Source organism: Desulfonema magnum (assembly GCF_017377395.1).
Lineage (GTDB): Bacteria > Desulfobacterota > Desulfobacteria > Desulfobacterales > 4be13 > Desulfonema_C > Desulfonema_C magnum.
On sequence record NZ_CP061800.1, the window covers coordinates 4440706 to 4498376 of the forward strand.

A 57671-nucleotide genomic window follows, 5' to 3' on the forward strand; every position below is an offset into this window, starting at 1 on the left:
TAAAGAGAGATAAGGCTCAGCGGCAGAGGCCCGCTGCCCAGGAAAACCACCTGATCTCCGGCCCCAAGTTCGCCCCCCTGGTATTCCATCCGCGCAAGTCCGAGATAATTGGGATAATATATGAACTGTTTTAACTGGTCCCAAGGATCGGTCCCGCTGAGAACCGACCTCGCACACGCTGTCTCTATTCTCAGCCCGTTCATTCTTTTGACGCGGGATATCTGTTTTATGGCGCGCTGAAAATCCTGATCCTGGAACATTTCTTCTGCTGTATGATCATCAATCTCTGTCGAAGCCAGATAATTGAGGCGTTCAAGATAAGGACGGAAAACATCATCCGGCCCCTTCAGAATATCATCATCTGAGAGCGGACAGATCCCTTCGTAAATATCAAGAAATTCTTTTTTTATAGTATTCCATATAGTTTTTTTCATGCGTTCAGCTCCGCAAAAACAGTTGTATTGTTGACCCGGCCCGTGGGAAAAATTTCTCTGACGATTTTAAAACCGCTGATATCTCCGGGCTGAACCGGCTCGTACAGAACCGCCCGCATTCCGGTATAAGTTCTGAAAATGATGGGAATATGGTTTCCCCGGTGTTTCAGCAGGTTGTGCAGATTCTGAAAAATATGGGCTTTGGGTTCTGCAAGGGCTGCTATCAGCACCATATTCCATTCCAGTTCTTTCAGACAGGATTCATCTCCGTGGATAATTTCAATATCTTCCTCCAGTCCCAGGTGTCGGATCACTTTTCTTGACAATTCAACAGATTGGGAAGATATGTCCAGCCCCACGGAACGTAAGCCGCAGAGATGGCTCATAAGAATCAGGCTCATGGGCACGGGGCCGGATCCGACAAAGGCAAGCCTGCTGTTCTTTGTGATTTGCATGGCTTGGATCTGATTCCTCACCAATGCTTCATATCGGGGATAAAGCGGAAAAGATTTCAGGGTGTTCCACGGATCCGCTGATTTCAGTAATTTTTCTGCCAATTGTACTTCATGAATACTGAAAAACAAGGTGTAATAAGAACGAATGGTGGGAAGTTCCTGACGAATTTCCAGTTGTTCGAGAATAAGCCCTGCCAGATGGTCCCCGGTATTCAAATGGGCCAGATCATCCAAAAGCTGATAAAGCTGACAGAGTTCTTCAAGAGAAAGCGATGCCAGCATCTCAGGGCTGTATTTCCTGATTCGTCTGGCAAACGCAATGATATGGGGTTTTATAATATTCACACTGGCGTCACAATCTCTGCAACAGCCGGAAAAATCACTCTCATCGAGTTCATGCGTATGGGCATAGCTGATATTGTGCATAATGTATTGGCCTCAGATATGATTTTAATAAGCCGGAGGATCAGTCAGTCCCCCGGATGAAAGTGAAAGCAGTGATTCAGCGAAGCTCACGCCGAAGACTGAGGGCAGCTATGAACCAAGCTGGCCTGAGCAGCCTGCCGGGGCTTTCCTTTCATGTTTCATTGTAAGGGAACACGAAATAATACCCGATACAATACACCGGGTATTTTATTTTTGGGGAAATCCCTAACTGCTGAATCATGATCGTTTTAAAAAAAATATTTCTCAATTCGGACTGTCAAAGTTACACTTTCGCAGGCTTCCCTGATTTTTGGATAACAGAAATTCTGCCAAACTGCAAGTTTGGCACTCCGGATAATTTTTTTGTTATACTGTGCCTCACGACAGATCACTTTTGAGCATCTCGTCATTCAGCTCCAAGTTTTTGAGGGCCATCTTTGTTTCTTCAATTTTCTGCGCTGAAATACCGTTCTCCTGTAAAATTTCCACATTCAGCGTCAGCCCCTGTTCGTTGGCAAATCCGGAAAGCACTTTTATTTTTTCCGGTAAAACAAGAATCTTCGTCAGTCTGGGAGGCTCAGTCTGCTTTCTGGCTTCCTCACCCGTAATAATAAAAACCTCCTCGGAGATTTCCACTTGATCAGGAGAAAGGCTTTCACCAAAATAAAACGTTTCATAAGAGCCATCAAAAGGGATGGCCGGGAATAAGTACAGCAGGTTAAGCTGAGGAACGAAAATCAACGCCAATGTCGGGTTTCGTTCCTCAACCCGGCTGCATGACTGACACCCCTGTCTGTCAAAGTCTAATCACTGACAACCGTTCCTGTTTTTTCAGTGCTGTATCCGCCCAGCGCCTGAACCCGTTTTTTAAATTCCCCGGTGTTTATTGTTTCAAGCAGAATCCTGATATTGTCCGAGTCAAAATGCTCCTGAGGAATAACAAGGTCATACTGTTCTGTGACAACAGGAATAAAATCCAGATGCAGGGCCTTTGCTGCCGCATAAATTCCCAATCCCGCGTCAGCCATTCCGCTCAACACTGAAACCGCCACAGACATATGGGTAAATTCCTCGTTTTCATATCCTGTGATGCTCCCGCTGTCCATGCCAAGCTGCCTGAGTCTGTAGTCAAGAAGAATCCGCGTGCCGGACCCGGCCTGTCTGTTAATAAACATGATGTCCTCACGCCCGAGATCCTCGATGCCTCTGATGTTTTTGGGATTCCCCGGGGAGACAATCAGTCCCTGATCTCTGAACACAAGATTGACCAGTTTTACTTTGGTATCAGGCAAATATCGTCTGATATACGATATATTGTAGGAACCGTCTTCCGTGTCAAGCAGATGCGAACCCGCAAGATGACACACGCCCCGTTTAATTGCCATGAGGCCGCCCATGCTTCCCACATGACTTGAGGAAACTTTAAGGTTGCTATGCTTTGCCTTTAATTCATCCGCTAAAATATCCAGTGTGTTGTCATGGCTTCCCACCACAACAATGGTATTCTGAACAGAAGACAGGGGGCGGAGAAGTTCTGCAAAAACCGGTTCCTTATCTTTCAGCCCCTCAACGTGATTAGGGATGCGGATAATCCCGTCCGCCTCGGTGATGGATGTGATGCTTCCGGAGCCTCTGGGCAGCGGTGTTGCCACCACCCGGTCCCCCACTTTGCCGAGTTTGACCCGCAAAAATTCTTCCACACCGAGTTTTGAGGCAATTTTTCGTATGGGCTGAACCTCGGTTTTTTGCGGTTCAATGTCCGGCTGCCCCAATGCCCGGCATATCAGAGGTCGTACAAACTGCTCAAACGAGATGATAGCCGACACAGGATATCCTGGTATCCCTAAAACAGGTTTGTTTTTTATCTCGCCGATAATCAGCGGTTTTCCAGGCATCATGGTGACGCCGTGAACCAGTGTCTCTCCCAAATCACTGATCACCTGTTTTGAATAATCCTCGGACCCGGCAGAGGATCCGCCATCTATCAGTATAATATCAAAATCACTGTGTGCCGCGTCATCAACCGCCTGTCTGATCTTCTCCACATTATCTGTTAAAATCTCGTGCCGGATATATGTGGCACCGCATGCCTCGGCCAGTTTGCCCAGAACAAAGGAATTGCTTTCAACAACCTGACCGGGTTTAAGGTTTTCAAGTTTGGTGTCACGCCACTCAACCAGTTCGGAACCAGTTGGAATAATAAGCAGTTTTGGTTTTTTTCTCACAGATACCGTAAACACTCCGCCTGAAAGAAGCGCGCCCACACAATAAGGCGTGACCAGATGATTCTGGGGAAACAACAGCTCGGTAGCGACAATATCTTCTCCCATTTTTCGGATATACTGCCAGGGAAAAGCCGGGGCTTCGATTTCAATACGGTTTTCATCCAGCACGTTAATATGCTCAATCATAATCACGGCATTGGTATTTTCAGGAATCACATTGCCGGTATTAATATAAAACGCGTCCCTGCCGACAATCAGCTCCTTTGGTCTTGCCTCGCTCGCGCCAAAGGTATTTTCCGCTTTTACGGCAATGCCGTCCATTGCCGCGGCATGGAAATTCGGGGCAGAAATTTTTGCTGTTACCGGTTCTGCAAGGACCCGGCCCACCGCGTCCGGAACAGATACTCTCTCGTTTGAAAGGGTTCCGAACATGGAAAACCGTTCAAAAAGGATTTCCCTGGCTTGTTTCAGGGTTTTCATTTTTAAATATACATTACGCTTTGATTTCATATTTATCTCCGAGTCATTTTATCCGCCCATGAGTTAATAAAGTTTCGAATCTGATCTTTGGCAGTCTCAGGAATGTCCAGGAATTCACAGCCGAACAACATATGTTTAAAACCTTTGTAATTCTGAATCCACCTGATTTTTGTTTCAATACCGACAACTGGCCATAGTTCTGTGTGCCCTTTGAACTCCCTGAGAAGAAGCCGATCCTCCACATTTATTATTATATTGTCATCCTTTTTTATGCTCAGACCCATGCCGCCCGGGCTTAAATCCATAACAATTGCGCGGATCGTTTTTTCCTGGTAATTCGGAAGATCAAAGACAGCCACAGGTCCGTCTTCTATGGAAAAAAACATCCGTTTATATTCTCTTCTCTCTATTCTTTCCATAATACTCTCCTTTGAAATTTGAAACTTGAAACTTGAAATTTGAAACTCGGAACTTGAAATTTGAAATTTGAAACTTGAAACTTGAAGTTTGAAACTTGAAACTTGAAATCCGAAGGTCCGGCGGATTCTCATGCAGGCATATGTAACTGTTCCGATTTTCAAGTTTTAAGTCTTAATCATGTGACTGTTCCGAGTTTCAAGTTTCAACCCATTGTTTTATAATATAATAACAAAGACTTTTGTATCTTTATCCAGGCCTTCGGTGTTTATCCCTATTTCAATCAGGCCGTCTGCTTTTATGATGGTATTGAGCAGGCCGGATTTTCCAAGAATTGGTTCAGCCCGGAGAACGCCATCTTTTTCAATGAGTCGCACCCGGACATAGTCAGCACGTCCCTGGGCAGAAGATACGTTTCTGCTTAACAGGGCAGGGACTCTGATTTCTTTTTTATGCCCAAGTCCGCAGATATGTTCGATAAACGGGCGGACTACAATGGAAAATACAACCATAGCTGAAACAACATGTCCGGGCAAGCCCCAAAATGCTTTGTTCCGAACTTTGGCGAGGATTGTGGGTTTTCCGGGACTGATCGAGATTCCATGTACAAGTATGTCAGACTCCGGAAGAGCGGAAAGCACTTCAATGGTAAAATCTCTTACTCCTACGGAGCTTCCTCCTGAAATCAGCACCATGTCTGACTGGGAAAGGGCCTGGGAACATTTTTCAAAAAGCATATCATAGTCATCCTGAACAATTCCGAAAACAAGAGGAATGGCACCGGCTTCTCTTACCAGCGCGGATAATGTATGGGTATTGATGTCTCGAATCTGTCCGGATCCCGGAGATTTTTCAATTGGCACAACTTCATCCCCTGTGGAGATAATACCGATGACCGGTTTCTTAAAGACTTCGGCGCGTTGTTTCCCAAAAGCAGCCAGGAGACCGGTTTCCTGTGGTCTGAGTTTCTGACCGCGAGAGAGGATAATCTCCTCATTTTTGAAATCCTCTCCGATTTCAATCATATGCTGTCCCGGGGCAACACTTCGGAAGACTTCTATGGTTGTGTCGTCCATGGCCTCTGTATGCTCAATCATTATCACACTGTCTGCCCCGGGCGGCACCATGCCCCCGGTTGAGATTCTGGCACATTCTCCCGGACCAATTGAAAAATCAGGTGACTGTCCCATATAAACAGCACCTCTGATATTGAGATATGCAGGATTAGCTTCAGACGCACCAAAAGTTGACGAGGCCCGGACAGCATAGCCGTCCATGGTTGCCCGCATAAAATCCGGAAGATCAACATCGGAAACAATATCCTTGGCAAGAATTCTTCCCAATGTATCAGACAAAGGGATTTCTTCGGTGCCAGTGTGTGGAAAACCAGAAGCATATTCAAGGACCTGGTCCAAACTTTTTACTTTGAAAAATTCTTTCATAAATTTTACCCGGTGTTATAAATTATAAATTTTTATTTTTTCAGAAAATAGGACATTTTATCCCTTTATAATCAAAATATAAAAAAAATTCAATAAACGGTTTTCAAACATCATCTTCTTTGTCTGTTTCTGTGAGAGGTCTGGAAATTTCAGCAGATCGAAAACGAGTGAAAATTCATGGCCTGTTCGTAGTTCCGCCTTTAGGCAGATTTTTTCTGTTCGTAGTTCCGCCTTTGGGCAGATTTTTTCTGTTCGTAGTTCCGCCTTTAGGCAGATTTTTTCTGTTCGTAGTTCCGCCTTTAGGCGGTCCTTGTGAAATCAGAGAGTTGTAATCACATAACAGACCGCCTAAAGGCGGAACTACGAACTTTTTTTATTTGTTAAGGATTGATAGATTTTTTCTGTTCGTAGTTCCGCCTTTGGGCAGATTTTTTCTGTTCGTAGTTCCGCCTTTGGGCAGATTTTTTCTGTTCGTAGTTCCGCCTTTGGGCAGATTTTTTCTGTTCGTAGTTCCGCCTTTAGGCGGTCCTTGTGAAATCAGAGAGTTGTAATCACATAACAGACCGCCTAAAGGCGGAACTACGAACTTTTTTTATTTGTTAAGGATTGATAGATTTTTTCTGTTCGTAGTTCCGCCTTTAGGCAGATTTTTTCTGTTCGTAGTTCCGCCTTTAGGCGGTCCTTGTGAAATCAGAGAGTTGTAATCACATAACAGACCGCCTAAAGGCGGAACTACGAACTTTTTTTATTTGTTAAGGATTGATAGATTTTTTCTGTTCGTAGTTCCGCCTTTGGGCAGATTTTTTCTGTTCGTAGTTCCGCCTTTGGGCAGATTTTTTCTGTTCGTAGTTCCGCCTTTGGGCAGATTTTTTCTGTTCGTAGTTCCGCCTTTAGGCGGTCCTTGTGAAATCAGAGAGTTGTAATCACATAACAGACCGCCTAAAGGCGGAACTACGAACTTTTTTTATTTGTTAAGGATTGATAGATTTTTTCTGTTCGTAGTTCCGCCTTTGGGTAGCTTTTTTCTGTTCGTAGTTCCGCCTTTAGGCGGTCCTTGTGAAATCAGAGAGTTGTAATCACATAACAGACCGCCTAAAGGCGGAACTACGAACTTTTTTTATTTGTTAAGGATTGATAGATTTTTTCTGTTCGTAGTTCCGCCTTTAGGCAGATTTTTTCTGTTCGTAGTTCCGCCTTTAGGCGGTCCTTGTGAAATCAGAGAGTTGTAATCACATAACAGACCGCCTAAAGGCGGAACTACGAACTTTTTTTATTTGTTAAGGATTGATAGATTTTTTCTGTTCGTAGTTCCGCCTTTGGGCAGATTTTTTCTGTTCGTAGTTCCGCCTTTAGGCGGTCCTTGTGAAATCAGAGAGTTGTAATCACATAACAGACCGCCTAAAGGCGGAACTACGAACTTTTTTTATTTGTTAAGGATTGATAGATTTTTTCTGTTCGTAGTTCCGCCTTTGGGCAGATTTTTTCTGTTCGTAGTTCCGCCTTTAGGCGGTCCTTGTGAAATCAGAGAGTTGTAATCACATAACAGACCGCCTAAAGGCGGAACTACGAACTTTTTTTATTTGTTAAGGATTGATAGATTTTTTCTGTTCGTAGTTCCGCCTTTGGGCAGCTTTTTTCTGTTCGTAGTTCCGCCTTTGGGCAGATTTTTTCTGTTCGTAGTTCCGCCTTTAGGCGGTCCTTGTGAAATCAGAGAGTTGTAATCACATAACAGACCGCCTAAAGGCGGAACTACGAACTTTTTTTATTTGTTAAGGATTGATAGATTTTTTCTGTTCGTAGTTCCGCCTTTGGGCAGATTTTTTCTGTTCGTAGTTCCGCCTTTGGGCAGATTTTTTCTGTTCGTAGTTCCGCCTTTGGGCAGATTTTTTCTGTTCGTAGTTCCGCCTTTAGGCGGTCCTTGTGAAATCAGAGAGTTGTACTCACATAACAGACCGCCTAAAGGCGGAACTACGAACTTTTTTTATTTGTTAAGGATTGATAGATTTTTTCTGTTCGTAGTTCCGCCTTTAGGCGGTCCTTGTGAAATCAGAGAGTTGTAATCACATAACAGACCGCCTAAAGGCGGAACTACGAACTTTTTTTATTTGTTAAGGATTGATAGATTTTTTCTGTTCGTAGTTCCGCCTTTAGGCAGATTTTTTCTGTTCGTAGTTCCGCCTTTGGGCAGATTTTTTCTGTTCGTAGTTCCGCCTTTAGGCGGTCCTTGTGAAATCAGAGAGTTGTAATCACATAACAGACCGCCTAAAGGCGGAACTACGAACTTTTTTTATTTGTTAAGGATTGATAGATTTTTTCTGTTCGTAGTTCCGCCTTTAGGTAGCTTTTTTCTGTTCGTAGTTCCGCCTTTGGGCAGATTTTTTCTGTTCGTAGTTCCGCCTTTGGGCAGATTTTTTCTGTTCGTAGTTCCGCCTTTAGGCGGTCCTTGTGAAATCAGAGAGTTGTACTCACATAACAGACCGCCTAAAGGCGGAACTACGAACTTTTTTTATTTGTTAAGGATTGATAGATTTTTTCTGTTCGTAGTTCCGCCTTTAGGCGGTCCTTGTGAAATCAGAGAGTTGTAATCACATAACAGACCGCCTAAAGGCGGAACTACGAACTTTTTTTATTTGTTAAGGATTGATAGATTTTTTCTGTTCGTAGTTCCGCCTTTAGGCAGATTTTTTCTGTTCGTAGTTCCGCCTTTAGGCGGTCCTTGTGAAATCAGAGAGTTGTAATCACATAACAGACCGCCTAAAGGCGGAACTACGAACTTTTTTTATTTGTTAAGGATTGATAGATTTTTTCTGTTCGTAGTTCCGCCTTTAGGCGGTCCTTGTGAAATCAGAGAGTTGTACTCACATAACAGACCGCCTAAAGGCGGAACTACGAACTTTTTTTATTTGTTAAGGATTGATAGATTTTTTCTGTTCGTAGTTCCGCCTTTAGGTAGCTTTTTTCTGTTCGTAGTTCCGCCTTTGGGCAGATTTTTTCTGTTCGTAGTTCCGCCTTTAGGCGGTCCTTGTGAAATCAGAGAGTTGTAATCACATAACAGACCGCCTAAAGGCGGAACTACGAACTTTTTTTATTTGTTAAGGATTTATATTTCTTTGATAAAAATTGCCAGTTCAGATTTTTTCTGTTATAAATAGGGTCAGCAGATTGAAACGGATGTGTCCCGCCTTTCACACATAAAATTTGTCCTTGTGTAAAAGGTGGGACACACCCAGGATTTCATATAAGAAACAGGATTCATAAGAAAGGGATTTGATCCGGAGCGTCTGAAAAATAAGAAGGGAGGAATCGGGCTTTTTTTCATTTAAGTACCTAACCATAAGTTTTCGATATTCACCCGGGGAAGAAACCCGGCTTTTTTTCCGGAATGATTCGCCGGCCCTGAAGGAAAAAGCCGGGTTTCTCCGCGGTTCGCAGAAAAAAAAGATGTAAGTACCTGAGCAAAAGTTTTCTGATTATAACGGATTTAGGGGAGGCCGGCAATATGACAACGGATTCAGGGGATGAAACGGATAGTACCGGCCGGTATGACAGCGGTTCCCCGAGGGGTGTTTCCGATCCGGAAAGCCCTATCCCTTATCCCGGCAGGCAGCCCGTAATCCGGTGCCGCGGGAAGCCGATCTGAAAAGTCATATCCGTTTCATCCTTTTTATCCGCTGTCATATTCACGGCCGGAGCCTCCCCAAAATCCGTTATAATCAGAAAGTTTTTTATACAGCTTTTTTTCTGTGAGCGGCGAAGAAACCCGGGGTTTTCCTTTGTCGGAGAGGCATCATGCCGGAAAAAAGCCGGTTTTCCTCCCCGGACAGATATTAAAAACTTATGGTTAGGTACTTATAAAAAATTTTTGATCGGGTACTTAATTTTTCAAACCGGAGGTAATAAGCAATGCGTATCTTCATTTTTTTAATTCTGCTGATTATGGCTATCTATGGCCCGCAATTCTGGGCAAAAAGAATACTCACCAAATACAGCAGGCTTCAGGAGCATTATCCCGGAACCGGCGCGGAACTTGCCCGGCATCTTCTGGACCGGCTGGATATGCCGCATGTGAGTGTGGAAATTATCGAAGGGGGAGATCATTATGACCCCATGGAAAAAGCGGTGCGCCTGAACCGGACAAATTGCGAGAAAAAGTCACTGACCGCCGTGGTGGTTGCGACGCATGAAGTGGGACACGCCATCCAGGACAATATTGGTTATGGCCCCTTGCATGCCCGGACCCGGCTGGTTCGTTTTGCCCAGACAGCGGAAAAGGTGGGGGCCGGTCTGATGATGGCGATACCGCTCATTGCTGTTGTGACGCGTGTGCCTGCCATGGGAGTACTCACATTTCTGGGCGGACTGGCAATACTGGGCACACCGGTTGTGGTTCATCTGCTGACGCTCCCTGTTGAATGGGATGCAAGTTTCAGGCGGGCATTGCCAATTTTAAAGGCAAATCTTTCTGAAGAAGAGCAGTCCGCTGCCCGGGAGATTTTAACGGCCTGCGCGCTGACATATCTGGCTGCTTCGTTGGCAAGCCTCCTGAATCTCTGGCGATGGATTAGGATTTTGCGGCGATAAGACATGCCAAAGTGCAACTTTGGCACTCCGGAGAAGTTTCAAGTTTCAAGTTTCAAGTTTCAAGTTTCGAGTTTCAAGTTTCAAGTTTCAAGTTTCGAGTTTCGAGTTTCGAGTTTCAAGTTTCAAGTTTCAAGTTTCAAGTTTCAAGTTTCAAGTTTCAAGTTTCGACTCGGGATAAAAGTCCTTGTTCAATGCGTCTTCCAAAGGATACGGACAATTTCTCGGAAACACGGATTCGGAAATCCCTGTCTCAGCAGCAGCATATTCCACAGCCTTTTTATAAGCTTTCGGAATTTTCTGATCAATCTGATGATTCAGGCTCGGGCTCATTTCCAACAACTGTTCTATCTGATGCCTTTGCTCGACAATGGTTCTTTTCCAACTGCCCGAACGATGCTCAGGCTCAAACTGCCACTTGAGCAGACGGGCAAACAGTATTTTCAGACGGCTGACCAGCTCCCGGTGCTGAGTCTTACCCATGGCGTCCAATTCCTCCGCGATGTTTTCAATATCAATCTCTGATATCTTTCTCTCTCGTAAAAGCTGCACATTATGACAGAGCCACAGATGAAAATCCTGTTCATACACCGTTTTAAGATTGCTCATAAAAACCTCTTTTCTTACTATAAAAATCTATTTGAAAAAAACAATGGATTTTAAGCCGGGTTTCACTACCATACACTTTTTTTAACTATTTTTAATTATTATATAAAGACGACCATAGTTGGTTTGAAATTTAAATAACTGTTTGTTTTTTAAATTTTTTTAAGATTCACCATCGGCTGTTTTTTCTGAGTAAATATTACTCATCTGAGATTATGACACAAAAAAATCTTAACAGAAAAATATAATAATGGTATGACAGCTTTCAGAAAATAACAGATAACAGGGAGGCTGTCATGAGCGACAATGTGAACAGATATCGTGAGATCAGAAAGGCTTTGGACAATATGTATCCGAAACAGCCGAAGGGAAACGAGGCCCGGCGCCTGAACACGCTGGCCGCGATAATCAGCGGCATCACGGGGAGCGGGAGCTGCCAGCTTCCGAAAATTGCAGGCAAAGTTCCGGATGAGAACGCCGCGCCGGCGAGTGTGGAAAAGCGTATAAAACGTTGGATTTCCAATGACAGCATTGAATCTGAAACATTTTTTCTGCCGTTCGCACAGGCGCTGCTGATCAGTCTGGGACTTTCCGAAATTGTGCTGGCAATGGACGGAAGCACGGTCGGCCGGGGATGCGTAACCCTGATGATCAGTGTGATTTATAAAAAACGTGCCCTGCCCCTTGCTTACACGGTGGTCAGAGGTAAGAAAGGTCATTTCCCGGAAGAAAGCCATGTCGGACTGGTCGGGGAGGTTGCCAACGTGATACCGGAATCCGCGCAGAAGGTTATTTTTCTTGGTGACGGAGAGTTCGACGGTGTCGGTTTGCAAAAAAATCTGGCCGAACGGGGATGGCTGTATGTGTGCCGAACGGCATATAATACCAAAATTTTTTGGGACGGAGAGGAGCATCGTCTTAATGTTCTCGGTGTGTTCACGGTTCCGGACAGCTATCGGTACATACGCAATGTTTTGTTCACAAATAAAAAATACGGACCGGTGACGGTTGTCGTCTGGTGGGCGAAAGGAAATAAGGAACCGATATATCTGGTTACGAATATGAGATCGCCCTGGGAAGCCTGCCAATATTATTCCAAACGGTTTCGTATCGAAACATTTTTTTCCGACCAGAAAAGCCGGGGGTTTAATATTCATAAAAGTCATATTTCCGACCCTGACCGGTTGCGCCGCCTTATGATCGGAGCGTGTCTTGCCTACATCTGGATTGTGTTCCTGGGAACACTGGCAACGGAACAGGGCTGGGACAGAATTATTCACCGTGCCGACCGATGTGATCTGAGTCTCTTTCAATTAGGTCTGAGCCTGTTGGAATATTTTTTAAATTACGACATACCTGTTCCGGTTGCCTTTCAAATGTTCAATCCGACTCTCTAGTCATCAATCATAAACGGAACCTGTGTCACATACAATTTATAAAATAAAATCAGATTATTATAAAAAGTGTACGGTAGTGAAAGCCGGGTCTGTTTTCATCCGTAAAAGTAAAAAAACCGATTTCTTTTCATAAATGTTTTGTCTGCATATTGAAAAGATATAAAATTCTGCACATAGATGTCAACAGAAATATCAGAGGGCTGCTGTGAGGCGAAAATCCACAGGTTTTTTCCGGTTCATTTCATTCTTGTAGAATCTCTGGAATATGTTATATCTTTGGCATAAATGAATGTAAGGTGGGTTGCGCTTCGCTCCACCCACCCTGCATTTCCCAAACTACGTCATATCTTCGGCATAAAAGAAAATAAAGGTTCCCTGTCCGGGACCGCACACAGTCCGGCAGGAGCGTTTAAGGGGGCTTTTATCCCAAAATATAAGGAACATTGATTATGGTTATAGAAAAACAAGAAAAACCTGACATCCTGTCAGAGAAAAATACAGAACCGCCCGAACACGACAAGCCGGAGCCTTTGTTTCCCATTGTGGGTATCGGCGCTTCGGCAGGCGGTCTGGAAGCCCTTGAAAGATTCTTTTCCAACATGCCGGATCACAGCAACATCGCGTTTGTGATTATCCAGCATTTAAGCCCCAGACACAAAAGCATTATGGGTTCTCTTCTGTCCAAATATACTCCCATGAAAATCCTGGAAGTGAAAGACGGCATGAAGGTCGAGTCTGACCGTATCTATCTTAACCCTCCGGATAAGAATGTCACGCTGCTCAGTGGGGTGTTCTGCCTGATGGATCCGGTAAAAACAAGCGGGGTGAATCTGCCCATTGACTATTTTTTCCGATCTCTGTCCGAAGAACTGGGCGAAAAAGCCATCTGCATTATTCTGTCCGGTACTGCGACAGACGGAACCCTGGGCATAAAAGCCATCAAGGAGAAAGGCGGCATGGCCATGGTTCAGAGTCCTGAATCCGCCAGGTATGACGGGATGCCCAGGAGCGCCATTGACACAGGGCTTGTGGATTATGTTTTGTCCGTGGAAAAGCTTCCTGTTGAGCTGATAAAATATCTGCGACAGCCTTATATTGAGGGACCCGGAAGAATTGAAACCGAGGGGGAACAGTTTGAGAACTATCTGAGGAAAATATTTGCCATGATCCGGGCCAATACAGGACATGATTTTTCCAATTACAAGCAGACCACCATCCGCCGAAGGATTGAAAGGCGCATGGCAGTTCATCAGATTACGACATTAAAGGATTATATTCTCTATCTTCAGAGAGTTCCCGCAGAAGTAGAAACCCTTTTCAAAGACATGCTGATCGGGGTAACGAATTTTTTCAGGGATCCGGAGGCATTTCAGATCCTCAAAGATCAGGTGCTCCCTGATTTTATAAAGAAAAAAAGGCCGGATGCTTCTGTCCGGGTATGGGTTGTGGGATGCTCCACCGGAGAAGAGGCTTATTCCATCGGAATTCTCTTTTCAGAAGTCATGGAGATACTGAAAAAACATCTGAATATCCAGATATTTGCCAGTGATATTGACAACGAGGCCATTGATTATGCCCGTATGGCAGTCTATCCTGACAGCATTGCCGCGGATGTGTCACGGGAAAGATTAAGCCGCTTTTTTGTCAAGACGGACAATACTTACAAGGTCAAGAAACAGATCCGGGAGATGGTGGTATTCGCAGTTCAGAATCTTATCAAAGATCCGCCCTTTTCCAAAATAGACCTGGTCAGCTGCAGAAATCTGCTGATTTACATGGATTCTGTCCTGCAAAAAAAGGTCCTGCCCCTGTTCCATTATACCTTGCTTCAGAGCGGGGTTTTGTTCCTGGGCAGTTCTGAAAGCATCGGGGACTTCAGAAATCTTTTTTCCCCTGTTGACGTGAAATCCAAAATTTTTAAACGGGAGGACTCGTTTACAGACAGAGTAGTTGATTATCCCGGGATACCATTTTACGGTGACTTTGCTTCACGCCGGGGAGATGAGGAGGCCAAGATTTCCACTGTGGCAGATATCCATAATCTCGCGGAAAGGGTCGTGCTTGATAATTATGCCCCGCCATCTGTTCTGGTGAACGAACGCTTTGAAATTGTACATTTTATAGGCAATACAGAGAAGTTCCTGAAAAATCCCGTGGGCAAGGCAACCTTTGATGTCCTGAAAATGGCCCGTGAAGGTCTGCGCTATAAGCTTGGCACGGCCCTTCATAACGCGGTGAGGCAGAAGAAAACAATTGTCTGCAAGTCGCTGCGAGTGAAATATAATAATGCGTTTCAAATTGTTGACGTAATGCTCAGACCGCTTACGGACGCACCTTTTGCACAGGGATTCATACTTGTCATGTTTGATGACAAAACCCCTTCCGGAACATTGGTTTCCGGAAAGAAAAAAAACAGCACCTCGGACACTCCGGATCCGAAAACCCTTGAACAGGAATTGGAATCCACCAGGCAATATCTTCAGACCACCATTGAGGAACTGGAAACTTCCAACGAAGAACTCAAATCCACGAATGAAGAGTTACAGTCGGTGAATGAGGAGCTGCAAAGTACCAACGAGGAGCTTGAAACATCCAAAGAGGAACTGCAATCCACCAATGAGGAACTGGTGACAGTGAACACGGAGCTTCAGAAAAAGGTGGATGAGTTATCAGAAAGTAACAATGATATTAATAACCTGCTTTCCAGCACCGAAATCGGAACCATCTTCCTGGATACATCGCTTCGTATTAAACGATTCACCCCTGCCATGACAAAAATTTTCAACCTGATTCAGTCTGATATCGGCCGGCCCATCAGCCACATCACTTCAAATGTGCAGCATGATGATCTTTGTAAAAATGCCGAAGATGTCCTCAGAACACTGGATCGTAAGGAAATGGAAATACAGAACAAGGACGGTATATGGTATGCCATGCGAATCGGACCCTACCGGACAACAGAAAATGTGATTGACGGGGTTGTCATTACTTTTGTGGATATCACTTCGCTGAAACACGGAGAGGAACTGAAAAAGGAAATAGAAAATCGCAAATCTGTGGAGGAAGAGCTTCGGGAACAGCAAAATCTTTTCAAAAAGATTCTGACCACCACACCGGACCTGCTTGTATTAAAAAACCGGGATGGCGTGTGTCTGGCCGCGAATGCTGTTTTCTGTGAACTGGTGGAGAAGTCGGAGGATGAAATCGTTGGTAAGACAGAATCAGAAATCTTTTCCCGGTCTGATGCTGAAAAATACCGGAAGGAGGATGTGAAAGTCATGGAGACGGGCAAAACATGCGTCCGGGAGGAAAAAATCGGTAAAAAATCCGTACTCCTGGCCAGAGCCCCGGTTTTTGAAGAGGATGAAAAATGTGTGGGAATTCTCTGGTCGGTTCGTGAAAGGTGACAGACCGCCTCGCAGACAAGACCGCCTCGCAGACAAGACCTCCGAGGTTTTGAAAACCTCGGAGGTCTGACTGACTGAGGAACAGACGTATTAAAAAATTAAATGTTACCCCCCCCCCCCGTTTTTTTGAGGGAGGGGGCAAGGAGGGAAATATGAAAAAAAATGATACATCCGCAGACGCTTCCGCTCTGCGCAATCATGCGGAAACAGAGGCCAGTCAACGAAAAGAACTCTCTGACCATGATATCCGCCATTTGTCTGATGAGGAAATCCGGCATCTTGTCCACGAGCTGCATGTCCATCAGATCGAATTGGAAATCCAGAATGAGGAACTGCGGAATAAGCATAATAAGCTTGAAGAGGCTTACTGTAACCTTGAAGCGCTTCAGCGCAAATATTATGAGCTGTACGACCTCGCGCCTGCGGGATATTTCACGCTCGGGGAAAAAGGGGAGATTCTGGAAACAAATTTCACCGGAGCCGCCTTGCTGGGAATGGAAAGGGGGACCCTGACCGGACAGCCCATAACCCATTTTATCCACAGGGAAAGCCAGGACGCTTTTTATTTCCATCGCATGAAGGTTTTTGAAACAAAGGCGCATCAGATCTGTGAAATCAGAATGAAGAAAGCAGATGGCACACCTTTCCATGCGTTGCTGGGGAGTGCAGTATCGCAAACAGGAACCAGCACGCCGAAGATATGGCGCATGGCCGTGACTGACATCAGCGAGCAGGTTCGCCTGGAAGCCGAACTTCGCCACGCTCATAAGATGGAAGCCGTCGGAACACTGGCGGGCGGTATTGCCCACGAGTTCAACAATGTTCTTTTTCCCGTCATCGGATATACCCAGCTGCTCATGCAGGACGCGCCGGAACACAGCCAGATTCATGAAGACCTGAAACAAATTTTTACGTCAGCCCTGCGCGCCAAGGAACTGGTCCGACAGATTCTCAATTTCAGCCATACAGATGATAAAAGTCAACATAGATCCATGAAGATTCAGACTGTCATAGAGGAGGCTGTCAGCATGTTGAGAGCCTCGCTTCCCGCGACCGTTGAAATCTGCGAGGACATAGATATGAATACAGGCTCCGTTATAGGGAACGCTGCCCAGATATGCCAGGTAATCATGAACCTCTGTACCAACGCATATCATGCCCTGCCGGATGAAAAAGGCATCATCACCATCCGTCTGGCCCAAGTGACTGTTGATAAACTATCTGATATGAAATTAAACTCCGGAACCTATGTCCGGCTGACAGTGACAGACACGGGCCACGGAATGGAGCCTCATATAATAGAAAGGATATTTGATCCGTATTTCACCACCAAAGAAGTGGGCAAAGGCACCGGTATGGGGCTTTCGGTGGTTCACGGAATTGTCATGAGTCATGACGGAGAGATCGAAGTCCGCAGCGACCCGGGGCAGGGGACCGCATTTTATATCTGGCTACCTGTGATCAGTGTAAAGGCTGTGTCCGAGCCTGAACCTGCTTGTTCTGACCCGTTGCCACGAGGCTCTGAGCGCATTTTGTTTGTGGATGACGAAGAGCAGATCACGGGGATGATGACATATGCTTTGGAGCGTCTCGGTTATGAGATCACAGCGCTGAACAGCAGTACGGATGCGCTGGAGTTGTTCCGTATGGAACCGGACAGATTTGACCTTGTTATTACTGATATGGGAATGCCCCGGATGCCAGGGGATGAACTGGCTGAACAGCTTCTGAATATCCGGCCTGACATTCCCATCATCATCTGCACAGGATTCAGCCATAGGATCACAGAAGAAAAAATTAAGGCCCTGGGGATTCGCTCGCTGATGATGAAGCCTGTCTGCGTGAGAGATGTGGCTGATACCATTCGGAAGGTGCTGGATGAAAAATAAATACCCACCCTACATTTTGGCAATAAAAAAATTTCCTGATTATTTTTTATAATCAGACTTGAAAAAATTGTTCTGGGACAGGGAAGACAGGTGGTGTCCCTCCAGGACAACGGATCTTCCTGAATTTTTTCCCTTAAATGTCATGGCATATGTTTTGAAATCAACCTTATTTCTTTTCTGTGATCGTGATATGGATTCTTTGCCATTGCCAGCCCCTTCCCTGCCTCCGCTCACCAGGGCCGCCAGTTCTTTTACAAATGTTTTCATCTGATCGGCCTGTACATTTAACTCCTCTGATGCGCTGGCAGATTCCTCTGACCCGGAAGCATTCTGCTGGACCACTTTGTTTATCTCTGACACAGCCCGGTTCACCTGTCCAATTGCCAAGTCCTGATCATTGGAAGCTTCGGAAATTTCATGTACCAATTCACGCAGTCTGGCAGTGCCTTCGGCCATCTGATTGAAAGCTTCATGTGTTTTATTAACCAGTCGGGAGCCATCATGAAGTTTGTTTATAGTACCTTTAATAAGGTTCGCCGTATCCTCGGCAGCCTCAGCTGTCTGCAAAGAAAGATTCCGTATCTCCTGGGCCACCACGGCGAATCCGGCTCCGCTGTCACTGGCTTTGGCAGCTTCTATGGCAGCGTTAAGCGACAGAAGATTGGTCCGAAAGGCAATTTCATTAATTGTTTTGATGATTTTAAATGTTTTTTTGCCTGATTCAAAGATATTTTCCATGGATTGAACCAGTTGCGTCATGAAAGCTTTTGCCTGTTCGATATTCTGAACAGATGTTTTTACAATTGTGTTTGCCTGCTCGGCATGATTGGCGTTTTGCCGGGTCATGACAGATATTTCTGTCAGAGATGAGGATGCTTCCTCAATGGAAGCGGCCTGTTCCGATGTCCTTTCGGCCAGGGAACGGCTTGCGGAAGAGACCTGTGAGGACGCTGACGAGACCTGTTCACCGCCATCGCTCAGAGATTTAATGACGCGATTAACAGGGATTGTGATGCTCCGGGTGATAAAAAAGGCAAATAAACAGCCTGATATGATTGTCGTAATTAGTAACATTGCAAGAAATCTTCTTATATCAGACACAAGTTTTTTAGTTTTTATGCTGATGCTGCGCGCGGTTTTTTCCGCCTGCGTCGTTGTTTCCGAGGCCATGTTGATGATTGACATGGCCTGTGTGTGTAAATGTTCGACTAAATCTGTCTGTTTTTTCTTATTTTTTATCCATTTTTTCATCAAATTCAGGTAGATTTCCGAGTGTTTCCTTACCAACACCCCTCTTTTCAAATCATCGGGATCTTTGGAAAGAGTGAACGTTTTATCTGCCATCTGAACCATTTTCGCTGAGGTGTCAGTCAGTCCGGCCGCGTCTTCCGAACGCTGGTGCATCATATACTGATATTCATGTCTCCTTATTTTATTGTATAACCCATTGGCATTGTTAGCAAACCTCAGTTTGATAATTCTTTTTCCGACATCTTCAATATCCCAATATTCAACAGACCTTTGTATTTTTTTATTCTGGCCGTTTATGTAGTCAGTCCACTGTTTTTCAATGACAGTTCCGTTTGCTTCCATCTGTTTTTCTATTTCTTTGTTCTCCAAAGCCAGTGACACATATTCCTCTCCGATTTTCGTATATTCATTCATATTCTGTTTGGCAACACCAACTGCTTTCAAAATATCCTCATGCTTCAGAGCCGTGGTGATCGGTATGATCTTATCTAATGATTTTCTGATGGCATCACGATACTCAGCCCATTCTGTTTTACTTTGCTCATTCAGCTCATATTTGAATTCATGGGACAGGACATGTGTTTTCCACATAAGCCGCTCAGTCTCAACAATAGCCGATGTCTCAGGAATTTCCAGTGTGGCAAGCTGATGGACAATCTTCCCGATATTGCCTAACTGCCAGATACTCACCCCGCCGATAATTGTCGTTAAAATCAATGCAATTGCAAAGCCGCCAAAAATTTTTTTATCAACGCCCATTTTTTCCCAAAACATTATTAGTTCCTTTCCCTGTAATTAAATCTGTTAGTTATTATTAGAAAAATTATAAAGCTGAAAATTAAGCTTGAAAATCGAACATTTCGACTTTTCAATTCTTAATTCTCAATTCCAGAAAAGTTATTTTGGAACAGGAATTTGAACGGTAAACCTGCTCCCTCTCACAGCATGGCTTTGGACGATGATATTAAAATTCATTTCTTTTGCCATTTTCTGTACCACATGCAGCCCGAGTCCCGTACCGTTCTCTTTGTTCGTAAAATACGGTGTAAAAATTTTATCCTTTAATTCCGAGGAAATTCCGCAGCCTGTATCTTCAATATGTACTGAGATAAAAGACATATCCTCAGCGACTTCGGCCTTTAATGTCAGTTCTTTTTCCGGCATTCCGTCCATGGAATCAATGGCGTTCAGAATGAGATTTTTAAATATTTGTTCAAACTTGTATCGGTCCTCCCGGATACATATCCCCAGACAGTTCAAATCTGTTTTCACTGAAATGTCTTTCACAAACAGCAGATCATTGAATATTTCAAGACAGCCTTTCAAAAGACGCTGAATCTCCAATTTTTCAATTTCATCCTCGTAGGTCTGACCCAGTTTCATAATTTTTTTATTGAGGGTTGCAATTTCCCGGGTAGCTGTCCGGATATTGGCGAGGTATTCTCTCACGGCCCCTTCGTCTTTCAGTTTATTCATCAGCAAATCCACGCTTCCGCTGATGGACATAAGGGGATTATTCATCTGATGGACAAATGTGGCAATGATCTCAGAAAGCTCATCTGCTTCACCATAAGTGTCTGATTCAGTTTTTACTGTGTTTGAATGGTTCGTCATATATATTTCCAGCATCTGCTGAAGTTTTTCACGCATATTTTTTCGCTTTAGCTCCCGCTTTTCCAGTCCCTTGACGATTGATTTTTTTACAGATTCAAAACTAAGCGGTTTCTCCAAATAATCACTGACTTCAAGATGGATCGCCTCGACCGAACTCTCAATGCTGCCATTTCCTGTAATAATAATAGGGATGATTTCCGGAGCCTTTTGTTTTATCTCCCGTATCACCTCAAGACCGTTTATGTCAGGAAGAGACAGATCAACAATCAGAACATCATAATCTTTCTGATGTCCGAAAAGAATACCATTGCTTCCATCCTGAGCCACATCCACCTCATATCCCTCAAATGCGAGTCCCATTGAAAGGGCTTTCCGGATGGAAGGCTCGTCATCAATAACCAGAATACGATTCATAATTATTCTCCCATAACTTGATGATCAGATTTTTTGGGTGCGTCCCACCTTTTACACACCCGAAAAAAATTAGCCACAAAGCCACAGAGAGACTTTGTGAAACTTCGTGTCTTCGTGCCTTTGTGGCAAAAAAAATTCCGACGGGCGAACACTTCCGAGGTTTTGAAAACCTCGGAGGTCTGACATTCAGTTCAGCTGTCAGAATTAATTTGGTCGGGTATTCGTTTCTGCAAAGCTGTGCCGGTCCCCTCAGAATCAGTGGGGTCAGACAGTACTTTTTATTCTGCATAATATGTGCCAAGTCAGACAAAAGAGGACATTTTTTAAAATAGTTAAATAATTATAAGTAGTTGAAAAGAACTGTCAGAAGGCATGCTGAAAGGTATCGGATCAGAAGCGATGAGAATATTATCAATAAAGGACTGTATAAAAAACTGTTAATTTATAAACTTAATTTAAAATCAGATGGTTATATTTATGATAATATTGTCATCGAATTCTCAGCCACGCCTGGCGGCTCAGATCCGACATAAGCAGGTATCTCAACAGTAAAAATGGTTCCGCTGTTGTGTTCGCTCATCACAGAAATGATTCCGCCGTGTTTTTCAATGATGTTATGAGATATGGGCAGCCCCAGGCCCGTACCTGTGGACTTGGTCGTAAAAAAAGGATTAAAAATATTTTCCAGGTCTTTTGAATCAAGGCCGCAGCCTGTATCTTCCACTTTCACACAGACCACTTCACGGTTCTCATAGACAGATGATGCTCCCCTGCAAGTGGAAATAATAAGCTTTCCCCCGTTTTCCATGGCCTCAACAGCATTTAAAATTAAATTGTTCATCACCTGCTGCAATTGTATCGTGTCACCGAGGATCTGTGGGAGTTCCGGGTCAAGATTCGTTTCCAGATGAATGTCTGACTTCAGGATTTTTGCAAACCACAGTTTCAGAATTTCATCAATAATACCATTGATAACGATCAGGTCCTTGGATTCCATCGGCGATCTTGCAAAATTAAGTACCTGTTTTATTATTTCGGATATCCTGTTCACATTCACTCTGATTTCTTCAAGAATCTCTGCTTCCTGATCTGTGCGGTCAAATTTGTTCGGATCGCATAATATATCCAAAAACAGGCTGATGCCAGAGAGGGGGTTTCTGATTTCATGGGCAATCCCGCCCGAGAGCTGCCCCAATGACGACAGACGGTCCGCCCGGATCAGTTGCTCTTGTGTTTTTCGTTTTTCTGTGATGTCGCTGATACGCACCATCGCCCCGGTCATACCGTGGGCCTCCGCTTTCTGAAGCGGATATATGGTAATCTGTTCATAATTATCCGGATATATGAGACTTTTTTGTTCAAAAGACTTGTGTTCGCCTTTTTGTACAACCAACGCAATTTTACAGCCTCTGCAAAGGTTTGTTTCTCTCCTCAGCGACTTAAAACATGGCTGCTTGATAATTTTATTAAGTTCGGAGATTTGATAATATTTTATGGCAGCATGGTTTAACATCTGCACCGACATGTCCTGATCAAGCATCATCAGCGGATCTGAAATAGCATCCAGAGCTGCCTGGAAGATGGCCCTGCCTTTCTGAATTCGTTGCCGGGCCTTTGCCTGAGTCGTTATATCTTCAAATGTGATGACATATTTTCCATTTTTCAAGTTTACGGAGTTGAAACTGATGGTCTTATTCTGTCCGTCCTGACAAACAACCTTGAAAACAACGGCCTGAACATGGTGTTTGATCTTGAGATTTTTCTTCCAGGCAGAGATCACTTTTTTTCTGTACTTTTTATCCGGATATGCCTTTTGAAGCCATGATCGGAAATCAGGCGTATCCTCTGTGGTGTAGCCGAAAATTTCCACAAATTTGGGATTGTAATATTCAACAATTCCACCAGAGCTTGATATGCACAGACCAATCGGAGCATTTTCCACAAGCGTTCTGAACCGTTCCTCACTTTCCCGAAGCGCTTCCTCAGCTTTTTTACGCAGGGTGACATCTCTTGCCACCCCATAAGTCCCCATAAATGTCTTGTTTTTTTCCGAAACAGCCTTATCATATATTCCAACGGCATTCAGTTCCGCGATAATATACCCGGTTTTAGTTATAAAGCGGACTTCCGCTCTTTTTGAAGCCCGTTCTCCTGTTCTGCGTTCATTCACATACCAGCGTGATTTTTCCAGATCTTCGGGCCAGATAATAAAAGAGAAGTGCTTACCAATGAGTTGGTCCGAGGTAAATTCAAGAAGGCTTTCCGCTGCCCCGCCAACAAAGACAAAATTTCCTTCGGCATCCAGAAGATAAATAATATCCGGTGAGTTTTTTACCAGCATGCTGTACTTCTTTTCTGATGCTTTCAGGGCTTTTTCCATGTCCCTGCGTTCGGCAATTTCTTTTTGGAGCTGATCAATGGCTTGCGTGAGTTCGGATGTGCGCTTTTTAACCTTTTTTTCAAGCTGATTCTGATAACGCTTTAATTCTGCTTCATGTTTTTTCCGTTCGCTTATATCCCGAACAACAGATAACGCGCTTGTCTGTCCCCTGAAATCAAAAAGTGTGGCGTTCACCTCCGCCTGAATTTTTTTGTTATATTTGGTTCTGAGAACGATTTCAAACAGAATATGGCCGTATGTAAATAAATCTTTAATTAAAACAGGAAGTTTTTCCATACATTCAGATGCGGTGATGTCATTATGTGATAAAGACAAAAATTCTTCTCTTGTGTATCCGAACATTTCATACGCGCGGTCATTGGCTTCCATGAAATTTTTCAATGCTCCGTTTTCAGTCAGACGGTGGACAATAAGCGCGTCATTGGCGCTGTTAAACAGCAGACGCCATCGTCTGTCACTTTCCATCAGGATCCTCTCCATATGTTTTCGTTCTGCCTCCTGATCTATGCTGTTCAGGGCATAAGCGATATCTTCAGCAAGTTCTCTGAACAAAAATTTTTCCTCATCATCTGTCAGGAGTTCCCGAGGCGTGGATACAACTAAGAAGCCATACACTTTTTTCTGAAAAGCCAGCCGGATGGTCATGGTCCCCATGGCTTCGGGACTGATGTTGGAAAGAGGACAGTCCGGGCAGGCTGAGGGATTTTCGGTGATCACAATATCTGACTGATTCAGCGAAAGCTGCGCACAACGAGGCGGATTCCCATGGGTTAAGCGTTCTTTCATCAGCAGAAAATCATCACCCAGACCGTCTTCTGCAAATGTTGGAAATCCGCCGGCATTATCAGAAAGCGCAATCCAGGCATTGCGGTAGCCCCGGTTTTTTGTCAGGTTATTGCACGCACCGTTAAGCAGCTTCTCGCTGTTCTTTTCCCTGGTGATCAGCTGGTTCACATTGCGAATCGCGTCAAGCACAGCAACAAGATGCTCTATCTTGGCCTGAGACTGCTTTTGATAAGTAATATCCTGTAATGTGATAAACACCCTGCCGTTATCTAACCAGATTGCCCTCATATAGATATCTTTTATGACGCCATCCTTGCAGACAATGCTGAATTCATGTTCCCCTCTTTTTCGGTTTCGATCTTTTTTCCAAAGTTCTGTTATTTCCGCCCTGACATCCGGATTCGGATAGGCTTTTTCAAACCATTGTTTTCTTGAGGGTATGTCTTCCAAAGTATATCCTGTTATCTTATTGAATTCAGGATTGATATAAAGATATTGGTCAGTTTCGTCAATAAGGACAATCCCGTAAGGACTTTCTTCAAGAACAGATGAAAATGCGTCTCTTTCCTGTTTCAGTAATGCTTTTGCCTGCTCATGCTCAATGGCCCTTCCCAGTCGTCTGGCAATTGCGTTGAGCAGCCTGCGTTCCTCATTGAGAAAGATGCCCTCCTCTTCTTCCGGCGCTGACTCCGGGTAAAAGACTTCCAAAATTCCGATTCGGCTGCCGGAAGCCATGATGTCAGTGGTTTTTTTCCAAGGCGTTTCTTGAAAATTTTCAGTTTTGTATTCATGGGTGCTGACGCTTATCCGTGCGCAAGATATCCGCGGATACTGCCAGGCCAGAGGAATGAGTGATACGGCCTTCTGAAGAAACACTTCAAAGGAAATGTCCGGGTTTTCCCAAAGCTTGCTGATCCCATAGAGGCAATCCAGTGCTTTCACCCGCACAGTAAGCGCATTTGCCTGCTCTTGTAAGATTTTTTCTGATTTTTCAATTTGTTCGCTCAATCCGCTGACAAGCAGAGAAATACTAATAAAAATCAGCGAACGGAAATAATCATCCGCGCCGAGCGAATCTGATGTGAAAATCAGGTTGCCGGAAAGGAATATGATGCCTAAAAACAGAGCCACAAACAGACCTTTTCGCTTCCACCAGAGGGAAGCTAAAATAATCGGGAAATAAAACAGATGAGTAAAGACCGTGCCAGTTTTAAGAATACTATGAAAATAATAGGTGAGAATACATGCGCCTGCCAAAAGAACTGACATGAGCGCGATTCTGAATGTATTGTTCTGTTTTCCGAATCGTTGTTTCATCATTGTTTTGTGTTCTGAATCGTTGTTTTATTTATCATAAAAGAAATATCAGGTGTCAAGTGCTCTGAGATTTTAAGAAATATTCCAACAAATAACTTACCCGCACGGTGACACTCTCTGAAGAGGATCCGAGAGGGCGTGCGGGTATATTCATTTTTGAGCAATGCCTTCAATACGCGGCTGCTGTATTGCACGAAGCTGATCTTTCAGACACTTATTTTCGAGAGCGTTTTCAATGGTGAGGCGAAGTTCCTGGGCATCAATGGGCTTGACAAGATAGTCATAGGCCCCGCGCTTTACTGCTTCAACAATGGTTTTCACTTCGTCAACAGCAGTGAGCATGATGACAATGGTATCAGGGGCTTTATCTTTTAATGCCCTTAAGACATCAATGCCGTTCATATCCGGAAGACCGATATCAAGCAATGTCAGTTCCGGCTTTTCCTGGTGAAAAAGTTTCAGCGCTTCCGCCCCCAGTCCTGATGTAATAACCTGATATTTATCTTTCAGTATCATCTGAACCGCTTTTCTGACACTGTTTTCATCATCCACAAAGAGAATGGTTGTGTTCATTTTTCCTGTGTTTACAATTGGCTCCTATATATCTGTTTCTGAAATGATCTCGTTCCCCCGCCCGGTCTCGTTGATCTCGTTGATCTCGTTTGATCTCGTTCCCACGCTTTGCGTGGGAATGCAGCGGGGACGCTTCGCGTCCTGATTGATCTTGTTGATCTCGTTGATCTCGTTCCCACGCTTTGCGTGGGAATGCAGCGGGGACGCTTCGCGTCCTGATTCCGTCCGCTATACGGGACGCGAAGCGTTTCTGAGGCATTCCCACGCGAAGCACGGGAACAAAACATAAAAAAGGCGCAAAAAAGCCTTAATGAATTGCTTTTTTTTATTTTTTCTGAAAATTTGTATAGGTTTTAAAAAAATATTTGTTGCTCCGGAGTGCCAAGCTTACAGGTTAGCAATCTTTCCGAAGTCCGGAACCCGGCATATCCTGCCAAACTGCAAGTTTGGCACTCCGGATAATTTTTTGTTAAAACCTACAGAAAAGAATGGATGAAGTCAATAGGGTCAGGAAGAAATTATAGGTAATAAAGACCAGAAGAAGAACATCACAGACAGTAAGGACACACCGATAATAAGAACAGCCTGCCCCCATCTGAGATCGAAGCTTTTTGTCATGCCTGTTCCGATGAGCCACCATTTCCATGGTTCGGTGAGCCAGACAAAAAAAGGAAGCCATGACGCCAGGAGCGTCACCCCTGAGGAGAAAGCATATACACTCAGAAAGCGGGTAAACGTCACGCGTTTTCCCAGGCTCATAATCATGATCATGTAAGCAGTGCCGGCCGTAATAAAAGTCATACCCATCGCGTTGATAAAGAATACACTGCCCAGAAAAAGCGGATTCGGAGGCATATTGCTTATCAGACTGGCACCTGTGAAAAACAGACTTGAAACAAAAAGAAACCCCACAGATCGTTTCCAATCCGCTTCCTGCGGAAGTTTCATGAAAAATTCTCGGGGGTGTCCGAGTATCTGTGTCAGGGTCTCAAAATAAAAAACAAGAATAGATTTTTTCTTTTGCAGCATATGTTCACCTTTATATGAAAGTGTTAGGTGTCAGGTGTCAGATGTCAGGTGTCAGGTGTCAGGTGTCAGGTGTCAGGTGTTAGGTGTTAGGTGTTAGGAAAAAATATTCGTCATTCGTTGTCAGAAATGTAAAAATGTAGTGCGGTGGGTTCCGCTTCGCTCCACCCACCCTACATTTAAAGCAGACCTAATTTTGAAAGGATACCCCATACCAGCATAATGAGTGTCATGACAAAAAAAACTTTTCGTTCAGTGGCTTTGGTGTAATACGTTTTTCCATCATCATGCAATAAGGTTTTTTTCTGCCGGGTTTTTTCCATGAGTCAATCTCCTTTTGAGAATTTTTAATTCTCAAAGTTGTATATTCTTCCACTTCATCAGATATGCAATGATAATGCCGAGAAAAAAGGCTATTCCCATATTGGTTGTTGCAAAGCCGATGCCCGCGATAAGGAATGATAAGAAAAGATCATTCTTTTCAGTGACATCTTTTATCATCAGAGCAAGTTCAAGTCCTGCAAAAAGAAGAAGAATTCCCAGAACCGCATTGGGGATGGCTGAAAGGAATGATATGCCGATTTTACCAAATATCAGGGCAATGATCAGGAAAACAAGGCCGATCATGATGTTTGCTCCGCCGGTCCTGGCACCAAAGCGGTAATGCGCGGCCAGTCCGCCTGCCCCGTGACACATGGGCATCCCTGCAATCATGCCTGTGACCATGTTCATCAGGCCCATGCTTACGCCAAATGCCCGGTATGTGGCTTTGTTTGTCAGATCATTCTTACCAAAAAGCGTATAACAGGTGTCTGCTGTTCCCATAACCGCATTTCCCAGTGTCAGCGGAATCTGCGGAATTACCAGGAGAATAAAAGCCGTGATAAAATCACTTCCCGAAGGCATGTAAAACTGAACTGATGTGGGCCCCGGTCTCAGGGTCATATTGTTCAGTCCTCCGAACAGGATGCCAATCACAAATCCTGCTGTCACCAGTACAAGGGCCGCGGGAAACCGTTTGCTTGACAACAATAACAGCGTGAGCAGCGTCCCGATAATTCCGAGAACAAGATTCAGTGATATTCCTCCGAAAGAAAACATGGAACCGGGCTGCTGAATAAAAAACTCTGTTCTGAGGATAAAACCGATTCCCTTGTTCATAAGAATAAACCCGAGACCTAACTGAATTCCTCTCATAATCGGCTTTGTGAAAAATTTTGCAAGCCAGTCTATCAGACCGGTGAAGGCCAGGAACAGCAATATGACACCGAAAAGAATACCCGAGGCTGCGATAACAGGCAGGGAAATTTTATCAGGAAATGCAATGGCAATGGCAGATACGACTTTCAAAGGCTGGACAGGAATGGGAAGTTTGAAATATAATCCGCTGAAGATATAAAAAAGTCCTACCATCAGAAATACCGGCGTGACCCCCAGACCGGTAAGAAGTATCAGTGAGACAGACAGAGGAATGAGTGTCCCCAGATCTCCGAGTGAGCCTGAAAATTCAAGCCTGTCAAACCTGTATGTCGCAATCTGCATAAAGGAATATGCCTTTTTTTTTCCGGAGTGCCAAACTTACAGTTTGGCACTCCGGATAATATTGTTTTGGTATGCTTCAGAATCCCGGAAGTCCTCCGAATCCTCTCCACACCCAGTAAACTGCCGTAATCCCCAGCAGAAGGATATTTGCTACGAAAAATATGGGAATTCCGACTCTGAGATAATCTTTGGGTTCCAGATAGCCGCTGGCATATACAATCGCGTTGGGCGGCGTGCCAATGATCAGGCAGTACGCAAATGAGGACGCAATCGCTGTGGACATTGCCATAAACGGGAGAAAAGTGCTTCCCGGATGAACCAGTCCTGCCATATTCAGGGCAATAGGACCAACAGCCGCTGCAGCGGGGCCATCTGCCATGAGATTGGTAAGTACGGCAGTGAGACCGTTGGAAGTCACCATGAGCGGAAGTCCCGAGTCCATCCCCAGGGGCGCGAGAAGATCAATCACTGTTCTTGCCAGCCAGTAGGCCGCGCCTGTGCTGTCCAGGGTTCTGCCGAAAATAATCGCACCAGCATACAGCCAAACCACACCCCAGTCAACCTTTTCCTGATAATCTCTCCAGTTGACAACCCCTGCAAAAATATAGGCAATCGCTCCTGCCACCGCAATCACACCAATACCCAGGCGAATGGGATAAATCCCCATGTTATAAAACGCTTTTTCCGTGAACCACCCGAAAACCATGACAATAAAAATACCAAGTGCCCATTTCTGTTGTCCGTTCCAAGCCCCCATCTTCCCAATTTCGTTTTTCAAGTGATCCATGGCAGGTGCCAGGGAGATGATGCGGGGTTTGAACCGCCAGTTGAGGATAATCCAGGAGGCAGGAATCATAATAATAACATAAGGAAAACAATAAGTGACCCACTGAAAATAACCAATATCAAACCCGAACATATCCGTCAGGTAGGTCATCATAATAACGTTTCTTGCGCCGCCGGAGGGTGCCCCGGGTCCCCCGACATTACACGCCATGGCAATGGCAATCATCATCATCTTTGCCAGTTCGGGATCTTCCGGAACTTCCTTGGTCAGACTGTTCTCATACAGCAACATTCCGATAGGAAGGAACATGGCCGCGAGCGCGTGGTCAGAGATAAACGAGGCCAGCGGCGCGATAATGATAAAAATAATGAGCGTGATCCATCTTATATTGGGGACAGCCAGTTTTCTGAACATCATGAGGCAAACCCGCTTATCCACCCCGGTTTTAACAAATGCGGCCGCAAACATGAGACTTCCCATAATAAACCAGCAGGCATCATCCCAGTAAAGCATGGCCACTTCTTTTCTCGAGAGAACACCTGTGAAAACAAGAATCAGGCCGATACAAAAGGCCACACCCGGCAGAGGAATACATTCTGTCAAAAAACAAAGCACAACAAATACGCCCATGGCAATGGCGACTTTGATGTGCCAGGCTCCTTTATCAGCGGCTTTTTTATCATTACCCGTCAGATTTTCATATTTCAGACCTTGTTTTCGGAGTTCCACGGCGTTTTTCATTATCCCTGCAAAGGCCTCGTCCGTGACTTTTTCCTCAATATAGGTTCTTGCCTTGTCAAAATTCTTTTTATCAGCCTGTATTTTATATTTCTTCACCCAGTTGAAATCCCGGCTCAGAAAACGTTGTTTGGTGAGCGCGCCCATGCGCATATTTCGTTCCATCACCTGAGCGCTGATGAGCTGCCATTGTTCAACTTCCGAACTCGGATTATTGAAAAGGTCCTGGCAAATAAGATTGATAACCGCTTTCGGACCTACCTTGTATTCGGTTCCCACATCCTTCATTCCGTAAGGTGTGGGCAGGATCAGGATGAGAAAGAGGAGTACCACCGGAATAATGAAGGTTTTCCAATCCACATATTTGTCATACCCCGTTACTTTTTTCTTTTTCTCTTGGACCATTTTTTCTCCTTTCTTTGATTAAAGAGCAACGATTTCTGATACTTTTTCAATTGAATAACGAATCTGGCAAGTTTTCAGCCTTCAATTTACAGAATAATATTTGCCATCTCAAAGAAGAGTTCCTGCTCTCTCACCACGCCGATGATATTATCTCCGCTCGTCACCACCAGGCGCCGGATTCCCTGGCTGTACATGGTATCTGCCAAATCCATCAGATTGGTGTTCTCATCCACGGTCGGCGGTTCCTCTTCGGACATGATATCCCCCACTTTTTTATTGCCAAGGCTTTTTGACTGTGTGATGAATAAGCCGGACCAGAACATGGCGGAATACTGTATGCTGTCGGCCATGGAAGGCTTGGGCGCGGAAAGATAGGCCGGTCTTACTGCTCCGATCAGGTCCTTGATGCTCAGAAAGCCTTTCAGGTTTTCATCTCTGTCAAACACCAGGATAGAACGATGGCCGGTTTCCATCACGCGGCTGCTGGAAATCAGACCTTCAAAGGACCGCATGAGATGCTCAATTGCCTGCCTGACGGTTTTATCCTCCCCGATGGTGGTATAATCGTCAATGTGAATCATGATGTCCCTGGCAGTTTTCTCCGCATTGACCTCCCCCTTATGCACCACCGATGCATACGCATTATTAATCTTTGCAGCCAGAAGATCAATATCACAAGGTTTGCTCAGATAATCATACGCGCCAAGTTCCAATGAGGCTTTGGCCGAGTCTATTCCCCCGTGACCCGTGAGCATGATCACCTGTGTATCAGAACGGATTTTTTTGATCTCATTCAGAGCCTTATGACCATCCATTCCCGGCATTTTGATATCCAGAACAACCACATCATGGGGCTGCTTTTCAAGAATGTCTATGGCTTCTTCGCCGCTTCCCGCCATGGTGGTTTCGTAGCCCTTTCTGTTCAATATCTTAGATGTTGTCTTACGAAACTGTTCCTCGTCATCTACCATCAGCACTTTTATCTTATCCGCCATTTTTTACCTCCTTCAGTTCTCAGCTTTCAGTTTTCAGCTTTCAGCTTTCAGCTTTCAGCTTTCAGCTTTCAGTTCTCATTTAAGTACCTGAGCAAAAGTTTTTACAGATCCCTGACAAAAAAGCCCGGCTTTTTCCGACATGGAAACGCGCCTCATCCGGGAGAAAAACCCGGGTTTCTTCCCCCGTAAAGGCTGTCTCGAATTATAATAAAAACTCGGAAAAAATTTATGGTTAGGTACTTATTCTTGAATATTTCTTTACTGATAGCTGATAGCTGATAACTGATAACCAATTACTAATTCGTCTCTTTAAGAATTTCTCTCGGAGACTTCATAAATTTTCGACTCTGGGCCAGTCGAATTTTTTCCTCAAGTTTTTGCCGCTTTTCAAATGCTTCCTCGGCTTTGCGGATGAGATCATCTATATCCGCGGGTTTCATCAGATAATCTGTGGCTCCGGACTTCAGGCCGTCAACAGCAGATTCCACTGTGGCATGACCGGTCAGCATGATGACCTCGACCAGAGGAAATTTCTGTTTAATTTCATTCAAGGTTTCAATGCCGTCCATACCGGGCATTTTCACATCCAGAATAACGACATGAATATTCTGAGTTTTCAGCTTTCCCAGCGCCTCTGCTCCGCTCGTAGCTGTCAGGGTGTCATAGCCCTTTTTTGAAAGCAGTTTCTGAGTGGTGGAAAGAAATCTTTCCTCGTCATCTACCAGCATCATTTTCATTTTTTCCATAATGGTTCTCCCTTATTAAATTAGAGACAGGAAACCCGAGTTAGAGTTTCAAGTTTCAAGTTTCGAGTTTCAAGTTTCAAGTTTCAAGTTTCGAGTTTCAAGTTTCAAGTTTCAAGTTTCGAGTTTCAAGTTTCAAGTTTCAGCCTACTGGCAGGCTCACAGTGAAAGTTGTGCCAACGTCTTTCTGGCTGCTGACTTTCATGGTACCGCCCATATTATCTATGATTCCGTAACAAACTGAAAGGCCCAGCCCGGTTCCTTTTCCAACCGTCTTGGTAGTAAAAAACGGAGAAAAAATATTTTTCTGGTGTTCAGGATCAATTCCGATGCCATTATCTGTGACTGAAATTTCTACCTTTCCATTTTTGTTTCCTTCAGCTTTGATAATCATTTTACCGTGTTTGGCCCCGTGTCTTTCGACAATTGCGTCAAGCGCATTGTTATAAAGATTCAGTAAAACTTGCTGAAGCTGCCCCGGGTCCCCCTGAATTTCCGGTGTATCTTTTGCAATATCCTGTTTCAGGTCTATTCCGTGTACACTTGCTTTTTTTGCTATCATGCTTGTAATTTCCGGTATGAAACTTCGGAGATCAACTTCCTGAATGGTCACTTCGTTTTGTCTGCCAAATTTCAGAATTGCCTGCGTAATCTTGGCGCAGCGTTCTATCTGAAGCTTGATCTGATCCATGGAATCATTCAGTTCTGTCAGAGATTCTGATTCCTTGAGATGATCTTCTTCTTTCATATCCGACAAAAGCATCTCGATAAGGGAATGTTCGCTTTTTATGATTTGAAGCGGGTTATTGATTTCATGAGCAAAACCTGCCGACATCTGGCCCAGTTCCGCTAGCCGGTGCGCCCGAATAAGCTGGTCTTCCAACTGGCTCTTTTCGGCATCTGTTTTTTTCATACGATCTATGATTTTGTCAGTAAGATAAAATGCCACGGCAACAATGATAATACCGCCGCAAATGGTGATGAGAACGATGAGAGAGACCGCAGAACTCAGTGCGTTGAAGGCATCAGCTTTTTCCTGTCTGACAACCAACAGCCATTTTTTATTTTTCATCCAGGTCGTAGCGTACAAATATTCATTTCCTTTTGCATCTGTTTCAATAAAAGTCCTGATACTTGCATCAGGGGATGACTCATTTGAATTGATTACTTTGTCGCGGGAGGAGGTTCCATTGAACGCATGGTGGTATTTCTTGTAATCCGAATCTTTGGCCATGAGAGAACTGCCTGAACGCCGCTCTGTCTGAAACACACCTTCCGCGTTCAGGAGATATGCTTCACCAGTTTGGCCGATGCGGACTTTTTTAACCATATTGTTAAACATATAGGTATCAATTGTTGAACGAACCACCCATTTTCTGCCTTGTTCTTCTCTGGCAACCGCGATGATAAAATGGGGAACCTTTCTGAATCCTAAAAAAACATCGCTGATATAATATCCTTTTTTTATGACCTCCGTGAACCAGTCCGCTTCTTTGTAAACCTTTCCGGTCAGCTTGTAAGGCCCATGGTATGCCACATGTACGCCCTCTTCGTTAAAAATACCTATGTCCACAAATGCGTTTGATTCTTTTTGCAGGAGATTAAAAATATGATGAAGCTTCTGAGGTTGGCTGAGTTCTTCAGATGTATAGGAATGGTGAATAAATTCCAGATTTGCCCTGCGCTCTCTGAGAAAGGACTCAATCATATGGCGATGGCTTCCCACAATTCGTTTCATACTCGAAATGGTGCTGTCTTCTATGGATGCCGTGAAATAAGAATAACCAATGACCAGAGCCAAAATAAATGGCAGTACCGGCAGCCCGATCATACAGGCGAGGATGATTCTTCTCATCACATCATAATGATTTTTTTCCATAATGCTTTGCGCTCCTTAATCACTTATCTGTCTGTAAGGGTTTTCCTAAAAAATAAAATACCCGGAATGTAGGAACGTAGGGTGGGTGGAGCGAAGCGGAACCCACCGGACACCCGAATAAGGTGGGTTCCGCTTCGCTCCACCCACCCTACATTTTCAATATGTTCCACATTTTTCCGAACCGGGTATATTATTTATTTGGGGTTCCCTAAGACTTTCAAAATTTTGGAAACTTCGGAAGTCTGGTTTTGGAAATGCAGCCTGTTTTATTCTAATCAAATATTGTTTTGTTGACAGATTGCTCTGAAACAAAAGCTTACTTTTCAAATACTGGCAATTTTTATGCCAAAAATCAGGCCAGAGAAATATTTTGATAACCCATAGGATATATTTGATATTGTACAGACAGAAATTTTTCTGTGGGAAAAACTGCAAGGAACAGTGTGTCGGTGTTTTTTACAGATTGTAAAACCTGCATGGATTACTTAAAAGGTTTCCCGAAATTTTGTTTCTGCTCTGTAATCTGTTTTAAAATAAGAGATCACAATATCTTCTTTTTATAACCATCTAATTTAAAAGCGATTTTTATCGCAGTATGTTTTTTTTGGGTGTGTCCTATCTTTTACACATCCGAAAAAATCAGCCACAAAGCCACAGAGGAACCGCGGAGAGACTTCGTGAAACTTTGTGCCTTTGTGCCTTCGTGGCAAAAAAACGGGTGTGTCCCGCCTTTTATCCGAAAAAATCAGCTGCAAAGACACAAAGCCACAGAGGAACCGCGGAGAGACTTCGTGAAACTTTGTGCCTTTGTGCCTTCGTGGCAAAAAAACGGGTGTGTCCCGCCTTTTATCCGAAAAAATCAGCTGCAAAGACACAAAGCCACAAAGGAACCGCGGAGAGACTTCGTGAAACTTTGTGCCTTTGTGCCTTCGTGGCAAAAAAACGGGTGTGTCCCGCCTTTCACACATAAAACCTGTCCTTGTGTAAAAGGTGGGACACACCTTTTTTTTGTTTACATTTTCTGACAGTTGTCATACAAATTCTTCAAATTTAAAAATCCGGAAGATCAGGTTATGAGATTTCCGCCGCGGAAGACAGCGTCAATAACAAATCTGCCCCATGTTATCTGAAGCGGCTGAAATCCTGCCGTATTTTTACCGGTCACCCCGACGTCCTCACGGCCTGCCGTATCGTCATTGTTCATAACCATTGTGTCAATATCAATGTGACAACCGACATGTCAGAGGAATATCGGTCCGGCCGGAAACGCCAATATTCATCCGGCAAATCAATTTTTTAAGTACCTGAGCAAAAGTTTTTTATATACTTTTTTCCCGCGAGCGGCGGAGAAACCCGGCTTTTTCCTTTGTCTGAAACGCATCATTCCGGAAAAAAAGCCGGGTTTCTTCCCCGGTCAGCTATTAAAAATTTATGGTCAGGTACTTAGTTCAGCGTTTAGGTGGTCTGTCATGTAAGCGGAGGCGTCTGTTTTTATGAAGACCGCCTAAACGCTGAACCACGAACTTTTTTTAAGGAGATACTATCATGAAGCACATATTAAAAAGAATTTATGGCGAAGAAAAAGGTGAGTTGGCGTTTGGAAAAATAACTTCCTTATTGGAGAAATTTCCTGTTCAGAAAACAGAGCGTGAGGGGATTTTTTCCCAGGAAGATATTATTCTCATCACTTATGGCGATACGTTAATCCGAAAAGAAGAAGTCCCGCTGAATACGCTGCATCAGTTTGCAGGCAAATATCTGAAACACATGGTCTCAGCCATACACATCCTTCCTTTTTTTCCTTTTTCCTCGGACGACGGCTTTTCCGTAAAAGACTTCTTTTCCGTCAATCCCGAACTCGGAACCTGGGAAGATATAACATCACTTGGCAATGAGTTTGACCTGATGTGTGATCTTGTACTCAATCACGTTTCCGCAAAAAGTGAGTGGTTTAAAAATTACCTGGAAGGGAAACAAGGATTTGAAGACCTTGCCATTGAAGCTGATCCCTCAGCAGATTTGTCCCGGGTGACACGACCGAGAGCATTGCCGCTTTTAACTGAATTCAAAAAAAATTCAGGTGAGACGGTTCGCGTCTGGACAACCTTCAGCGATGATCAGATTGATCTGAATTACAAGAGCGTGGACGTGCTTGGGAAAATGATTGAAGCAATGCTGTTTTATGTAAAACAGGGTGCAACCCTCATACGGCTGGACGCGATTGCGTATCTGTGGAAGGAGATCGGCACGAGCTGTATTCATTTAAGCCAGGCCCATGATGTGGTGAAGCTTTTCCGAAGCATATTGGATCAGGTCGCGCCGCATGTTATCATTATCACCGAGACAAATGTGCCTCATGAAGAAAATATCAGTTATTTCGGAGACGGCCGGAACGAAGCGCAGATGGTTTATAATTTCACACTGCCACCGCTGCTGTTTTATTCTTTTGTCAAGGAAGATGCGACAATCCTTTGCCAGTGGGCAAAAGGACTGAAACTGCCCTCCGAAGCCAATACGTTTTTTAACTTTACCGCATCTCATGACGGTATTGGTGTCCGTCCCCTTGAAGGAATACTGCCCAAAGCGGAGATTGACCGCCTGACTGACATTGTTCATGAAAATGGCGGAAATGTTTCTTATAAAAACAATCCGGATGGTTCAAAAAGCCCCTATGAACTCAACATCACATATGTTGACGCGCTGCTGAACAAAAACGCTGACACGGACACATATCACGCGCGACGATTCTTAGCTTCGCAGGCCATACAATTCGCTCTTCCGGGCGTGCCTGCCGTGTATATCCACAGTCTGCTCGGTTCGCACAACTGGAGCAAAGGCGTGGAACATACACAGAGATTCAGAACAATCAACAGAGAGAAACTGGAAGCAGACAACGTGGAAGCGCAGCTCAGGGATTCGGAAAGCTTCCGCTCCCGCATCTTTTTCCCCTATACGGAAATGATCCGCATCAGAAAAAAACAGCCCGCGTTTCATCCGAACGCGGCATTTGAAATACTGGATACTGATCCCGCGGTGTTTGGCATAAAAAGAGCGTGTGAGTCTCAGACCCTGTATGCGCTGACAAATATCTCATCAAAGCAGGTTACGGTTTCATTATCAGAACACAATGCCTCGTCTCAGATGACCGACCTTATCAGCGGAGAAATGTTTGACAGCCATTCGTTCCCATTAATGCCTTATCAGTTTGTATGGCTGAACCTTACAGACTAATATCCTCCTCCATTCCGAAAAAGTTGATCAGAAGCGTATTCAGCCGCCGCCGGAGCAGAGGATAAGAATAATATCGGGCCGCAATTTCATAATTGTGCTTCACCATTTTTTCTCTTCGTTCAGGGGACTCAAGAACTGCTTTGACTTTTTCAACATTTTTCCGGGTGAGGAATCCGTCCATGACAACCAGATCAAAATTTTTGGGTTCTATATCCCGCACAAATATTGTATAGCGGTTGATCAGCAGCGGTTTTTTAAAATAAACCGCCTCAATAAAGGCATTGCCGAATCCTTCGTAAAGACTGGGGTAAGTGATAAAATCAGCGTGCGCGTAGATTTCCCACAAAGAATACTGATTTTCACATTTCACGCCCTCATTACCCGGATCAGCAATGCAGGTATCCACGAGACGAAGGTCCACATCATGCTCAAGCGCATAATCTTTCAGCCATTCCGCATATTCAAACCCTTCATCCCCGGCTTCGTGGGAGATGATTAGTTTATACTTGGGATCTTTCAGTTCATGCACCAGTTCAATGGCATGTTCGATGCCTTTCCGCTGAACAATGCGGGTGGGTTGCAGGATCATCACATCATCCGGTTTTAAGCCGATGGAACTCCGGAAACTCCGGGTCTGTTTTTCATCCACCACGGGCGGATTTTCAAAGTCCAGAACATTTGGGATGATAACGGATGAAATACCGGTGCGGAGGGCCAATTCTTCCTGGGCATCGGTATTGATGACCACATGTTCAATATTGGGCAGATTGGGCGGGAAAGCCATACGCAGATAGTCCCCCACCGCGTTCACTGAAAACCGTGTCCTTTCCCAGTAAAAATCATGATGATGCGCGATGGTGGGAAGCTGAGTTTCAGCCACAATCTCAGTCAGCGCAAGTCCCAGAGGCACATGCATCGGAATGGTAAGCACATTTTGAGCAACCAGAACGTCAATATTGAAGCGTCTGATGAATTCATAGAGTTTGGTTTTCAGGAAAGCTCTTAACTCATGAATCATTTCGGTCACATTCGGTTCCCGCTGTTTTTTTCCGAAAATCTGCTCATTGATCCAGTTATTTTTTTCATGTTGAAAATATGCTTCAGGGACAAGGAAACTCTTTTCAGGAACCCTGTCCAGCACGCCTGCGAACCAGAAACAAGAATGACCGCCTTTCTTGAGAAGCTCGGCCCATTTGCTGGATTCCAGACTCACGCCGTCGGTTCCTGCAAAACGAGTTGAAACAAATCCGATATTTTTACCCATAGAATTAATTCTTTTTTTTTCTTTAATATTTTTGATATCAGGCAAACTCAATGACTCAATATCCCCGCAACAGCAAGAAAATCAGACTAATCACAATGAGGGTTATTCTTCTTATATTTACTTTATTTTTCATTTAGGAAGCTCCTACCTATTGTATTGAATATCTTTTCTGTCAAATAGCTGACAGCATATTTTCGTTGCAAGGTTTCACAAAAATTATGATTCATTTTTTTCGTTGCGGCAATAGAGGTAGGACAGCCAGTTACCCGACTGCCCCCTCACAGACCCCTGCGTGCGGAATTACCGCACAAGGTTCCTCAGAGTTACTCGCTCTGGCGCTCCGCTAAAGCGGTTTTTGCTATTCTCCGCAGTGAGGTTTGCTCCGCTTGTCCGATTCGACATGATCGGGCGTAGTTTTCTTTGCGGACTGCGTAACCCTGTCCGCCCCTTCCCCATGTGATCGGCCTTACCGTCTCAGAGTACTATGAGCGGATATGACTCCCTGAAAGTTATCAGCGATCCTCCTTCTTCTTGTCGGGTACGCTTACCTGATGCCTTAAAAAAAAGACGGAGTTCTTCACTCCTTATCATCAGGAACTCTCAGGGTCTCCCAAGTTCCTGTGTGCCTCTCTTCATACATGCCACGCCCTGTGGACGCCGGCAGCCCCTCCGGAATCTCGCCAAACAGCGATTCCTTTGTGTTGGCTTCTGTCACGTTAAAAACATGGCCGACTGCTCTTATACTCGTAACGACGCTGTTCCATGCTTCAGGAGTGCGCCTCACTCCCTGTGGCCTGCATGATTCCCTGTGTACGCTTCGCCCGGGTCGTTCGACGGTATGTCTGTCCTAACCGGACGCAACACTCGGTACAGGTGGTTGGCCAGACCTTACCTGACGGGGACTTGCACCCCGCAAGAAGCACCAAGCTTTGCTTGGCGCACTAACGCTAATGTTAAGCGGCGGCGGGGGATTCACTGAGAGCTTCAACCGAGTTCAAGCCCCCGCCGTCCGCTTCATTGATGGTTAGCTGGCTATTTTTCAGAATCGGGGATTGTCATAAGCGGTGACTCCATTCGTTTCTCAGATCACCGACATATTTCTGGGCATCAGCCCCCTTCCATATCTCAGATCCCAGACCTTCAAGCTCAAGCAGGCTCCGTTGCTTTCTCTCTGAGGGTCTGATCAGTTTTCTGCTGATGAGAGAAATAAGTTCCAACTGTTCGGGAACCGGTATCGGCTTTATGTACTGCTGATATAATTGCTCAACAGTCATTGAGATATCTCATTTTGTTTCCGATAGTTGTTCAAGGCCAGCTAACGAAAAAGTAACCGGCAAATAAAGCGTAACGAAGTGAAGCTTTATTTGTCCTGTTGACTGTTTGGCATGCTGTTGTTGACATATTTATGTATTGCAATTTGTTTTATGAATGTTCAAAATAGTATGATTTTTCTATGTAAATCAATAATAGCACTTGCTTTCATTAAAAAATCCATACCCAATATGCCATTTATCTCAAATCCATAATCCAGGAGACCGACATCAATTTTGAAATCTGTTATTACCTTATCTTCAACCTTAATAAATTCCATAACCTTGTTATAAACTGATTCTTCACCTCCAATACCTACAATCTGGGCCGTAGTATCATCAGCTTCTGGTTTTACACCAATAGTTGAAAGAATATCAGCATTGAGAATAGTAGTAGCGGAACCGGTATCTACCAGAATATTTGATATTTCGATCGACAAACTGCGATAACCTGCCTGTATCGATATAAATGGCAAATTATATTGTATTATCAGATTCATATAAGTTATCCTCTGATTCCTATCCAGCGTTTTAATGGGATTTCTAACTTTTTATGTGATGTATGGACAAAATGGAAATCTCTTCTTGGGTATTCTTTATGCAAACTGTTACATAGCTTCATAGCCTTTGTGCCATCATCAAACGATTCCATAACTGATATGTTATCATAATATTTTGTATCACCCTGCATACGCGTTTCCAAACCTTCAATAACAAGCCATTTATCAGGATAGGCTTTACGAATATCAATCCACTTCATTTTTACCTCCTTTGATAGGGTAATTTGTTTTAATTCATGAAATATTGTTTAATTTTCTGCAAGCACGCCAACGACCAAGCTCAGTGGCACCGAAGGCATCCGCTGGAGCGCCTTGGTGTCACGTTTATGTTCCTTTATTTCAAAATTTAGCGGCCAGTTAACAAGCCAACCAAGATCAAATAAAGTGCATAGATACTTGTTGCCAGCAAACCGCTCCCAAAGCTAGTACAGTATCGGGATAAACACTTCCTAACTGGACAGTAGAAAGTTCTCGAGTAATACATGAGTAAATCTTTCTAACATATTGAAATTATATGACCCCAAATCGAGAAATTCTGTCAGTTAGTTTCCGATTGATTAAAAGCTGATAGTAAAGCTTATATTAAATGCTTTCAAATTGTTAGATTAATTTTACTCACGAATTACTAACAGAACTTTCTACTGTCCAGTTCCTAAGTACCCGGCCAAAAGTTTTCCAGAATTTTCTATTATACAATCAAATACCAGAAAATATATGGCCAGGTACTTAGTATCTGCTGAATTTCTCTTTTTCCTTGATTTCCATGGTGTTATATGGTAATTTTTTATATATGATTTTTCAGGCTCTGAAAGTGTCGGCCGAACTTCTGACAAAATTGTAACATAACAAAGGGTGTAATAAAAATGATCAGAGATAAATTCGAAGAAGCTTTTTCTCCGGAATGGGTTGAAAGAAATATCACATATCCTGCCCACGAACTTGTCGTTCTGCGGAAAATAATTCCGTGGGAAAAAATTGTGGGACGTCTGGCAGGATTTTATGATAAAAACAGAGGGGCTGAGGGAAAGTCTCTCCGGATCATGGTTGCCCTCCTGATAGTTTCCCGGCTCCGCGGACTGAGCGACCGGGAGGTTGTGAGAGAGGTGATGGAAAATCGGTACATACAGTATTTTTGCAATGTTGCGGACGAAGGCCTGCGGACATTCCTTCATCCCTCCTCCCTGTGTGTGTTCAGAAGGCGTGTCGGCGAGGAGGGAATTGCCGCCGTTGAGGAGGAGGTTTTCGGGACACTCCGCCGCGCCGGGGTCATCCGGGGTGATGATGCCCTGACTGATTCGACCGTCCTGGAAAGCGATATCATTTATCCCAATGATGTTCAGCTGATTCACAAGGCTTTCAGAAAAATGAGAGCCTTTGCGAAAATGCACGGCATTCCTCTGTGGTGGGATGACAGGGAACTGAGGAGGCTGTGGCGGGAGTTCGGCCTGGATAAGAAGGGGAGCAGGGAGAAATGGCTGACCGTTTTCAACGGAATGTTTGTCCCCGCCCTGAAAATTTTTCAGGAAAAGGTCGGGTCGCTGAGGACTTCGGGCAGGCGGAAAAAGAAAGCTGTCAGGATGCTCGGGATTCTGAACCTTCTCGAAGAGCAGACCCTGCTGAAGCTTGCCGGGGAGCGGCATATAAACGACCGCATCGTTTCTCTCGACGACCCGGATGCCAGGCCGATAAAAAAAGGAAAAAGTCATCCGGAATGCGAATTCGGAACAAAGGTTCAGATGACGTTCGACCGGGACGGTTTTCTGATCACCGTTGAAAACTTCATCGGAAACCCCTCCGACAAAATTCTTTACGGCGACACTCTCGATCTTTTTATAAACCGGATGAAAAAATATCCGGATACGGTGGTCACCGATCTCGGATATCGGAGTTTGAAAAACCTTCAGAACACACCTTCGGAGATCGGTCATGTTTTCATGGGGCGCAGCGACGACGTGGCCGAAGATAAACAGGACTTCTGTTGCGGTGCCCGTTCCGCCACGGAAGGGTTTATTGCCGTGGCCAAAAATCTTCGCGGCTTCGGCCGCAGTCTCTGGCACGGACTGAAGGGACATCGGATATGGTCTCTCCTCTGTCAGACGGCCTCCAATCTTAAAAAATTCCTTCAGCTGTGGTTTGCTGACAAGATTGAAGAAGAAAGTATGACAAAGCTCGGCCTTGCCTGATTTGGCCGGGCTTTCGGAAACCTGATCTTCTCTCCCGATTCGAAATCTGATATTTCGAAAAGAGGAGAAGTATGTCCGGAAAATAGGATTTTCAGCAACTTTTTTCCAAAATCTTGAAAAAATCATTCGCAACACCTTAAATCGAAAATTTCAAAATGCCATATCGGAGATATGGCAACCTATCAGGTAATCTGTTGAAAGAGAAATTCAGCAGATACTACTTACTACAGACAAAGCAACAAGTGGCCCAAAGAAAAACAATGCGGCCGACTTGAAGTTCTTGCGAACACGCGGAATCTTGACGGTTGCTCCCCCAGGCAGTGTGTCTGTATGGGGCATGTTAGAAGTCTTGACATCGATCTGACGCGTTGACGGAGCTGCTTCTCGCGCCACAGGATTCGTTTTGTCGGCTCGTTCCTTATATGTGCTTATTAGGCCTCTTCACTAACATTTATGATATTTGCTAGTTCGTCGATTGTTAGCATCGGATTACTTCTATGTATCACCCTATGACAGTTTGAACAAACAATCGCTAAGTCATCTAAAGTTGTTTTCACAATTCCATCAGCTTTAGACAATGGCTTCAGATGATGGACTTCGCAAAAATTCTCACCAGCACTGCCATAGAATTCATAGAAATCAAATCCACATGCTTCACACTCTAAAGAACCCTTTTCTTTCAGTGTTAGAGCTTTTTTCCTTTGAATGATTTTTTGATCTCTTTCTCTTCGAAGGTGTGCGATTAAACGAGGGTTTCCTTCTTCCGCTCCTTCGATTCGATCTACATCTGGGAGCCTCATCGCATTTTCATCATCTATTAAACTGATTGTTGCTTCTCTAATAGCCTGACTTTCGTCAGCTAAAGCATACCAAACATTATTTTGACCAATTCCACCTTTTGTAGCTCTTGGAATTACCAAATGCCGATCTTCAACACTAAGTAGTCTTGCATCTTTCGCAGATGCAACGATTCGATATCGATCTATTCCATTTTCGGTGTGTTTTGCGGAAGAAAAATCTAGATATTGGTATTCACGATAGACAGTTGCATTCTTGTACCAACCTACAACTACTGTACCGCCTGAATCAGGCCCTGCTGTCCAAACAACTGTTATCCCACTGATCTGAGTGTCAGTTTTTGATGCACCAAGTTTCTCGAGTTTAATCTGTCCACTTGATTGAACATAGCCATAAACCAAACCATCTACTTCAGTAAAGTTACATACTTCATGCCCTACGGAATGATCATTATATGATCCGCCTCTTGCGATTGAATCGCCGCCAATACCATCATATTTTTCCATCCAACCCACGTTACAAAATAATAAGGTCATTGCATCTCCTGACATGAAATTAGTGGCATAACCAATAATTACAGTTTCCGTATAGGGGCATTTTCCGAGAAAAACATTATGCCCGCAGTGCCGGCCTTATATTTTACTCTGCCTTAACTGTATAATATTCCTTATGACGACCGGAAATTCCCGGCCTCCCTTTTCCATATTTAAATAAATATGCCACAGGCAGAGACGTGCTGTCAAGTTCTTTTGTATTTTTTTCAGGGGGTTCTGAAAAAAAAGAACGATTTTTAAGTGTGCTGTCCGCTTCGGAAAAACATTGACAGACTATTTTTTTATAATTATATTTTTGTCTGTATAATAATCTGACCGGAGTGTTATACGGTTTCCGTATAATATCCCGTCGGAGGAATTATGCACTTTCCGTATAATTCCGGGATGCCTCCGCGGAATGATATCCGACCGGCGACCGAGGATAATAATATGTCCCGAAAGACGGATGCCGTATGCCCGGTGCGGTGTGTCTTCGTCAGGATTCCGAGACTCGGAGCGGACCTTCCTATTTCAGAACACGCAGTCCGCCGGGCGGCTGTGTACTAAATTTTCATTTCAGCGCTTCTTACAGAAAATGTGCTAAAATTTCATTTCAGCACTCCTTTAAAAAATGTGCCCGTAAAAACTTTCTGATTTACTGAATCTGGAATCTCAAAAATGAAAATAGCGTTTATTCATTATCATCTGAAAACAGGAGGTGTGACATCTGTTTTAAAACAGCAGACCGAAGCCATCAGGGATGTGTGTGATGTTCTTGTTCTTGCAGGTGAAGTCCCTGATACCTCTTTTCCCTTTGACACGGTTGAAATCCCCGGACTTGCCTATGACAAAGAGGGGGTAAAAGCACATGAGCCTGAAAAAGCTGCCGAAGCTGTCACAGAGGCAATCTTTTCCAAATGGAAACACGGGTGTGACATTCTTCATGTGCATAATTCCATGCTTGCCAAGAACAAAAATTTCTTAAAAATTTTAAAAAGGCTTCAGAAACACGGCATCAGATTGTTTCTTCAGATCCATGATTTTGCAGAGGACGGACGGCCTTTGGCATATTTCCCTGATGAATATGTGTCTGATTGCCATTACGGCGTCATTAACTCAAGGGATTACAATATCCTTCTGAAATCAGGCTTGAAAAAAGAGGGATTGCATCATATTCCCAACACTGTCAATTTTTTCGATTTCGGACATAAAGACACAACACCTGAAAATCTGATTTTGTATCCTGTCCGGGCCATCCGAAGGAAAAATATCGGAGAAGCCATTCTTCTGTCCTTATTCTTCCGAAATAATGAAACCCTTGGCATCACCCAGCCTCCGAACAGCCCCGCCGATATAACTCCCTATAATGACTGGAAGGATTATGTAAAAGAAAACCATCTGAATGTCATGTTTGAAGCAGGAGTGAAAAGAGATTTTGAGGGGCTTGTTCAGTCCTCAAAATTTGTGATCACAACAAGTATCTCAGAGGGGTTCGGCTTTTCTTTTCTTGAACCGTGGACCGCAAAAAAAATGCTCTGGGGAAGAAATATTTCTGATATCTGCTGTGATTTTGAAAGAAACAGGGTTCAGTTGAATCATCTTTACACACAGCTCAATGTGCCGCTTCAATGGATAACTATCAACAGATTTTATGAAAAGTGGAAATCGTGTGTTTTACAAGCCTGCGAGCGCTTTGATTACCGTATCAGCGAAGAGTGCATTAGAAAGGCTTTTGACTCCCTTACCAAACATGGCTTAATTGATTTTGCCCTGCTTGACGAGGCTTTTCAAAAACAAATCATTTCCCGGATTCTATCCGACAACAAAGAGGCACACACACTGATCCGTCTGAATCCGTATCTTTCAACCCCCGGGGATGTGTCAGACAATGCATCGCTGATACAAAACAACATGAGTGCGGTGAGGAGCAATTACAATCAGGCTGAATATAAAAAGAATCTTATGGATATTTATAGCAGAATTGTCAGAGATTCGGTATCCCAACGCATTGATAAAAACATTCTCCTTAGCCAGTTTTTTAATCTTGAAGAATTCAGCTTGCTTAAATGGGGGGATTATGTCGGATAAAGATCGCATATCAAAATACATCACTCCGCTCTTACCAATTCCCACGGCATTGGGTCAGAGCGGGAAACTGGAGGAAAAAATAAAATGCGTCCTGTTTGATATTTACGGCACGCTGTTTATCAGCGCATCCGGAGATATCAGCATTGCAAAAAAACAATCTCCCAAAATGCGTGAGCTTGAACAATTACTGGCTGATTTTGAAATCAGAAAAACACCGCAGACGCTTCTCAGGGATTTTTTCAGAGCCATTGAAAACACACATAATGAGTTAAGCGAAAAGGGAACTGACTATCCTGAAGTGGATATTATCCGTATCTGGACCAGTGTGCTTAATCTGAACCATTCGGACACGCTAAAAGCATTTGCCGCTGAATTTGAAATGATCGTCAATCCGGTTTATCCCATGCCGCATCTGAAAGAGATGCTTTTTGTGTATAAAAAACAAAACATAATGATGGGGATCATCTCAAATGCCCAGTTTTACACGCCATATCTTTTCAACTGGTTTTTGGATGCAGATATTGAATCCCTCGGGTTTCATCCTGATCTGGTCTTTTTTTCCTACAAATTCGGATATGCAAAACCGTCAGATTTTCTGTTTCAAATGGCGGCAGATAAGCTTAAAGGCATGGGATATCTGCCGGGTTCGGTGCTTTATGTGGGAAATGACATGCTCAATGATATTTACCCTGCAATGAAAATGGGATTTAAAACAGCGTTATTTGCAGGGGATAAGAGATCGCTGAGACTGAGAAAAGATAATGAGGTGTGCAAAAATCTGGCTGCTGATCTTGTGATAACGGATCTGAATCAATTGTCTGATTATGTTAATTGACTGAGGGACTATTTTCAGTCTTGTCCCCCCAGGACGTTGTCTTGTTATCTTGTTCCCGCGCTCTGCGTCACAGCCGTTACGTTAAAGAATTACAGGACAGTCATAACAGCAATATAAGCGTGATTTATTTTATGAATTTCCTTCAATATAACAAATAATAGCCCCCTCTCAGAGAAGATACAGTTTTTTCAGAAACCCGTTTCTGACCAGATATGTTACTCCTCGGTTTTCACTCTTCCCCTTGAAATCTCAACTCCCGATCTTCAACTTTTTTCCCTGCCATCGGGCAGACACCTGTTCAAAGCATTCAGGACAAAGCCCAATAAACTCAAGTCTGTGTCCCATTATTTTATACTTGGTGGCTCCGAGGAGGCTGTTTTCAATGTTTTTCATGAAATCCAGCGGTGCATCATCCACTCGGCCGCAATTCATGCACCGTATGTGATAATGTTTTTTAGGATTACCATCAAACCGTTTCAGGGTTCCGCTGATTTCAAGTTTTTGGATCTCTCCCAGTTCGGAGAGAACTTCCAGGTTTCTGTAAACTGTACCCAGACTGATGCGCGGAAGGTACTGTCGCACTCTTTCATAAAGTTCGTCAGCGCTCGGGTGATTGTTCATCTTTCTCAGCTCTTCCAAAATCACTTTGCGCTGGCGGGTCATTCTCATATTGCGTTCTGTCAGCAAACCATTTACCCTCCGATTTTAAGCGTGACGGATTGGCAGAAACCGGATTTTTTCAAAAAATCCGGTTTTTTTTAAGCGGGTTACCTGATCACCTTTCTTCAATTGGTGTAAAGAGACACTCATCAGGGCCGCAGTAATCACCGATGTATTCTGATTCGGGCCGATAAAGCATGGGTTTCGGAGCAGCTTCTGCAAACTGCTCTTCCAATACATGAGCGGCCCATCCTGAAATTCTTGAAATGGCAAACACCGGTGTGAAAAGATCAACAGGAATTCCCATATAATAATAAAGGGAAGCGCTGTAAAAATCCACATTCACAAAAATATCCATGTTTTTATGCTTTTTAAAAGCCTGTTTTGCCTTTTGTTCCAAAATAGCGGATATTTCGTACCATCTGGTATCATTGGTACGTTTTCCCATTGTTTCGGACATGGGGGCCAGAATCAGGGCACGGGGATCATCCACTTTGTAAACAGCGTGTCCCAGGCCCATGATCTTTCTTCCGGCTTCCAGTTCATGATTGATATATTTTTCAACAGCGTCAGGACTTCCGATTTTTAACAGCATATTCATGACACGGGTATTAGCGCCGCCATGAAGTGCGCCCGACAAAGACCCCACTGCGGCCGCCACCGCGGCGTACATATGCGCCCTTGTGGAAGCAACTTCTCTTGCAGCAAATGTTGACGCGTTAAAAGAATGCTCGGCGTGAAGAATAAGGCATACATCAAAGAACCGGGATATCTCATCATCCGGCATGGTGCCGGTTAACATATAGAGAAAATTCCCCGCATGATCCAGGTCAGGTGAGGGTTCCAGAGGCGCTTTATTGTTTCGGATACGGTCCCATGCAGCTAAAATGGAAGGCATTTTTGCAATGAGTTTTATTCCCATTCGCAATGATGCTTCCCGTGAGGGATCTTTCACATCCGGATCATGATGCGCCAGCATTGACACCCCGGCCTGAAGGATATCCATTGGCAGAGCATCACCCGGGCTGGTTTTTAAAGCTGTAATAAGTTCCGCAGGGATATGTCTTTCTGCGGACAGGCAGGATTTAAATTCAGCAAGTTCATTGTTGTCAGGCAATTTTTCATACAGCAGCAGATGAGCGACTTCTTCAAATGTGGCATTTTCAGCCAGATCCTTAACAGGATATCCCCTGTAAATTAATTTGCCCACATCACCCATCACATCGCTTATCTTGGTACTGGCAATGACAACATCCCGAAGACCCGTATTGATAATCGGTTTACAATCTTCCATGTAACACCTCATTATGCGGTTAAATTTGTATTTATCAAAATTTAGATGTCCGAAGCATCTGTTTCACAGATTGTTTACTATATGAAATTTATGGAAAAAAGTCAAGGAAGAAATTTAATATGAAACCATGTGCCAGATGTTACAGCTCAGTATATTTTCATAGCCGGAGCTGACCGTCCCGGTCATAACCGTTTTTAACACATCATCAGATCGAAAAAGATCAGGAAATTCGCTTTCTACCCGGTCCGGCATATGGCAAATCCGAACGGATCCGGAGTGCAAAAATTGTATTTTTGCGCCTGCGAAAAAGCATTTTTCGCACTCCGGAGAAAACACCGGAAAACCCGCTTACGCCTGAGTCAGCAGCATTGCCGGCATATGGGAGAGACTTCTTTCTCACAAAGAATTATCTGAAGACTGAATTCCGAACGATCCGGCTGAAGACTGAGTTTCAGAAAGGAAGGGAGCGCACTGCCCGGACATAGCACTTTTCTTCAAAATAATGAAAATAACCTCTGTCGAATTGGACATGCCACGCGGCACTCAATGAACGCTTATCCGAACTCCAGCACCAAAGCTGTTTTTTATCAAATAAAGAAGAAACATAAAGATTGTTTGACTGTTTTTCCTGTTCCAGCAAAGATATCAGTTCTTCAACTGTCGGCATCCGCCAGTTATTATATCCGGCAAACCGTCTGCGGTTAAGTTGCTGGATATACTCCTGTGCTGCTTTATAATCTATATATGTGTCTGATCCGGACTTTTGCCATATCAGACCCGTGGCACGATCAGTCACCGTGTTGTTTTTATTATCTTTGAAGTCATTCTTTATGTATCCAAGGGGTCTCAAGTTGCTGTGCAGCCCGAGAATTTTATAAAATTTTTCATTCGGGGCCCTGATTGGTTTATCTCGGAGTTTATATTTTGTTTTTTGCTGTGTTACCGGTTTCAGCTTTTTTTCCCGTATTTGATTCTGTATTTCAGGGCTTTTTCTGATGTTTTTCGCTGCCTTCATCATTGCATCTATACTCTGATACCGCTTTTCCGGATCTTTCTGAAAACATTTTCCGAAAAAAGGACGATAATTGTAAGAAAGCAGATCTGTATCTATTTTCCCCTCCACGATAGAACCCATTATCCCTGCGGGATCGTCTCCTTGAAAGACAAGCGTCCCTGTCAGCATCCGGTAATATACAACTGCCGCGGACCATCTGTCCGCGGCAAATCCGTATTTATTATGAAAAGCCTCTGGTGCCATATAATGTAAGGTTCCCACGCCGCTGGTCTTGGATGAACTCTCCCCTGATATGTATCTCGCTGTTCCGAAATCACCTATTTTAATAATATCCTCCAGCACAAAAAGATTCGCGGGTTTGATATCACGATGTAAGATATTATTCCTCTCTAAGACCTTTAGCCCCAGGAGTATTTCAATAAAATATTTGAATGCTGTCAGTTCGTTGATTGGCCTCTCTGCCAAAATATCCTCCAGGCTGGCAGGCAAATACTCCATCAGGATACAATCCTCATCATCTGTTGTTTTTCCATAGTCCTGTATGCTCACCAGGCGATTAGACTGAATTCTCATGACAGACTCCACTCCGCGCTTCTCCACTTGGACGTTCTTTTCCAGCACTTTCAGGGCAAAAGATAATCCAATGTCGTTTTCCACGAGATATACCCGTCCGAAAGCCCCTTGGCCTAAAAAACTCCTCAGAATGTATTCTTTGAATATCTTCTTATCCGGCATATAATTACCTTTAATTCTTTTTTTCATTGACTTGCTCCCCCTTTCTCTGTTCTGGGTTTATGTTTTCAGTCCTTTTTTTCAACGTAAACCAGAATAAAGGTAATGTTATTTTTCGTCGCTTAAAAAAAACATAATTAGTTTATTGTGAAATCGGTTATGACATGTTCTTAATTATTTCACAAAGCAAGAAACAAAATCAAGGGGGTAAAAAGAGTATTCAAAAGGAGAAAATTCCTACTTTCAGACAAACTGTTTCAGAGTATGATCATCGCCTGAAATCAGAATGAGTTCGCAAACAGCTTTTGAATATTGAGATAAATGTCACTCGATGTTCAAGTTTTTTATGCCTGATTATATAAAAATAATATTTTCAAAGCGTTAAAAATTTGATTCAAATATTCTGTTTTAAAAGTTTAAAGATATAACCTATTGAATTTATAGGTTGTGTTCAAGTTTTTTATGCCTGATTATATAAAAATAATATTTTCAAAGCGTTAAAAATTTGATTCAAATATTCTGTTTTAAAAGTTTAAAGATATAACCTATTGAATTTATAAACTTTAAAGTAAAAAAATCCCGGCTTAAAAATTACCAATAAATTCAGTCAACAGAAAAAAATTTGAATATCGAGTGTCAGTCAGACTTCCGAAGCTTTGGAAACTTCGGAAGTCTTAAAACGCTAATCCCCTATTTTCGCCATGTAATCATCATACATGGTTTCAAGAGCATTTTTGTGTTTTGCCTCTTCCTGGCAAAGTACCTTGAAGAGTTTTTTGGTGTCTTCTGTTTCAGCGTTTTCCAGCAGACTGTTGTAGAGCCTGAGCGCGCTTTCTTCCCGCTTCATGGCAATGGCAAGTATATCCTTGTATCCCAGACCTTTTTTATACTCCATGTCAACAAGGTAATCGCTGCGTTTTAAGTCCGTGATCCATTTCAACTTGTATTCATCCAAGCTTTTGCCAATGCCTTCCTTTTCCAGCTTTTCAAGCATGGCCTGATGTTTTCGCTCCTCTTCGGCAAATTCCCTGAGCATTTCGCTGACTCCGGACATGGATTCTTCCTGGCTTGCCGTATCATAGAAATCAGCGGCCTCTTTTTCTTTTTCAATGGCAAAATCAATAACAGCCTTTAAATTCTCAAACTGCATCATCTTCTCCTTTCAAAATTTATTCGTTTATATCAGTTTTCAGAAAGTTAAATTTCTTTTCAAAATTATTTATCTGAAAAGCAATGGTTACGCGGCGAGGAGTCCCCAGTTTGAATTGCTGAGGACAGTGTCGCCATTTTCCCAGCACTTACTATCATCCCTTCAAACACATTGATTTTAATTATATTTTTGGATAATTTTCTGTATAATATCTGTGGTTGAAGCGTCCGGTACAACAGATATTCTTTTCACTTTGCCACCATTGGCTTTTACAAAATCAGCCCCGATGATATCTTTTTCTGCCCAGTCCGCCCCTTTTACAAGGACATCCGGCTTTATGGTCTGTATCAGGTTCAAAGGATCCGCTTCATCAAAGATCGTCACATAATCCACACACTCCAGACTGATAAGCACCTCTGCCCGCTGTTCCTGGGATACGATGGGCCTTTTTTTCCCTTTTATAAGCTTCACTGATTCATCGGAATTTAACCCCACCACCAGCAAATCGCCTTTGGCTCTGGCAGCTGTAAGATATCGCACATGCCCCACATGCAATATATCAAAACATCCGTTGGTAAAAACAACACGGGTTCCGTTATGTTGCAAGACATGCAGTTCTTGAACAAGCGCTTCCAATTCTAAAATCTTAGACATTTGATAATTGATAATTGATAATTAAAAAATTCTCAATTCCTAATTCTTCACAGTTTTTGCCAAACTCAGGATATCAACATATTCAGCCCCGTTATTCAGGAGAACCTTTGCGCATTCATCTGATGTTGCTCCTGTGGTATAGACATCATCCACAAGAAGTATTCTTTTTCCTTTAATTTCTGATGACTTTTTGATGCTGAAAGCATCCTTGATATTTTCCATGCGTTCTGCCTGACTTTTCAGAGTGGCCTGCTGTATTGTATTTTTAGTCCTGACAAGAACATTTCTTTTAATTTGTATGTGAGATAAGTCAGTGTTCAAAGATTTTGCCATGCGGGGCCATTTCCTGATTAAAACATATGCCTGATTGAAGCCGCGTTTTCTAAGTCTTCTGATATGAAGCGGTACTGGCATGACAATATCAATATCCCCCTTATCCCAATGCCGGATAAACGCACAAAAAAGAAGCATTCCAAAGGGACGGGCCAGCCGGATGTCCTCATTATACTTAAAAGAACGGATCGCTGCTGCAAATGATTCTTGTTCTTTTTCATATTCCCCCAGAGCCAGAGCCAATCTGAAACGCCTGGGGGGAATTAACTCCTTACCATAAATGGGAGTTTCAAGAGGAGAAAAACCAGGTAAACAGTTCGGACACAGAAAAGGAGCCATTACCTTTTGAAAGGTCATATCATGAAGATTGTTTTCATACAAATCCACCTGCTGAGGCGGCGGAAAAAAAGCATCACATACCGAGCATTTGGTCGGAAATATGGCTTCTTTCAAGACCCTTGCGACACGCGTCCCCATTTCTTTGAAATCAGGCATTCAATCTCCTGCTGACGAATATCAACGCTTTTATCGTAATCAGCCGTCTGTCCAGGTTCAGCTTCGTCGTAGCGTTCTTAGTCCTTTGCCACCGGCCATTTGTCAGCAAATATCCGGTGAATATCGTCTGAGCAAAGTTATAAAAGGTTCTTGTTCCCAGAGGCTCTGCCTGCCTCGTGTGTCATGGTGCAACCAATATTTCTTGTGAGATGCCAGGCGAGGCCGGACTTCGTGTGTCATGGTGCAGCCAATGTCTTTTATGAGATGCCATACGAGGCAGAGCCTCGTGTATGCGTTCCCAGGCAGAGCCTCACTGGCATTAAGTTAAGCTTCCGGAGTGCGAAAATTATTTTTCGCAGGCAGAGCCTGGGAATGAGTAAGTCATCATTTCTTACTTTTTAATTTTCTCAGCTATCGCTTTTGCAAATTCCGAGCATCTGATCTCTTTTGCCCCTTGTATCTGGCGGGCGAGATCATAGGTGACAGTTCCTGCTTTTATGGTGGCGGCGAGTGCTTTTCTGATAAGCGACGCGGCTTCTTTCCATCCCATGTAATCAAACATCATAGCGCCGGAAAGAATCAGGGACCCGGGATTGACCTTGTCCAGACCGGCATATTTCGGGGCAGTGCCATGGGTGGCTTCAAAAACCGCGCATTCATCACCGATATTTGCCCCGGGTGCCATGCCAAGTCCGCCCACCTGGGCCGCAAGCGCGTCTGAGATATAATCCCCGTTCAGGTTGGGCGTTGCAATTACATGATATTCTTCAGGCCGCAGAAGAACCTGCTGAAACAGCATATCCGCAATCCGGTCTTTGATGACAATTTTTCCCTCGGGCTGAACCCCGTTATATGTATCAAAAAGCTCCTGTTCTGTGATGGTCCTGTCACCAAATTTCTCTTTGGCGACTTCATACCCCCATTTGCTGAATGCGCCCTCTGTAAACTTCATGATGTTGCCCTTGTGCATCAGCGTAACTGTGGGCAGGCCCTGTTCAATGGCATATGAAATAGCCTTTGCCACCAGCCGTTTCGTATTTTTCACACTGATGGGTTTTATGCCAATACCGGAATCAGCGGCCACATCAGCACCCATTGTTTCTTTTAAAAACGATATGATACGCTTTGACTCTTCACTTCCGGATTCCCATTCAATCCCCGCATAAACATCTTCTGTATTTTCCCGGAAAACAACCATGTCAATCTTTTCAGGATGCTTCATGGGACTCGGAACCGGATCAATGTATTTTACGGGCCGGACACACGCATAAAGGTCAAGTTTCTGCCTTATGGTGACATTTAAGCTTCTGATTCCCTTGCCCACAGGCGTAGTCAGAGGCCCTTTGATGGCAACCACATGCGCCTTTATCATATCAAGGGTTTTGTCAGAAAGCCATTCGCCTGTCTCCTGATATCCTTTTTCACCGGCATAAACCTCAAGCCAGATAATTTTCCTTTTTCCATTGTAAGCGGCCTGTACCATAATGTCCATAACTATTTTCGCAGCCCGCCATATATCCGGTCCGGTTCCGTCTCCTTCAATAAAGGGGATAATGGGAAAATCCGGCACGTTTAATGTTCCGTCATTATTTTTTGTGATCTTTGTCTCTTTCATTCAATCCTCCCTCCCGGTGAATCCGGGTAAGCAGACGTTATCGGAAACAAGGCGTGCCAAACTGCAAGTTTGGCACGCGGGATGCCTGATTTGCCAAACTGCAAGTTTGGCATTCCGGATGTCTGATTGTTTCCAATAATATCTGTTAAGTATTCCGAAATGTTGAAAACTCCAAAAGTCCTGCCCGGTCTGAAAATAATATATCCGGGAAATTATTCTGAAGTTATTCTGACTTCCGGCCCCTGACTGTCCCAAATTTTTACAAATAATATTTATATTCTAAAAAAGCCTATATATCAATGAGAAAATGATGATAAAAAATTATGTTGAAAATTTGGGGGAAATCCTTTAAACTTAATATTCAAATTTTTTTGCCATTTCTGCGAAAGCAGGAATGGCAGGCTTTTTGTTCAAATCGGGTCAAAAAACTTGATCATCGAGTTTAAAATATGAATTTTTAGCTGAGGTGTAAAATTACAGGCATTCATTAAAAATTTTCAAATTTAATTTTCCCGGATCGGAGGAGACAAATGACAAAAAATGCAGGTGTAACCACTCATAAGATCAAATGGTGTGATTTGCGGTGTGAGAACGCTGATTTTGCAAAGACAGACGCATTGGATGGCAGTTGTCGAACTTTTCTGTCGTTATGGTGCAATAAACTGGAAAAGCATGTGACCAAAAATTCACCCTGTGAGGTTTTATTCGGAAAAAGACGGCCAACTACAGGGTTTTAAGCGTTAGGTGTTAGGTGTCAGGTGTCAGGTGTTAGGAATGATCGTAAAATTTTCGTCGCTCATTGCAACTGTCAGTTCATACTTGTTATATGGAAAAAAAATATAAAAACATATTGTTCCGCTGGGCTTTGGTTTTCATTTACTGCTTTCTGATTTATATTCAGTCTTCTCATTCATCAGCCATCAGCGATCCCGGAATACCTCACATAGACAAACTACTTCATTTTCTTGCGTATGCCCTTCTTGGTGTTCTTTTTTTCAGGGCGTTCAGCACGATGCGGTTTAAAGACCGTATTAATTTACTGATGATACTCAGTATTCTTTCATCAATATGTTACGGAATCAGCGATGAAATTCACCAGCATTATGTTTCATCCAGAAGCGCGGACATTATGGATGTGCTGGCTGACACATTTGGCAGTATCTGCGGTGTGTTTTTCTACGAGCTGCTTATGGTAAAATATGGTAATTTTATGAATTTCGGCAAGCAGTCGGGACACTTGGTCGGACACTTGGGGTCGGGCCGTGTCAACTGATTAATATTAAAGGAATTATATGTTTGTTTTGGCTGTAAATTATACCTATATCGCTCTTTCCGAGGCCAAAAAAAGCGATATGAGGCAGAATCCCGTAACGCTCTTTCTGATGCTGAAAAGTGCGACATAGCCCCTGAAAACGCTTGAAATTTATTATGTTCAATAGATTGTCACAACCCGTTCACATGCCAAATCCGCGGCATAAGCGATAAGCAGCCTTTACCGCCCCGGGTTCCAGGGCAGGATAGCTGCGTATGATCGGGTGTGTTCCATCTTTTACACATCCGAAAAAATCAGCCGCAAAGCCGCAAAGGCACAGAGGAACCGCGGAGAGACTTCGTAAGACCTTGCGGCCTCGCGGCAAAAAAACGGGCGGGTCCCGCCTTTTATCCGAAAAAATCAGCCGCGGAGGCACAGAGGAACCGCGGAGAGACTTCGTGAAACTTTGCGGTTTAGCGGCAAAAAAAGATGTGTCCCCCCTTTCACACATAAAACCTGTCCTTGTGTAAAAGGTGGGACACACCCAAATTTGTTCCGCATGACTCAGCCCGCGACTGCGCAAAATCAGGTAAATTATATTTCCCACCAAGGCACAAAGTCTCACAAAGTTTTTTTGTGTTTTCTTCGTGTCTTTGTGTCTTCGCGGCGAAGGCGGCAGGTCGGATCACATAAGATTACTGTTGATTCCGCCCGGACATTATTTATGGAATTAAGCACTTAGTTTGAAGCCTTAGGACATGCAACTCTTCGGAATATAAAAAAATTTTCCGGAGTGCAAAAATTAAGCAAAGCGATTCTTTGCACTCTGGCTTTATGGGCGAAAAAAACTTCGCTTATTTTTCGCACTCCAGATTCTCTCTTTAATCTCCCCCTCTTTTTTTTCCTAACAATCCCCCTCTGGAAAGGCCCACTTTCGATCTGCTGAGTATGACAAATTATAAATCTTTCCCTTCTTTCACAGAGAGAAGAAATCTGCAAATTTTCGTATCAATATGATTCCTGTTTGACCTGTATGAAAATATGTGGTAAATAATTTTCATCCACATATACGGAACACAGAGGAATATTTTAATGACAAAGAGGATAAAAAAGAAGAAGAAAAAACACAGCAAATTCGATATCCGCCACAAGGAGACTCTGACGTTGTTTTTGCGGGAATATTTTGAACTCTTCTTCCCTGATTTTGCCAAAAGGATGAACTTTGAGACAGCCATCTTTCTGGACAAGGAGCTGATTGCGCTGTTCGGGGAAGAAGATGATCAGGAAGAAGATGATCAGGATCAGGACAGAATAACAGATGCCCTGGTTCTGATTCAGATACTTCTGAACGGGGGAGCGGAGCATATTCTGATCCACTGGGAACAGGAGAGTGAGAAGGAGGCGGATTTTGAGGAGCGGATGTTTCACTATTTCTGCGGGAT

At 43.8% G+C, this 57671-nt stretch carries 44 protein-coding genes (2 of these 44 only partly in view); 12 read left to right on the top strand and 32 right to left on the bottom strand.

The genetic code is table 11. The annotated features are described in order from the left end of the window. The 6 genes from dnm_RS16990 to dnm_RS17015 all read right to left on the bottom strand — a co-directional run. On the bottom strand, window positions 1-434 hold the 5' end (the start) of the coding sequence (locus dnm_RS16990) for a nicotianamine synthase family protein (protein WP_207678107.1). It extends 436 nt beyond the left edge of the window; only the first 434 of its 870 coding nucleotides appear in the window; the start codon lies at window positions 432-434; its stop codon lies off the left edge, out of view. Next, a complete protein-coding gene (locus dnm_RS16995; RefSeq protein ID WP_207678108.1) occupies window positions 431-1315 on the bottom strand; it encodes a nicotianamine synthase family protein in 885 nt (294 codons plus the stop codon). The genes dnm_RS16990 and dnm_RS16995 overlap by 4 nt, the downstream gene beginning before the upstream one ends. 378 nt (window positions 1316-1693) lie before the next feature. After that, window positions 1694-2062 (bottom strand): hypothetical protein, encoded by a 369-nt coding sequence (locus dnm_RS17000; protein ID WP_207678109.1) that lies wholly within the window; start codon window positions 2060-2062, stop codon window positions 1694-1696. 56 nt (window positions 2063-2118) lie between these two features. Continuing rightward, entirely contained in the window at window positions 2119-4050 is a 1932-nt protein-coding gene (locus tag dnm_RS17005) for a molybdopterin biosynthesis protein (protein WP_207678110.1), read from the bottom strand. 2 nt (window positions 4051-4052) lie between these two features. After that, the gene (locus dnm_RS17010) at window positions 4053-4601 is read right to left on the bottom strand and encodes a PilZ domain-containing protein (RefSeq protein WP_207678111.1); all 549 of its coding nucleotides are present in this window, start codon (window positions 4599-4601) and stop codon (window positions 4053-4055) included. A gap of 54 nt (window positions 4602-4655) precedes the next feature. Then, on the bottom strand, window positions 4656-5879 hold the full coding sequence (locus dnm_RS17015; RefSeq protein ID WP_207678112.1) for a molybdopterin molybdotransferase MoeA: 1224 nt from the start codon (window positions 5877-5879) through the stop codon (window positions 4656-4658). Window positions 5880-9782: 3903 nt separating this feature from the next. On the opposite strand from dnm_RS17015, the gene dnm_RS17020 reads away from it, so the two are divergent. Next, window positions 9783-10460: a zinc metallopeptidase gene (locus tag dnm_RS17020; protein WP_207678113.1), complete on the top strand. Its 678-nt coding sequence runs from the start codon at window positions 9783-9785 to the stop codon at window positions 10458-10460. A 19-nt stretch (window positions 10461-10479) separates the two neighbouring features. Then, window positions 10480-10638 carry a hypothetical protein gene (locus dnm_RS17025; protein WP_207678114.1) on the top strand — a complete coding sequence of 53 codons (159 nt, stop codon included), beginning with the start codon at window positions 10480-10482 and terminating at the stop codon, window positions 10636-10638. Here the strand turns inward: dnm_RS17025 and dnm_RS17030 are convergent. Then, window positions 10611-11066, bottom strand: a complete 456-nt coding sequence (locus tag dnm_RS17030) for a DUF29 domain-containing protein (protein WP_207678115.1) — start codon at window positions 11064-11066, stop codon at window positions 10611-10613. The genes dnm_RS17025 and dnm_RS17030 overlap by 28 nt on opposite strands. Window positions 11067-11359: 293 nt before the next feature. On the opposite strand from dnm_RS17030, the gene dnm_RS17035 reads away from it, so the two are divergent. The 3 genes from dnm_RS17035 (at window position 11360) to dnm_RS17045 (ending at window position 17756) form a co-directional block, all read left to right on the top strand. After that, entirely contained in the window at window positions 11360-12460 is a 1101-nt protein-coding gene (locus tag dnm_RS17035; RefSeq protein WP_207677902.1) for a transposase, read from the top strand. 449 nt (window positions 12461-12909) lie between these two features. Beyond that, window positions 12910-15867, top strand: coding sequence for a chemotaxis protein CheB (locus dnm_RS17040; RefSeq protein ID WP_207678116.1), 2958 nt, complete (start codon window positions 12910-12912; stop codon window positions 15865-15867). A 152-nt stretch (window positions 15868-16019) separates the two neighbouring features. After that, complete coding sequence (locus tag dnm_RS17045; protein ID WP_207678117.1) at window positions 16020-17756, top strand: hybrid sensor histidine kinase/response regulator; 1737 nt, start codon at window positions 16020-16022, stop codon at window positions 17754-17756. 39 nt (window positions 17757-17795) lie between these two features. Here the strand turns inward: dnm_RS17045 and dnm_RS17050 are convergent, their stop codons facing one another. The 12 genes from dnm_RS17050 to dnm_RS17105 form a co-directional block, all read right to left on the bottom strand. Then, the gene (locus dnm_RS17050) at window positions 17796-19781 is read right to left on the bottom strand and encodes a methyl-accepting chemotaxis protein (protein ID WP_207678118.1); all 1986 of its coding nucleotides are present in this window, start codon (window positions 19779-19781) and stop codon (window positions 17796-17798) included. Between the two features lie 123 nt (window positions 19782-19904). Then, window positions 19905-21035: a sensor histidine kinase gene (locus dnm_RS17055; protein ID WP_207678119.1), complete on the bottom strand. Its 1131-nt coding sequence runs from the start codon at window positions 21033-21035 to the stop codon at window positions 19905-19907. 475 nt (window positions 21036-21510) lie between these two features. Continuing rightward, the gene (locus dnm_RS17060) at window positions 21511-25542 is read right to left on the bottom strand and encodes a PAS domain S-box protein (protein WP_207678120.1); all 4032 of its coding nucleotides are present in this window, start codon (window positions 25540-25542) and stop codon (window positions 21511-21513) included. 147 nt (window positions 25543-25689) lie between these two features. Next, entirely contained in the window at window positions 25690-26112 is a 423-nt protein-coding gene (locus dnm_RS17065; RefSeq protein ID WP_207678121.1) for a response regulator, read from the bottom strand. 507 nt (window positions 26113-26619) lie between these two features. Beyond that, window positions 26620-27141 carry a YIP1 family protein gene (locus dnm_RS17070; RefSeq protein WP_276571805.1) on the bottom strand — a complete coding sequence of 174 codons (522 nt, stop codon included), beginning with the start codon at window positions 27139-27141 and terminating at the stop codon, window positions 26620-26622. 176 nt (window positions 27142-27317) lie between these two features. Further along, a complete protein-coding gene (locus tag dnm_RS17075; protein WP_207678123.1) occupies window positions 27318-27461 on the bottom strand; it encodes a hypothetical protein in 144 nt (47 codons plus the stop codon). Window positions 27462-27492: 31 nt separating this feature from the next. After that, a complete protein-coding gene (locus dnm_RS17080) occupies window positions 27493-28680 on the bottom strand; it encodes a putative sulfate/molybdate transporter (RefSeq protein ID WP_207678124.1) in 1188 nt (395 codons plus the stop codon). A 76-nt stretch (window positions 28681-28756) separates the two neighbouring features. Then, window positions 28757-30610 carry an SLC13 family permease gene (locus dnm_RS17085; protein ID WP_207678125.1) on the bottom strand — a complete coding sequence of 618 codons (1854 nt, stop codon included), beginning with the start codon at window positions 30608-30610 and terminating at the stop codon, window positions 28757-28759. A gap of 86 nt (window positions 30611-30696) precedes the next feature. Beyond that, a complete protein-coding gene (locus tag dnm_RS17090) occupies window positions 30697-31605 on the bottom strand; it encodes a response regulator (protein WP_207678126.1) in 909 nt (302 codons plus the stop codon). Window positions 31606-31901: 296 nt separating this feature from the next. Continuing rightward, window positions 31902-32351 (bottom strand): sigma-54-dependent transcriptional regulator, encoded by a 450-nt coding sequence (locus tag dnm_RS17095; protein ID WP_207678127.1) that lies wholly within the window; start codon window positions 32349-32351, stop codon window positions 31902-31904. 139 nt (window positions 32352-32490) lie between these two features. Next, window positions 32491-34227, bottom strand: a complete 1737-nt coding sequence (locus dnm_RS17100; RefSeq protein ID WP_207678128.1) for a sensor histidine kinase — start codon at window positions 34225-34227, stop codon at window positions 32491-32493. A gap of 1066 nt (window positions 34228-35293) precedes the next feature. After that, entirely contained in the window at window positions 35294-35437 is a 144-nt protein-coding gene (locus dnm_RS17105) for a hypothetical protein (RefSeq protein ID WP_207678129.1), read from the bottom strand. A gap of 335 nt (window positions 35438-35772) precedes the next feature. Here dnm_RS17105 and dnm_RS17110 point away from each other — a divergent pair, with 335 nt between their 5' ends. Next, entirely contained in the window at window positions 35773-37458 is a 1686-nt protein-coding gene (locus tag dnm_RS17110; RefSeq protein WP_207678130.1) for a sugar phosphorylase, read from the top strand. On the opposite strand, the gene dnm_RS17115 is transcribed toward dnm_RS17110, so the two are convergent. The 5 genes from dnm_RS17115 to dnm_RS17135 all read right to left on the bottom strand — a co-directional run bounded on the left by dnm_RS17115 (window position 37448) and on the right by dnm_RS17135 (window position 40792). Continuing rightward, on the bottom strand, window positions 37448-38722 hold the full coding sequence (locus dnm_RS17115; protein ID WP_207678131.1) for a glycosyltransferase family 4 protein: 1275 nt from the start codon (window positions 38720-38722) through the stop codon (window positions 37448-37450). The two genes, dnm_RS17110 and dnm_RS17115, sit on opposite strands and share 11 nt — an antisense overlap. A gap of 577 nt (window positions 38723-39299) precedes the next feature. Further along, on the bottom strand, window positions 39300-39506 hold the full coding sequence (locus dnm_RS17120) for a hypothetical protein (protein WP_207678132.1): 207 nt from the start codon (window positions 39504-39506) through the stop codon (window positions 39300-39302). Window positions 39507-39777: 271 nt separating this feature from the next. Further along, window positions 39778-39996, bottom strand: coding sequence for a hypothetical protein (locus dnm_RS17125; protein WP_207678133.1), 219 nt, complete (start codon window positions 39994-39996; stop codon window positions 39778-39780). A 158-nt stretch (window positions 39997-40154) separates the two neighbouring features. Continuing rightward, entirely contained in the window at window positions 40155-40532 is a 378-nt protein-coding gene (locus dnm_RS17130; protein ID WP_207678134.1) for a retropepsin-like aspartic protease, read from the bottom strand. A gap of 5 nt (window positions 40533-40537) precedes the next feature. Further along, window positions 40538-40792: a hypothetical protein gene (locus dnm_RS17135; protein WP_207678135.1), complete on the bottom strand. Its 255-nt coding sequence runs from the start codon at window positions 40790-40792 to the stop codon at window positions 40538-40540. Window positions 40793-41455: 663 nt separating this feature from the next. Here dnm_RS17135 and dnm_RS17140 point away from each other — a divergent pair. Next, window positions 41456-42775: a transposase gene (locus tag dnm_RS17140; protein ID WP_207678046.1), complete on the top strand. Its 1320-nt coding sequence runs from the start codon at window positions 41456-41458 to the stop codon at window positions 42773-42775. Window positions 42776-43206: 431 nt separating this feature from the next. Here dnm_RS17140 and dnm_RS17145 read toward each other — a convergent pair whose 3' ends face one another. Next, on the bottom strand, window positions 43207-44109 hold the full coding sequence (locus dnm_RS17145) for an HNH endonuclease (protein ID WP_207678136.1): 903 nt from the start codon (window positions 44107-44109) through the stop codon (window positions 43207-43209). A 675-nt stretch (window positions 44110-44784) separates the two neighbouring features. Here dnm_RS17145 and dnm_RS17150 point away from each other — a divergent pair. Continuing rightward, window positions 44785-46194, top strand: coding sequence for a glycosyltransferase family protein (locus tag dnm_RS17150; protein ID WP_207678137.1), 1410 nt, complete (start codon window positions 44785-44787; stop codon window positions 46192-46194). Then, entirely contained in the window at window positions 46184-47029 is an 846-nt protein-coding gene (locus dnm_RS17155) for an HAD family hydrolase (protein ID WP_207678138.1), read from the top strand. Before dnm_RS17150 ends, dnm_RS17155 begins: the two co-directional genes overlap by 11 nt. Before the next feature lie 249 nt (window positions 47030-47278). Here the strand turns inward: dnm_RS17155 and dnm_RS17160 are convergent, their stop codons facing one another. The 7 genes from dnm_RS17160 to icd form a co-directional block, all read right to left on the bottom strand. Next, window positions 47279-47716 (bottom strand): Fur family transcriptional regulator, encoded by a 438-nt coding sequence (locus tag dnm_RS17160; protein WP_246556020.1) that lies wholly within the window; start codon window positions 47714-47716, stop codon window positions 47279-47281. Between the two features lie 88 nt (window positions 47717-47804). Then, window positions 47805-48983, bottom strand: a complete 1179-nt coding sequence (locus tag dnm_RS17165; protein WP_207678139.1) for a citrate/2-methylcitrate synthase — start codon at window positions 48981-48983, stop codon at window positions 47805-47807. Window positions 48984-49434: 451 nt separating this feature from the next. Further along, complete coding sequence (locus dnm_RS17170) at window positions 49435-50760, bottom strand: protein kinase domain-containing protein (RefSeq protein WP_207678140.1); 1326 nt, start codon at window positions 50758-50760, stop codon at window positions 49435-49437. Window positions 50761-51412: 652 nt separating this feature from the next. Beyond that, a complete protein-coding gene (locus dnm_RS17175; RefSeq protein WP_246556022.1) occupies window positions 51413-51883 on the bottom strand; it encodes a ferritin family protein in 471 nt (156 codons plus the stop codon). A 174-nt stretch (window positions 51884-52057) separates the two neighbouring features. Beyond that, a complete protein-coding gene (gene rfaE2, locus dnm_RS17180) occupies window positions 52058-52534 on the bottom strand; it encodes a D-glycero-beta-D-manno-heptose 1-phosphate adenylyltransferase (RefSeq protein ID WP_207678141.1) in 477 nt (158 codons plus the stop codon). 39 nt (window positions 52535-52573) lie between these two features. Further along, window positions 52574-53362, bottom strand: coding sequence for a ComF family protein (locus dnm_RS17185; protein WP_207678142.1), 789 nt, complete (start codon window positions 53360-53362; stop codon window positions 52574-52576). A gap of 391 nt (window positions 53363-53753) precedes the next feature. Next, entirely contained in the window at window positions 53754-54977 is a 1224-nt protein-coding gene (gene icd / locus dnm_RS17190) for an isocitrate dehydrogenase (NADP(+)) (protein ID WP_207678143.1), read from the bottom strand. Between the two features lie 530 nt (window positions 54978-55507). On the opposite strand from icd, the gene dnm_RS17195 reads away from it, so the two are divergent. From dnm_RS17195 to dnm_RS17205, 3 genes are all read left to right on the top strand, one after another. Then, window positions 55508-55714: a hypothetical protein gene (locus dnm_RS17195; RefSeq protein WP_207678144.1), complete on the top strand. Its 207-nt coding sequence runs from the start codon at window positions 55508-55510 to the stop codon at window positions 55712-55714. A gap of 89 nt (window positions 55715-55803) precedes the next feature. Beyond that, the gene (locus tag dnm_RS17200) at window positions 55804-56250 is read left to right on the top strand and encodes a VanZ family protein (RefSeq protein ID WP_207678145.1); all 447 of its coding nucleotides are present in this window, start codon (window positions 55804-55806) and stop codon (window positions 56248-56250) included. Window positions 56251-57321: 1071 nt separating this feature from the next. Beyond that, window positions 57322-57671: the 5' portion of an RpnC/YadD family protein gene (locus dnm_RS17205; RefSeq protein ID WP_207678146.1), read on the top strand. Its footprint extends 613 nt past the window's final position; the window shows 350 of its 963 coding nt (coding positions 1-350); its start codon is at window positions 57322-57324; its stop codon lies off the right edge, out of view.

Bases quoted from the DNA above. Each gene is read 5' to 3' on its own strand.
- dnm_RS16995 (WP_207678108.1), bottom strand. From the start codon at position 1,315: ATGCACAATATCAGCTATGCCCATACGCATGAACTCGATGAGAGTGAT.
- dnm_RS17005 (WP_207678110.1), bottom strand. From the start codon at position 4,050: ATGAAATCAAAGCGTAATGTATATTTAAAAATGAAAACCCTGAAACAA.
- dnm_RS17015 (WP_207678112.1), bottom strand. From the start codon at position 5,879: ATGAAAGAATTTTTCAAAGTAAAAAGTTTGGACCAGGTCCTTGAATAT.
- dnm_RS17020 (WP_207678113.1), top strand. From the start codon at position 9,783: ATGCGTATCTTCATTTTTTTAATTCTGCTGATTATGGCTATCTATGGC.
- dnm_RS17030 (WP_207678115.1), bottom strand. From the start codon at position 11,066: ATGAGCAATCTTAAAACGGTGTATGAACAGGATTTTCATCTGTGGCTC.
- dnm_RS17035 (WP_207677902.1), top strand. From the start codon at position 11,360: ATGAGCGACAATGTGAACAGATATCGTGAGATCAGAAAGGCTTTGGAC.
- dnm_RS17040 (WP_207678116.1), top strand. From the start codon at position 12,910: ATGGTTATAGAAAAACAAGAAAAACCTGACATCCTGTCAGAGAAAAAT.
- dnm_RS17045 (WP_207678117.1), top strand. From the start codon at position 16,020: ATGAAAAAAAATGATACATCCGCAGACGCTTCCGCTCTGCGCAATCAT.
- dnm_RS17050 (WP_207678118.1), bottom strand. From the start codon at position 19,781: ATGTTTTGGGAAAAAATGGGCGTTGATAAAAAAATTTTTGGCGGCTTT.
- dnm_RS17055 (WP_207678119.1), bottom strand. From the start codon at position 21,035: ATGAATCGTATTCTGGTTATTGATGACGAGCCTTCCATCCGGAAAGCC.
- dnm_RS17060 (WP_207678120.1), bottom strand. From the start codon at position 25,542: ATGATGAAACAACGATTCGGAAAACAGAACAATACATTCAGAATCGCG.
- dnm_RS17065 (WP_207678121.1), bottom strand. From the start codon at position 26,112: ATGAACACAACCATTCTCTTTGTGGATGATGAAAACAGTGTCAGAAAA.
- dnm_RS17070 (WP_276571805.1), bottom strand. From the start codon at position 27,141: ATGCTGCAAAAGAAAAAATCTATTCTTGTTTTTTATTTTGAGACCCTG.
- dnm_RS17075 (WP_207678123.1), bottom strand. From the start codon at position 27,461: ATGGAAAAAACCCGGCAGAAAAAAACCTTATTGCATGATGATGGAAAA.
- dnm_RS17080 (WP_207678124.1), bottom strand. From the start codon at position 28,680: ATGCAGATTGCGACATACAGGTTTGACAGGCTTGAATTTTCAGGCTCA.
- dnm_RS17085 (WP_207678125.1), bottom strand. From the start codon at position 30,610: ATGGTCCAAGAGAAAAAGAAAAAAGTAACGGGGTATGACAAATATGTG.
- dnm_RS17090 (WP_207678126.1), bottom strand. From the start codon at position 31,605: ATGGCGGATAAGATAAAAGTGCTGATGGTAGATGACGAGGAACAGTTT.
- dnm_RS17095 (WP_207678127.1), bottom strand. From the start codon at position 32,351: ATGGAAAAAATGAAAATGATGCTGGTAGATGACGAGGAAAGATTTCTT.
- dnm_RS17100 (WP_207678128.1), bottom strand. From the start codon at position 34,227: ATGGAAAAAAATCATTATGATGTGATGAGAAGAATCATCCTCGCCTGT.
- dnm_RS17105 (WP_207678129.1), bottom strand. From the start codon at position 35,437: ATGGTTATGAACAATGACGATACGGCAGGCCGTGAGGACGTCGGGGTG.
- dnm_RS17110 (WP_207678130.1), top strand. From the start codon at position 35,773: ATGAAGCACATATTAAAAAGAATTTATGGCGAAGAAAAAGGTGAGTTG.
- dnm_RS17115 (WP_207678131.1), bottom strand. From the start codon at position 38,722: ATGGGTAAAAATATCGGATTTGTTTCAACTCGTTTTGCAGGAACCGAC.
- dnm_RS17125 (WP_207678133.1), bottom strand. From the start codon at position 39,996: ATGACTGTTGAGCAATTATATCAGCAGTACATAAAGCCGATACCGGTT.
- dnm_RS17130 (WP_207678134.1), bottom strand. From the start codon at position 40,532: ATGAATCTGATAATACAATATAATTTGCCATTTATATCGATACAGGCA.
- dnm_RS17135 (WP_207678135.1), bottom strand. From the start codon at position 40,792: ATGAAGTGGATTGATATTCGTAAAGCCTATCCTGATAAATGGCTTGTT.
- dnm_RS17140 (WP_207678046.1), top strand. From the start codon at position 41,456: ATGATCAGAGATAAATTCGAAGAAGCTTTTTCTCCGGAATGGGTTGAA.
- dnm_RS17145 (WP_207678136.1), bottom strand. From the start codon at position 44,109: ATGACCTTATTATTTTGTAACGTGGGTTGGATGGAAAAATATGATGGT.
- dnm_RS17150 (WP_207678137.1), top strand. From the start codon at position 44,785: ATGAAAATAGCGTTTATTCATTATCATCTGAAAACAGGAGGTGTGACA.
- dnm_RS17155 (WP_207678138.1), top strand. From the start codon at position 46,184: ATGTCGGATAAAGATCGCATATCAAAATACATCACTCCGCTCTTACCA.
- dnm_RS17165 (WP_207678139.1), bottom strand. From the start codon at position 48,983: ATGGAAGATTGTAAACCGATTATCAATACGGGTCTTCGGGATGTTGTC.
- dnm_RS17170 (WP_207678140.1), bottom strand. From the start codon at position 50,760: ATGAAAAAAAGAATTAAAGGTAATTATATGCCGGATAAGAAGATATTC.
- dnm_RS17175 (WP_246556022.1), bottom strand. From the start codon at position 51,883: ATGATGCAGTTTGAGAATTTAAAGGCTGTTATTGATTTTGCCATTGAA.
- rfaE2 (WP_207678141.1), bottom strand. From the start codon at position 52,534: ATGTCTAAGATTTTAGAATTGGAAGCGCTTGTTCAAGAACTGCATGTC.
- dnm_RS17185 (WP_207678142.1), bottom strand. From the start codon at position 53,362: ATGCCTGATTTCAAAGAAATGGGGACGCGTGTCGCAAGGGTCTTGAAA.
- icd (WP_207678143.1), bottom strand. From the start codon at position 54,977: ATGAAAGAGACAAAGATCACAAAAAATAATGACGGAACATTAAACGTG.
- dnm_RS17195 (WP_207678144.1), top strand. From the start codon at position 55,508: ATGACAAAAAATGCAGGTGTAACCACTCATAAGATCAAATGGTGTGAT.
- dnm_RS17200 (WP_207678145.1), top strand. From the start codon at position 55,804: ATGGAAAAAAAATATAAAAACATATTGTTCCGCTGGGCTTTGGTTTTC.